Below are 57,671 nucleotides of genomic sequence, written 5' to 3'. Positions count from 1 at the left end.
CTAATACATCACCGACTTACGTTGATACGGGGTATCGCGATGCCGATGTAGTAAAACAGTATTTTGAGAACCATTCGCCAATTACTGCGTCTGATTATGAACCAAAACAATTTATTATTGAGAAATAAATATTGAGATAATTATGAGCATGACCGAATTTCAACAAAGTTGTTATAATATTGTGACAGACCCCAATTTGTCACCCAAACAAAAATCAAATTTGCTCGCCTTAGCAGCAGAAAATAATTTACCTTATGTAGATCTGGATGAAGAAACACAACAAGCTTTAAATGACCGCGTTATTTGTGATATGTACGAAGGTCACGCACCTTATAAACCTCGTTATGTTTTACCTGATTATGTGAAATTTTTAAAACAAGGATCACAATGGCTAGAACTTAATCCAGCTGAAACATTTGATGATGCATTGAATTTACTTATCATCATCTATCATCATGTTCCTTCAGTAACTGGTATGCCTGTTTATTTAGGATGCTTAGATCAAATTTTACTTCCTTACGTTGGTAATCTTACTGAAGATGAGATTTATCAGCGATTAAAGCATTTTTGGATCATGCTTGATCGTAATTTACCTGATGCATTTATGCATGCAAACATTGGACCAACCGATAATATTATCTGTCGGGTAATCTTACGTATAGATAGAGAGCTCAAACAAGTTGCTCCAAATTTAACCTTTATCTATGATGAAGACATTACACCAGAATCATTATTATTAGTGACAATTGAAAATATTTGTGAAACAAGTAAACCCCATATTGCAAACAATAATTTGATCCAAAAAGATTTTGATGGCCAAGGATACGGTGTTGTAAGTTGCTATAATTCACTCCCTGTTGCTGGAGGAGGAAGCACGCTTTCACGAATCAATTTAAAAGAAGTTGCAGTACGTAGTAAAAATATAGAAGACTTTTTGTCAAATATCTTACCTCACTACTGTCAATTGCAGCTCAATCTTATTCAAGCAAGGTCAAACTTTCTTTACAATAAATCGAACTTTTTTAACAGCAGTTTTTTAGTTGAAGAAGGTTTAATTGATCCAAAACGATTTGCACCAATGTTTGGTATCTTTGGAATGGCCGAAGCAGTTAATATCTTGCAAGAAAAAACAAATTTAGCTGGACGTTATGGTTTTGATGAACAAGCTAATGAACTTGCATTAACTATTACACAATTAATTGCCGAATTTATTGATAACCATACAATAGATTATGCTTGGAAAGGGAAAGCAATGCTGCATTCACAATCAGGCATTAGTATAGATAGAGCAACAACACCTGGATTAAGAATACCATATGGGCAAGAACCCGATCCTGTCACTCATATTATGGCACTGTATAAACATCACCAGTATTTCACTTCGGGTATTAGTGACATTTTAACAATTGATGAGACCATAAAAAATAATCCCCTAGCCTTGCTACAAATTTGTAAAGCTGCTTTCAAATTTGGTTTCCGCGAATTTACTGCCAATATCAGTGGTAATGATCTTGTTCGAGTTACAGGTTATATGGTGAGATTATCTGATATTAAAAGATATAAAAAAGAGGGTTCGCGAATTAATACTACTTTCTTAGGAGCCGAAGCTGCCGAAAATACCGAAAATAATAGTTATTTATGTCGAAAACCACGAGTAATTAGTCATGAGCAAGTCATGGGCAATCGTTAATAAGCTTTTACCCTTTTCTTGTGTAGATGGACCTGGTAATCGACTAGTTATATTTTTACAAGGATGTAATTTTCGTTGTTTAAACTGCCATAATCCTTATACGATATCATTGTGCAAGGATTGTGGTCAATGTGTTGATACTTGTCCACACAAAGCATTAAGTTTTAGTAACAATAAAGTTATATGGCAAACTTCAAATTGTCAGCAATGTGATACTTGTATTAATACTTGTAAACATTTTTCATCACCAATGACTTATAGATATAGTGTAGATGATATTTTAATCGCTATCCGGAAATATCTACCATTTTTAAATGGTATTACCATAAGTGGTGGAGAAGCAACAATGCAGTTACCCTTTATTAAAGAGCTATTCAATGTTATCAAACAATCTAACGATTTAAAGCACCTTACCTGTTTTATTGATAGCAATGGTTATTTAACTAAAACAGGATGGCAAAAAGTAGAAAATGTGATGGATGGCGCAATGATTGATCTCAAAGCTTGGGATAATGATGTGCATAAAAAGTTAACGGGAAGAGACAATCAACGAGTAAAAGAAACGATTAACTATCTGGCAAAAATAAAAAAACTATATGAGGTAAGACTTTTAATTATTCCTAATCAAACAGATCTACAAGTTAATGCTAAAAATATTGCCAAATTTTTAATTGATTTAGATCCCAATATTCAAATAAGAATTAATGCTTTTCATAATCATGGTGTACGTGGTATCGCTAAAAACTGGCCATCCGCCAGTAGGCCTGAAGTAGAACAGTTTGCAGAACAATTAAAACAGCATAGCCTACAACATATTATATTACCTAATGTTTATTTGTAATGGTAATAACTTGTTACTTTTAAGTATCAATAAATAACAGATAATTTATACCAATGTGTAAATACTTCAAACTTAGTCAAGATTCAAGTAGAAATTATGCTGCTTGTTTAAGGATATTTACAATAGAATTATATAATATTAATAATACTTTATATCATAACTGATAATATTATTACATTAAGTAAAAAAGATAAACCTGAGTTGGCTTTAATTATATGGTTCAGTTCTATATTGAATAGATCACTATTAGATAGCTTTAACTAAATGGTTTTAAATGCAGAAAAGGGACAATTGTCCCTTAAACTAGAAAAATATTATTTATTCTTTTTAAATGCAGTTGCAAATGCATTTCCCATGACATTATTAGTCATTGAAGATGAATGTTGTTTTTTAGTATTGTTAACCGAACGTTCATTAATGAATTTTCGATTATCAGTTTTTGGCGCAGCAGGATCATCTAATCGCATTGATAAAGCGATACGTTTTCGTGGAATGTCAACTTCTATCACTTTAACTTTGACTATATCACCAGCTTTTACCACTGTTCTTGGATCATCAACAAACTTATCTGATAAAGCTGAAATATGCACTAAACCATCTTGATGCACACCAATATCAACAAACGCACCAAAATTAGTTACATTAGTAACAGATCCTTCCATAATCAGACCTATTTTTAGGTCTTCCATCGTTTCTATATCATCAGCAAACTGCGCAGTTTTAAATTCAGGTCTTGGATCACGACCAGGTTTATCAAGCTCTTTGATAATATCTGTAACTGTTGGCACACCAAAATGATCATCTACGTAATCGATTGCTTTAAGTGATTTTAAATAGTTTGTATCACCTAAAATTTCTTTTAAAGATTTGTGATTTTTTTCTAAAATTCGTTCTACAACTGGATAAGCTTCTGGATGAACGGCCGATGCGTCAAGAGGATTTTTACCATCCATTATACGTAAAAATCCAGCGCACTGTTCAAATGCTTTAGGACCTAAGCGAGCCACTTTCAATAATTGTTTACGATCCGTAAATTGTCCATTTTCATTACGCCAATTAATTATATTTTGAGCTATTACTTTATTAAGTCCAGCAATACGAGCAAGTAACATCATCGAAGCAGTGTTTAAATTCACACCAACGGCATTAACACCATCTTCAACAACAGCATCAAGTTTTTTTGCTAACTGAGTTTGGCTAACATCATGCTGATATTGCCCCACCCCAATCGATTTAGGATCTATTTTAACAAGCTCTGCTAATGGATCTTGTAAACGACGTGCAATTGATACTGCACCACGAATAGATACATCTAAATCAGGAAATTCTTGCGCTGCTAGTTCTGATGCAGAATAAACCGAGGCACCTGCTTCGCTTACAATTACTTTTTGTGCTTTCACTTCTGGATATTTCTTTTGAACATCAAGATAAAAACGTTCAGTTTCGCGCGAAGCAGTACCATTACCAATGGCCACTAATTCAACTTGATATTTAATACAAAGTGCGGCAATAACCATAGCTGCTTTATCTGCCTGCCCTGTATGAGGGTAAATCGTTTCAGTCGCAACTAATTTACCTGTTGCATCAACAACAGCTATTTTTACACCTGTCCTTAAACCAGGATCCATGCCCATAGTAACTTTCATACCTGCTGGAGCAGCCATTAACATATCATGTAAGTTAGCAGCAAATACGTTAATCGCTTCTTCCTCTGCTCGCTCACGTAATGTTGTCATTAATTCGGTTTCCATGTGCATCAGAATTTTAATGCGCCATGTCCAATTAATCACAGCTTTGCGCCATTTATCTGCTGGCTGTTCATTAAAATGGACGCCTAGATATTCAGTGATAATTTGTTCACAATAACTCTCTTTAGGCGCTTGTTCAAATTGCGGATCAGCATTTAAGGAGAGTTGTAAAAAGCCTTCATTTCGTCCTCGAAACATTGCTAATGCACGATGAGATGGTATTTTAGAAATCAGCTCGCTTTGTGAAAAATAGTCTCGGAATTTAGCTCCTTCTTCCTCTTTACCACTCACCACTTGCGAAACTAAATGAGCATTATTCCAAAGATAATGACGCACTTTTGCTAATAATGCTGCATCTTCTGCAAAGCGCTCCATCAAAATGTAACGAGCTCCATCCATTGCTGATTTTGTATCAGTAATACCTTTGTCGGAATTGATATATTTTTCGGCTTCAATTACTGGGTCAAGTATGGGATTTTGCCATAAGTCGTCAGCTAATGGTTCAAGCCCTGCTTCAATGGCAATTTGACCCCGAGTTCGGCGTTTAGGTTTATATGGTAAATAGAGATCTTCAAGTTCAGTTTTACTAAGCGTTTGTGTAATACTGTTACTTAATTCTAATGTCAATTTACCTTGTTCTTCAATTGACTTTAAAATCGTTTGCTTGCGATCTTCAAGTTCACGCAAATAGCTCAATCGACTATCAAGAGTACGTAATTGGGTATCATCAAGCCCACCTGTCACCTCTTTTCGATAACGAGCAATAAAAGGAACGGTACTGCCCTCATCTAATAATTGAATCGCCGCTTGAACTTGTTCTGACTTTACGGCTAACTCACTGGCTATAATATGGCTAATTTGTTTATTCATCATGGTATTTTTAACAATTTTAAGCAAAGTAGTGATTATATACCTATCCTTGTTTCTGTTGCAATTCTGAGCCTTTTATCTCCTCCCTAAAAATTATAACTGCTAGTTATTGGGATATTTTTCGATTGGCTAACATTAAATAAAGCTAACCATAAATTTAACTTCTTTATTTAGAACTACATAATGCATAATACTGATGCTCAGGACCTCTATCACCATTAAATGCAGCATCATTCATATTAATATAAATAGGATCACCTGTAGAAATTGAATAATCGCTAGTCCAACCATAAGTTGGGTTATAAAAATTATCACCTTGAAAATACGCTAATCCCCCCCATTCAGTAATTAATCCCCCATGTACGGCTCTTTTGTAGTAGTTATCAGGATTATTACCATATTTATCTTGATGAAGCAGAAAGTTAGCATTACTCAACTCTCTGAGCGATGCTAATTTATATTCACCTAAACTTCTACACCAATCTTTTTGCTCTTGATATGTATCAATATATTCTCCTCTATTGATAAACCATTTAGTTATCCGGAAACTGTAACTAAGCATTACGCCTTGTTTGGTTTCGCCTATTATCTCAATATCAACAGGTAAATTCGCTTTGGGCGCTGTAGCTCGATTAGCACCTTTAGATGAGGAATCAGGACCTTTTAACGTAACCAGAACCATATTTTTCGCATCATAAGCCTTAAAACCACCTACAACTACTGCTCTTGGAGCCTCTGACTTTGTAACTGTCGCTGTAATTGCGCCAGGTGCTCCTTTATCAGGATCCGATGTTCTTACGATCCATTTTGTTGTGCTTAATGAATTATCAATATTCTCGGTAATTAAATAGAAAAAGAGACCATTTGCACCAACTGAAGGGAAATTATTTAAATAATCATTTTGTGCTACAAAACCATTCCAGTCTACCCAATCAAAAACAGATCTATCCCCCCAAGAATAAGCTGGAGCACTATAAAGCATATGTGGACTAGCATATTTGATAGCTTCACCACCTACTTGTACATTAAAATTTCGATAAGGTGTTTTTGTTATAGCAATCTTACTATCTGGGTAATTTTGAAAATTTGGAACTCCGTATTTTGTAGTTAATGCTACCCCACCACTAACTTTAATATAAGGATAAATACCACTTTTTACTAATTTTTCAAATGTCGTTTTTGTTTGATCGTCTGTTAATTTAACTTCTTTATTATTTTCGTCTTCGTAATACCATTCCAACGAAACTGGGTTATCCTTGTCCTCTGATAATTTAATATCTCCATCACCATCAACATCTATAACCTCAGAGCTTTCTGGTTGTTTAATTGCTGCTAATAAACCTAAACTTTCAGGAGTTTTAGTTGAAACATCTGAGCCTAATGCTGTGTTCAAATCACCTGTATAAAAATAGGTGTTTCCATTATAGATGACACCAAAATAATTAAATGCTTTATTGGATTGAATATTATTTTCAATTGAACTAATAAAACGAGGACTATTTCCATTAATAGGATTTGCAGTAACAGCCGATAATGCTAAAGATTTAGTTGAAAAAAAACTAATAAGACAAACTAGACCCCAAATTGGCTCTTTCCGTGTAGTCATATTCATTCCTAATGGTGATAATAATAACAACTTATTTATTTTATTATTGTATAATTGCGAAATTAAACTTATTTATGCGATATAATTAACTTAATTACTTATTGAGCAAGAGATATTCCAAGAATAAAATTAAAAAACGCAACACAAGCAATAAAAAATAATATCATCTCGATATTGATTTTTAAAGATTATTTAACGTTATTTTGATAAATATTAAAAAATAGAATAAATTTTATTAAATAAATGTCGAGTTTTTATTCGAATCATATATTTTAACAAAGAAATATCGAACTTTTACTCGAAAGATAAAGATTGCTATAAGGAATAAAAATATGAGAAAGAATAATTATATAACAAGAGAAGGTTATTTGAACCTTAATCGTGAATTGAAATATTTATGGAAAGAAGAAAGACCTCGCGTTACACAAGCTGTATCAGATGCAGCAGCCCTCGGCGATCGTAGTGAGAATGCAGAATATATTTATGGAAAACGAAGATTACGTGAAATTGATCGGCGTATACGTTTTCTTACCAAGCGACTAGAAACGTTAACAATTGTCGAACCACACCCAAAACAAGAAGGTAAAGTATTTTTTGGTGCATGGGTAAAATTGGAAGATGAATCTGGTAATTTACATATTTACCGTATTGTTGGTAGCGATGAATTTGATCCTAAAAAAAATTGGATATCAATTAATAGCCCTGTAGCAAAAGCATTAATAGGTCATAAAGTTGATGATGAAATAGCCGTTATCACCCCTAATGGCAAAGCATTGTATTATATTACTGAAATTAGCTATACCGAGTTATGCTAATATGCCCTAAATTATTCATTCCATTTGTTAAATCTAAAAACTATAAGATATGGGTAATTAAGTATATAATTATCAAAACATTTGTAATTTATGTAAGATATTATGATTTTCGTCAATCAACTATACATCTACCCAATCAAATCGATGCAAGGGATACAACTAACAAAAGCAAATACAGTTGATGGAGGCTTTGAGCATGACCGTATATTGATGCTTAGTGAACCCGATGGCACTTTTATCACGGCAAGACAACACCCTGAGCTCCTGAAATTCAAAACATTCATAGTAAAAAACGAAGTACATATTTCGCTATCTCCAACTGAAATGATAATATTTAATCTTGATGAGTTTTCGTTGAATTATGAGCCTACTGAAATTTGGGGTAATCATTTTACTTCATTAATTGCCCCTATAAGAGTCAATCAATTTTTCAGTCAAATTTTGCATAAAGATGTACAATTAAGATGGGTTGGTCAACAATTAACTCGTCGAACCAAACGCTATCCTGAAATTCCTGTTAGTTTTGCTGATGGTTATCCTTATTTGTTATTAAATAAAGCTTCATTTGATTATTTACAACAGCAATGCCCTGAAAAACTCGATATTAGACAATTTCGTGGAAATATCGTTATTCAAGGAGCACTACCTTTTGCGGAAGACGGCTGGAAAACAATAAAAATTGGCAATGTAATTTTTGATATTGTTAAACCCTGTAGTCGCTGTGTTATAACGACAATGAATATAAAATCTGCAACATTCTTAGCTGATAATGAACCAATTAAAACCTTACGTTACTTTAGAGCCGATAAGCAAGGTGAAATTGATTTTGGTATGAATATGATAGCCCGAAATCATGGAACAATTTCAGTTCACGATAAAATTGAAGTATTGGAACGGCAACCAGCTAAAAATTATATTAAAACCTTTCCAACAGAAACAAAAACTGAAGCAAAAGTTTGTACAATAAATTTTGAAAATCAAATAATTAAAGGTAATAATAAGCAAACTATTTTAGAGCAGTTAGAACAACATAAAATAGCATTACCTTATTCTTGCCGTGCAGGTATTTGTGGACGTTGTCTAGTTGAATTAAAACAAGGTGAAGTAGAGGCATTAACACAAGCTGCTATTAGGCGAAATAATAAAATTTTAGCCTGTAGTTGTGTGCCTAAAGGAGATATTACAATTAAATTACTTAAGAAATAGCCTTAAATTCAAAATTATCTGAAGTCAGCTTTTGTTCAGTAAATTTTTTCTCTACAGATATTAACCTATCATTCATTACTTTAATTGCTTCAGAAAACACAAACGTTTTATTCATTGCAATAAATGAAGCTTGTGCAATAATACAAAGAGATGCATTTTCCCCTGCTTCAACGACCATTAAACAAACTTTTTGTCCATCTTCTTGTAAAATTACCTCAACAATATCAGCTATTTTGGGCTTGTATAACATTGGTTGTTGTGAAAAATACCAACTTTTAGGCATTTGAGGCTTTAAAAAATTAGCTGCAACAATAGCGTTAATAGCTAGTTCAATCTTTTGTGAATCTGTCAAATTAAGTAACTGACAACTATTATAAAATTGATAATAAGACGTTGCGTCACTAACAGAAAATGGAAACTCACCAAAAACATCAGGAACTAACATTTTACTTGGATAACAAGAACGAAATAACATTTCAGATGAAACTTCAAGCATTAAACTATCGTATTCGCTATCAAAATACCATCGCCAACAATCAGTTGGTCGAAAAGTCATTTTCATTAATATGTTACCCTTATCATTTGATTTAAAATTGGTCAAAAAGATAACATAAATTACATAAAAAATAAATAAAAAGTTAAAATAAAAATAATTTAATTATATAATTTTTAAAAATTTAATTATAAAGTGAAAGGATCAAAAAAATATAAATTGGATCCAGTTAGATCCTTTTAGATCTAATCATTTTATACTGAAACATATACTTACCTGAAAGTTTTTTACAATAAATTCAATTTTTAGATACAAAAAAAGGTACTTTTCAGCACCTTTTTTATAATTATAAATAGCTATTTAGCTTGCAACATTGATGCGTTTCATATCAGTCATATAACTACGTAATTTACGACCGATTGTTTCAATTGGATGATTACGGATTTCTTCATTCACATCGCGTAATTGTGCATTATCAACACTACCTTCAGGGATCGCTTTACCTAGATCGCCAGCTTGTAACATTGGCATAAATTTTTCTTTTAATAGTGGTACAGCGGCATTAGCAAATAGATAGTTGCCATACTCAGCTGTGTCAGAAATAACAACATTCATTTCATACAAACGTTTACGTGCAATAGTATTAGCAATAAGTGGTAACTCATGTAATGATTCGTAATATGCTGATTCAGCTAAAATACCAGATTCAAGCATAGTTTCGAAGGCAAGTTCAACACCGGCTTTAACCATTGCAACCATAACAACGCCTTGATCAAAGTAAGCTTGTTCATCAATTTTACCTTGATAGTCAGCAGCTTTTTCAAAGGCGGTTTCACCTGTTTCTTTACGCCATTTAAGAAGGTTCGCATCATCATTTGCCCAGTCTTTCATCATAGTTGACGAAAACTCGCCTGATATAATGTCGTCCATATGTTTACGATAAAGATCCGTCATGATCACTTTTAATTCTTTTGCTAAAGCATTTGCTCTCAATTTAGCTGGATTTGATAAACGATCCATCATTAAAGTAATTCCACCTTGTTTTAGCGCCTCAGTGATCGTTTCCCAACCAAATTGGAGTAATTTACATGCATAAGCAGGATCAACACCATCTGCCACTAGCTTATCAAAACAAAGTAATGATCCTGTTTGTAACATTCCACAAAGGATTGTTTGTTCACCCATTAAATCTGACTTAACTTCGGCAACAAATGACGACTGTAAAACACCTGCACGATGTCCGCCTGTTGCCGCTGCCCATGCTTTAGCAATTGCTAGCCCTTCACCTTTTGGATCGTTTTCTGGATGAACTGCAATTAGTGTCGGCACACCAAAACCTCGTTTATATTCTTCACGAACTTCAGTACCAGGGCATTTAGGGGCTACCATCACTACTGTAATATCAGAGCGAATCTTTTCTCCTACTTCAACAATATTAAATCCGTGAGAATAGCCAAGCGCAGAGCCTTTTTTCATCAACGGTTGAATAGCTTGAACAACGGCAGAATGTTGTTTGTCAGGAGTCAAATTGATAACAAGATCTGCTGCTGGAATTAATTCTTCATAACTTCCTACTTTAAAACCATTTTCAGTTGCTTTCTTCCATGATGCGCGTTTTTCAGCAATAGCTTCTTTACGTAATGCATAAGATATATCTAAACCTGAATCTCGCATATTTAGACCTTGGTTAAGACCTTGTGCTCCACAACCAACAATTACAATTTTTTTACCTTTCAAAAAATTAGCTTCTGATGCAAATTCATCACGAGCCATAAAACGACATTGACCTAATTGTTCTAATTTTTCACGCAAATTCAATGTATTAAAATAGTTTGACATTTTTCTCTCCAAGAGTTTAGGTATTCATAATCAACAATAAAACACTATATAATACTTTTAATATTGCTAAAATTGATATATTTAAAATATAATATTGCATAAATCGCAATATACTTGCTAAGTTCAATGCTTTCTTTTACTCTAAACCACCCTTAATTTTGAATAAATCAATATGGATGCTCGATATAAACAAGCAAATAAAGAGGCTAAACTTTCTTTATTACTAACTTTTATTTATCTTCTTGGATGGATCGTTTGTGCATACTGTATTAACGACAAAATAGGATTTTTAGGTCTTCCATTGTGGTTTGAACTATCTTGCATTATGGTGCCTATCGGTTTTATATTGCTTTGCTGGTTAGTTGTAAAATTTCAATTTAAAAATTTCTCATTAGAACAAACTAAGTGATCTAACATGCATTTAGATATTATTGTACCGCTTGTCATCTATCTTGTTTTTGTATTCGCATTATCAATTTATGCTTATGTAAAACGCAAAAAAGTAAATCAATTTACTGATTATTTTATCGGTAATCGCACCATGGGAGGATTTTTACTCGCCATGACACTAGCCGCAACTTATATTAGTGCCAGCTCGTTTATTGGTGGTCCTGGTGCTGCTTATAAATTTGGCCTTGGTTGGGTGCTATTATCGATGATCCAAGTTCCAACTGTATTACTCTCGCTTGGTATTCTAGGCAAAAAATTTGCCATTTTAGCTCGTAAATATGATGCTATAACGTTAAGTGATATGCTTTATGCTCACTATAAAAGTAAAACTATTGTTTGGCTAGCAAGTATTACCCTTGTCGTTGCCTTTATCGGCGCAATGACAGTACAGTTTGTTGGTGGGGCTCGCTTACTACAATCATCAGTAGGTATACCTTATCATACGGGCTTATTAATATTTGGTATTGGTACGGTTATTTATACCGCATTTGGCGGTTTTCGAGCCAGTATATTAAATGATGCTTTTCAAGGGTTAGTGATGATCATAGGTGCTATATTATTACTTGGTGCTATTATCTATGCAGGTGGTGGAATCACTGCAATAATTGATCAGCTAATAAAAATTGACCCTGCTCTTTTAACACCACAAGGACCTAATGACTTTATGGACTTTCCGTTCATGGCTTCATTTTGGATATTAGTTTGTTTTGGTGTGGTTGGCTTACCTCATACTGCTGTTCGTTGTATGGCCTATAAAGATAGCAAAGCAGTACATCAAGGAATTATTCTTGGCACCATTGTCGTTACTGTTATTATGCTAACTATGCATTTATCTGGTGCTTTAGGGCGTGCTATTATTAGCGATTTAACCATTCCTGATCAAATAGTACCGACATTAATTATAAATGTATTACCACCTTTTGCTGCTGGAATCTTTTTAGCTGCTCCACTTGCCGCTATTATGTCCACCATTAATGCTCAATTATTACAAGTATCATCTGTTATCATCAAAGATCTGTTTTTAAGCATCAAAACTAATATTAATTTCAGTGATAAGTTTCTTACTCGGATTTCGGTCACTATCACTTTTATTTTTGGTGGGTTACTTATTTGGGCAGCATGGACCCCGCCTGATATGATTATTTGGCTAAATTTACTCGCTTTTGGTGGACTTGAAGCTGTCTTTTTATGGCCGTTAGTACTTGGATTATATTGGAAAAAAGCTAATGCTACTGGTGCTCTTTGCTCAATGCTTACAGGAGCTATAAGTTATACATTATTGGCAAGTTATAATATTAAATTATTATCACTACACCCAATAGTCCCCTCTTTAACTATTGGATTTATTATTTTTATTATAGCCAATATGTTTGACAATAAAAGGAAGAATTATGCCTTGGATTCAACTCAAAATTAATACAACCAACGATCTTGCTGAACAAATTAGCGAACAATTAGAGGAGTCTGGTGCTGTATCAGTCACTTTTCAAGATACCTTTGACACGCCTGTCTTTGAACCATTACCCGGCGAAACTAAACTTTGGGGTAATACCGATGTGATTGGGCTTTATGATGCTCAAACAGATATCGATGAATTAAGAGCAATATTAAATCTTGAACAATATTCTTATAAAATTGAACAATTAGAAGATAAAGACTGGGAACGTGAATGGATGGACAACTTTCATCCTATGAAATTTGGTGAGCGACTTTGGATTTGTCCTAGTTGGCGTGACGTGCCCGACACTAATGCTGTTAATGTTATGTTAGACCCTGGATTAGCATTTGGCACAGGTACTCACCCAACCACGGCATTATGCTTAACTTGGCTTGATAGTTTAGACCTTAAAGATAAATTAGTTATCGATTATGGTTGTGGTTCTGGTATTTTGGCGATTGCTGCGTTAAAATTAGGAGCAAAACAAGTAATAGGTATTGATATCGATCCTCAAGCCATTCAAGCTAGCCGTGACAATGCACAGCGTAATGATGTCAGTGAAAGACTAGATCTTTATTTATCAAAAGAGATCCCAGACAATTTGCAAGCAGATATAGTTGTTGCCAATATTTTAGCTGGACCATTAAAAGAGCTTGAACCACATATAAGTAAATTAGTAAAACCTGAAGGTAAACTAGGTTTATCTGGTATTTTAACTACCCAATCATCAAGTGTTTGCATGGCTTACCAACCCAATTTTAAATTAGATCCAGTGGTTGAACTTGACGAGTGGTGTTGTATCACTGGTAAAAAAAAATAAAAAAAATTAACGCTACCCCCTTTTAAGTTTGAAAAAAAATGCGTAATATAGCCGACTTTAATTTACTTAGCATTGGTGAACTAAAATTAAAGAATAATTTAATTGCTGCACCAATGGCTGGAATAAGTGATAAACCATTTCGTAATCTATGTCATCGATTTGGTGCTGGTATGACTGTTTCAGAAATGTTTTTAGCAAATTCTGATGTTTGGCATACCGATAAATCAGCTATGCGAATGATAGCGAGTGATGATGTTGGTATTCGTGCAGTACAAATTGTCGGTTCTGATCCCGACGAAATGGCTAAAGCTGCTGAATTTAATGTCAAACACGGTGCTCAGTTGATTGACATTAATATGGGATGTCCGGCTAAAAAGGTCAATAGAAAATTGGCTGGATCTGCTTTAATGCAGTATCCGGAACTTATTAAAAAAATTTTGCAGAAAGTTGTCGGTGCAGTTGATGTTCCGGTAACATTAAAAACGCGGACTGGATGGAATAAAGAAAATAGAAATTGCATAGAAATCGCACAAATTGCACAGGATTGTGGTATAAAGGCAATTACTATTCACGGAAGAACACGTGCTTGCTTATTCAACGGTGTCGCTGAATATGACTCTATTAGAGCAGTTAAAGAAAATGTTACAATTCCTGTAATTGCTAATGGAGATATTTGTACACCTGAACAGGCAAAAGATGTTTTTCAATATACGCAGGCTGATGCTATAATGATCGGGCGAGCGGCACAAGGGCGACCTTGGATATTTGAAGAAATTGCATTCTATTTAACACATGGACAGTTACAGAAAAACAAAAGTATTGATGAAGTAGAACAAGTTGTACTATCACATCTTGATGATCTTTATCAATTCTATGGAGAATACAAAGGATTAAGGATTGCCAGAAAGCATGTAAATTGGTACACCAAGAATTATGCTGACAGCGATCAATTCAGGCGCTTATTTAGTGTACTTAGCAATACAAGTGAGCAAGTAAACACTCTAAAAGCATTTTTTAGTAAAATTAGAAACAACCCAAAGAGTTAAGAATACTATGTCAGAACAACGCGTTACAGCTGCAGCACTTAAATTTACAACTGTAAATTCTCAAGACCAAATAACACAAAAGCCATTGCGTGATTCAGTGAAGCAAGCTTTAAAAAACTATTTATCACAATTAAATGGTGAAGATCCGACAGATCTTTATGAATTAGTGTTAGCTGAAGTTGAACATCCATTCCTTGATATGGTTATGCAATATACACGCGGCAATCAAACTCGAGCAGCAAATATGCTTGGTATCAACCGCGGTACACTTCGCAAAAAATTAAAACAATATGGAATGAGTTAATCTTCTATTATTTAACATTTTATAATATAAAAAGTACCTTAATATAAGGTGCTTTTTTTCTATTTTAGAACACAATGAGAAAATTCATTGAATTATCCTCTTTCATAAAATATATAAATAAACTGGGTTTCTATACCTCATAAGAATAGTTTTAATCTGACATTTGCGTTATTTTATAACGTAACTAGGAGTGTCATAATTGAATCAAACAGAAAAATCATTAAACCTAAATTATGGCTTTTAGAATTAACCAGCAACTTAGTACGCACAATAAGCCTGTAAAGTCATAGGATATAATCGAGATAATTATTATCGCTTTAAAAAATGAGCAATGAGAAGGGACTTGCTCTTCAAGAAATCAGTTGTAGTAGCTCAGATTTAATTTAAGCTAGTACATTTAAAAATGCATCTTTTAAGATTAGTGATCATGAAAATTCAATAATATATCTTCCACATTTTTTTGACTTATACAAATAATATTTAATAGCTATATTGAAACACATCCCAAAGCTAAAGATTCAATCGAATTTTACATGAATAAATTAAGAGAACGTTATTCAAGTAAATAGTGAAATCCCCCATATACTCTATGAGAATATTGTTTTATTTAAAGCAAAATAATTGGCGTTTTGAGAAAAACGTAACCGCAAAATCAAGCGAGGCGCAGATGATAAAATAAACAACTATAACAAATAGAAAGATTTCTGTTGGATAAATCATACTACGATTATTAATTTGGGTTGCAATAAAAGTAAATTCCGCTACTCCAACAATATAAGCCAGTGAAGTATCTTTAATCAGTGATACCCATTGATTTACAAAAGACGGCAACATCATTTTAAGGGCTTGTGGTAATATGATAAATATAATAACTTGCTTTTTAGTTAAGCCTAATGAAAACGCCGCTTGCCATTGTTCTTTAGCCACAGCAATCATACCTGCATGAACTGAATGTCCAATGTATGCAGCTCCTATCAAGGATAATGCAAATATTACCGTTGCAATTGCTGGCACATCTACACTAAGTAACACAGGTAGAAGAAAGTAAGTCCAGAAAATAAGCATAATGACAGGAATAGCTCTTAAAAAACCAAGTATACCAACTAAAAAATAACGCATAACTCCTTTTAAAACAGTCAACCCGACTCCAGCAAGAATACCCAAAAAACTTGAAAATATAATTGCGGCAAAACTCATTAACAGCGTTAAAAAAATTCCTCCGGGAAAATTTCCCCACATCATATAACTGAAATTGTGGTAAATAACCTCTAAACCTTTAAGCTCCATAAATGATTACACCTTACCTATTTGCAATCGTTTTACTTGATAAATATTACCCAAAGTTCCAACAATCACTATCGCCAAAATATATAATAAAGTTGCAATAGCAAAATCTTGAAAGGTTTTTAATGATTCGGTTTCAACTTGACGCGATACATAAGAAAGTTCTAACACACCAATAGCCATTGTTAACGACGAATTTTTTATAATATTCATGTACTGGCCAATTAAAGGCGGAAATGCAATACGAAAACTTTGTGGCAAAATAATAAATCGCATACTTTGCCACCAAGTTAAACCTAATGCCAATGAAGCCTGTTCTTGCCCCCGACTTACACCAGCTATACCCGCTCTAAATTCTTCGGCAATAAAAGCACTGGAATAACAAGTTAAACCAACTAAACCGATTATAAATTCAAATGATGGCATTTTCAGTGAAAAAAACAGCAACTGGATTTGCGGTTCGTCAAATAACCATAATTTAAATTCTATTGGTAATAAATTACCCACACCAAAATACCAAAAAAAGAGTTGAGGCAATAACGGAGAATAACGAAAAATTGCGTTATACCCCATTACTATAACTTGAATGAATTTAATTCGACTTTGTTGAGCAATAACCAGCAAAAAACCTAGTGATGTTGAAAATATAATGGTTAGCAATGAGATAGCTAACGTAACTAAAAAACCATCCCATAACCACCACAAATAACGAGGCTCAAGTAATTGCTCATACATAACTACTGACCTTTACCAATTTTAAAATCACCACGAGGCATCGCTGATGCAGTTTCAGGTCCAAACCAACGATTATAAATCGTTAATGCTTCACCATCTTTTTCTAGTGTTAACAAAATTTGATTCACTTTTTCTTTCAAGCGATCTTCCCCTTTTGGTATACCAACAGCTTGATATTCTTGAGTAATACTAAATGGTGAAATTTCAAATACAGCTCGTTGTTCTTCTGGTAAATTCGCTAATAGGCCGATTAATTTTGCATCATCTTGAGTAATTGCCTGCACAACACCATTACGTAACGCTGCAAACGCAAATGGTGTATCATCATAAGAAATTACTTTAGCTGTTGGGTATTTTTCTCGCAATGTAATTTCCATAACTGTACCTTTATCGGCACCAATACGAAGATTTTTCAAATTATCTGCTGATTTCAATACTCCTTTTTTTGCTACAAATTTCTGACCAGTCGCAAAATAAGGAAGACTAAAATCAACAGTTTTTGCTCTTTCATCAGTAACGGTAAAATTAGCTACAATTAAATCGGCTTTTTGGGATGTTAATAACGGAATTCGATTGGCCGGATTAGTCGGAACTAGCTCAACATTAACCTTTAATGCTTTTGCTATCTCGTTGGCATAATCAACGTCAAGACCAACAATTTTATTTGTCTTTTCGTCAATATAACCAAATGGCGGATTACTATCAAATACCGCTATTTTTATTTCTCCTCGTTTCTCAATATCATCAAGGCGATCTGCATAAGCAGAATTTGCACCTAACAAACTACTTACTAATGCAACAACAGCTAGTGATTTAGTCAACAATTTCATTCTGATTCTCCCTCAATCAAGGTTATGTTATGTACCGTTAAAGTCTAGCAACAAAGAATCGAATAAATAAATAACAAATACTCACATGGTTATAACTTAAAGTTATATGTAGTAGCTTTCGATTAATGACATTAAAAAAACTAATACAAGCTAAAACAGCTTATATCACTATTTTGATTTATTTAATAATATTGATTTACCCTACTATCTCGCTATCAACAAAAAAATAAGCAATTTCTTTTTCAGCCGTGGCTAGAGAATCTGAGCCATGTACGGCATTTTCAGTCATACTGTCAGCAAAATCAGCTCGTAAAGTGCCTGTGGCTGCTTTAGATAAATCAGTTGGTCCCATCAATTCTCGATAACGCTTAATAGCATTATCGCCTTCGAGAATCTGAACAACTATCGGCCCAGATATCATAAATTTAACCAACTTATCAAAAAATGATTTACCTTGGTGCTCAGCATAAAATCCTTCTGCCTGTTCTTTTGTTAATCTAAGCATTTTTAAGGCAATAATGTTAAGTTTTGCTTGGCTAATACGGGTTTCAATTTCACCAATCAATTGTTTTTTAACGGCATTAGGTTTGATGATAGATAAGGTTCTTTCAATAGCCATAGGTTTGCTCCTTATTGGTTTAATCAAGGGTAAATGTCATTCGTGAAATTTGTCCACTTTGATCTAATAAAAATAGATGATGTAAACCTTTATGAGTAACTGTCAAAGCTACCTTTTGATCGCCATACGTTTTCTCAATAAGTTGACCATCTAAAAACCACCATTTGTCACCAACACCACCTTGTGGAGTTAGATCGATAGTGACATCTTGCTGCCCAGGTAATCGTTTTACCAATTGCTTATCTTGCAGCCCAATAATATTGAGTGGCAAAAAGATATCTTTACCAAACACTGGGCAATGATTATCAACTTCAGGAATTAGCGATTGTCGACGTTCTTTGGGTAGTAGCCAATTTTCTAAAGCTATTGGCCAAAGTGCAACCTGTTTTTTATGTGCATTGCTACAGTCTGCTGACACACGTTTGCCGGCATCATTTACCCAAATAGTCACCCACCCTGAACGATAAATATTATTATTAAGTGCCGTTAGAGTATCAAGTGTTGGAGGTATCATATTATTTAATACCCATGCATTTTTTTGACGGTGGCAGTTTTCATCAGTTGCAGGTAACTTTTGTCCTGATGGCCAACAAATTTTTTCTAAGGTTACTGTTGTCGGTTTAGTTACTAAGGGAAGTGGGCGATTTATTCGTCGCTCTTTATTTAATAATAACGTGTTAACTTGTTGTAGTATCGGCACCGCTGTAATACTGCCATATTGACCAACAACGGGCGTTCCATCAGGACGACCGACCCAAATGCCAATCAAATAGCGAGGATTGATCCCAATCGCCCATGCATCACGATATCCATAGCTAGTGCCTGTTTTATAGGCAAGCTGATAATTATTAACTAGCATCTGTCTTGTGATCCATGCACTTCCATCGCTAATAAATGGCTTGCTTAGTAAGGGATCTGCTTGCGTAAATCGTAAAGGACTTACTTGCCCATGACGAGCAAAGGCACTATATGCGCTAACTAAATTATCCATTCTTAACGACGCACCACCCAAAATATACGATATATTAGGATCATTACCTTTAGATTGAAGCGATAAGCCAATACTAAACAGCTTGCCAGCAAATCGTTTTGGTCCATAAAGCTCAATTAACTCAACAGCAGGTAAGTTTAATGAATTCTTTAATGCATCTGAGGCACTGATTGGTCCATAAAAATCTTCATCAAAATTCGTAGGTCGATAATCAGAACTGATTCTAGGTGTATCTTGCAATAACGATTCAGAATGAATCATGCCGTCATCAATCGCTAAAGCATACATAAAAGGCTTTAATGTCGATCCAGGAGATCGAAGCGAACTTATCATATCAACCTGACCGAATCGCTCTTTATCGTTAAAATCAACCGACCCAACATAGCCTTTTACGGACATATCCGTATGATCGACAACTAAAATAGCTAGTGAGTTTTTGGGAGGTAACTGATTTTTACGATTAGCAGCAATATCTTCAAGGCTGTATTGAAGAGAGAGATCGATATTTGATCGAATAATATCAACATCAGGATATTGTTGACTTAACCTTCGAGCTAATAAAGGAGCTAATTGTGGCTTTTTACGTGGGTAAACCCATACTTCTTCTTTTCTAACTTGCTCTATAATATCAGATGACCATACCTGATATTGGGCCAATCTTGCTAGAACTTTGTCGCGTGCTTGTTTGGCTCGTTCGGGGTACCTATCAGGACGCAAACGACTGGGTGCTTGTGGCAATACGGCCAATAAAACCGCCTCACTACGTGTTAACGCTTTGGGCTCTTTACCAAAATATGACCAACTAGCAGCCCCTAAGCCTTCGATTGTCCCGCCAAATGGGGCTCGATTAATATATAAAGTTAAAATTTCATCTTTTGTAAAATGTAATTCAAGTTGTAGTGTTCGAAATATTTGTTGTAACTTTCCTGCCATGGAGCGATCGTGTGGATAAAGTAACCTTGCAACCTGCATCGAAATAGTACTACCACCTGAAATAATTCTTTTATTGGTGATATTTTGCCAAGCTGCTCTCAATAAAGAGGCAGGATTAATACCAAAATGATCATAAAAATAGCGGTCTTCATAATTTAATAACACATCTAGGTAATCATTGGGAACTTCATCTAACTTGATAGGATACCGCCAAACACCATTTTCATCAGCAAATCGCCACAGAGGCGTACCATCTTGCGCAAGAATTGTTTGTGTCGTTTTATTTTTTGTTATTGATAAAGGATAAAAGTGATCGGCAACAAAAAAACTACCTAATAACAAAAGGATAGAAAAAAATAAGAAAGCCAGAATTTTAAGTAGGTGCTTTTTCATTTTGTCAAAAAGTTTCAGGTAACACTATGTTTCGGTATAATATGTTTCAGTATAAATAGATGCCGCTAACAATTGTTAGCGGATAATCAATTTGTTTACATTTTAAAAATCAAATTTAATTGATACATACTAGCTATTGTTGTTTAGGTTCATTGGGCTCTACATTGCGCTCAACAATAGACATTAAGTCAATTGATTGACCAATTGCAAACCGATCGGGGCGATACATAGATTCAACATAAGGGTATGGAATCATATAATTACCAGCCGTCACAGCTCTAGCCAAATAAGCAACCTGCGATCGATAAGTACCATCGCTCACATAGTGATTAATATCAACAGCTGCAACATATCTATCATCACGGAATTCTTGATATTTAATATCATTGCTATCTTCATCTTTCAACAAATTGGCAATTTCCGGTATTGCCTGTAGACTCACACTACTATTTGTGAGATTTTGATTTTCTAACTCAAGTCCAGCAGGTAAAAAATCAACAATTAACGCATCGTGAACGACTTCTTTATGTGCTCTAACATCCAATAATACCACCACTAAATCACCCACTTTCAAGTGATGAGGTTGAATTTTGTTACCTTTCAAATCGTAATAAGAACGATTGATAGTTAAAACATTTTCATCACTCGTTGGTGCAGGTGCTTTCTTGCCATAGCCTGATACGGTAAATTTAATATAAAGTGGTTGTGCATTTTCTGGATTAGAAATCGTTAATCTATTGGCTAAATTAGCAAAATCAAAAGAGCGTGATAAAGTCGAATCAACCTCATTTGACTGCTCGTTGAGCACCACATTAAATTTATGTGAAGATTTATGTTGTTCTAATGACCAGCCAGCCACAAATAATGCGTTAAGTTCCTGAGTTGAAAAATAACGAGTATCATTAAGCAAATCAGATAACTGAATTAAATAATCAGCTTGCTTATCAACACTTAAATTATTTTCTACCAATAAAGATAAAACTAATGCATTATCACGAATAGCACTACCATATTCGCCTAACCAAGAATAGCGATTATCATAACTTGTTGTAAATACTCGAGGCATCAAATTATTATAGATATTATCAAAACCAGCCAGCTTGGCGGAAAGCGCTAACTGAGCAACTGGTAATGGTGACAATACTTTAAAATCACTTTCAGTGATCTGTTGATACATCCGATTAATTTCATTACGCATAGGCACAGTGATTTTATTTTGCCTTGCCAACACAGCTAAAGCATAAGCTTTAGTTGCAAATTGCGTATAATTGCTTGCTTGTGAATTATCATAGTAGCTTTGTAACCCATTAAATGCATTGGCATCATAAGTATATTGGCTAATGCGGGTAATTGCGGCATCAAGCGCTTTATTATTGACATTATAACCACGCTCACTTGCTTGGATTAAAAAATCAGTTGCATACACCGTTAACCAATATTCCTCGGCACTGTCTTTACTCCATAAACCAAAACTACCATTATTACGTTGCATTGATAAAATTCGCGAAATACCTAGTTGTACTTTTTCACGTCGTTTGTCATCTGATTCAGTTTTAATCCCCAATGCAGAAAGCTGCTCTTGGTTTGCATATAACGATGGCATTAAACCACTAACAGTTTGTTCTAAACAACCATATGGATAAGCAAATAACTCTTTAATATACTGAGCAATATTAAGCGGAGGCTGATTTGATACAATTAATTTACCCTCAACGGTATTATCAATCATGTCAACAAGACTACCTTCTGGCAACGACCAACTTTCACCGCCATTTATTGCCATGGAATAATATTGTGTAGTTGCGGAATAACCAGGTCTAACGCCAATGTTCCAAGATCGTTTGATCTGATACTCAGAACCATCTTCTAACAAAATACCCTTAACATTAATGGTAACAGAACCTTTCCCATAGCCATAATCGGCCATGATTGGCACTTGAATAATCTGTCTTTGCTTACTATTTAATGTTAATGTTGTTACTTTAGATGAATCTTGATGAACCAAACCATCAGTAGACACCTCAATCTGCATTGTTTGCGTTTTTTCGGTTAGATTATTTAGATCTAGTGCCAAGGTAGCCTGATCACCACCCGATAAAAAGCGAGGTGTAGATAGCTCAGCAACGACTGGCGAGGCAACTAGCATAGTTTGTTCAGCCTTACCAAAACGTGTATCATCCCACGCTTGTGCCATTATGCGCAATTCACCATTAAAATCAGGCAAATCAAGCTCAACAACGCCCTCGCCATCATCATTTAGCTTAATGGTTTGCAATTGCTGAGCCACAATATTGACATCATTTGATGGTTTTTTGCCGTTAGCGCTAGCACCAAGCATTGCATCACCACCAAAGCTCACATTGACATTACGACCTTTACCTTCAATCAACTTACCATAAACATCATAAATATCGACGTTATAACGTTTACGACCTAAAAACGCACTATAAGGATCAGGGGTAACAAAATTGGTAATATTCAACACGCCAGAATCCACAGCCGAAACCAACACCGTTACCTTACGATCTTTTTGGATTGATTTTTTATCCAATTTAATTTTTATTGGAATGGTTTTTTCAGGCTCTGTCTTTTTCGGTGCTTCGATATTGACATTTAATTGACGATCTGAAGTATCAATTGGTAGATAAAGCAAACCAATAGCTCGCTTAATTGTCTGCACTGTGGCATCGGTTGATGGACGAATAATCATCGCATTAATATAAATATCATGACGTTCCCAGTTTTCAATTGGAATATCAACATCAAGACCATTATCATCAATGGTAATATTTTTCTTCCACAATATACCGTCATTAGTTTCAAGCGAAATATAACCAGAACCAGCAACAGGAGCTTGAACATGAATTTTTGCGGTATCACCGACTGCATAAGCCGTCTTATCAAGACTTAATTTAACCTGATCAGGGCGAACAGAATTAGTACCGTTGGTATTATCTTCCCAATTATAACCACTTCTAAAACGTATACTACTTATCACATTACTTTTAGTATCAACCACCTCAATACGATAAAAACCATAATCATTGGTTTGATAAGAAACTTTAGCTATACCATTTTCAGCAATAGAAAGCGGTTGCTCTTGCACAACAAATTCACTCGAATTGTACTCTTGATGCCATCCTGAATCGCTAGACCAGCTCCAATAGTAATTACGACGCTCACGAACAATCCTTGCCTTTAAATTCTTTGTTGCTAATTTATTGCCCTCAACGTCAACATAAGCGACTTCAAACTCAGCATTATCGCCTTTATCAACCGTTGGGCTTTTTTCATAGCGATCTGTCGACCAATCATAATAAGGCAATTGAGAAAACAACGCCCGCACAGCTGGCATTTGAACGCTTGGCCAAATCGCTTGGCTTGCATAACGAGTCACAGGGCGACCGCCAGAATCAAGCAAACTTGCCTGTAAAACCACATTAACTGGCGAACTCAATTTACCCCAATTGCTTGTATCAACTACTACTTGCGCATTTCCGTTTTTATCTAAAGTCGTCTCAACATTATCAAGTTGACTAACCTTATTACTGTTAGTTACATCACCAATGTTATAATCGGCAAGTTGAGGAATCGAATCAACTTTTTTAAGATAAATATGACCATCTAACGTATTTCCTGCGGCTGGAGCACCATAAAGGTACCAACCTTTAACATCAAAATTGATATGTTTATCAAACTGAATCGGATTAGTTGATGCGGTTGTAATTTCCATCCCCATACGTTCTGGCAAAAACTCTTCCACATTAAAATAAGCATAATGGTAATCAATATTACCTACATGAAAACGAAACGCCCATTTACCCGTTGCCGCACTTGCTGGAATGACATATTTCCATTGATACAAACCGCTTGAATCTTCATTTTCTTTAACCGTAAAATTGTCAACCACTAAATTATCGGGCGACATAACATCAACCACAATCGGTTGAGCAGGAAATGGCTGACCATCGGTATCACGCAAAAGTGCATTAAAATAAACTGTCTCTTTTGGACGATATAAATCACGAGAACCAAAAGCAAATAATTGTTTTTGATAGAAAGGAGATCCCGTTAAATTATATTCGCTTAAATTCAACGCACCATGTTCCAAATCAACCAAAGAAATTTGCTTGCCATCGCTTGCTGTCAGCAAGGCATATTCCATATCATCTGGCAACATTACATCGGCATAACCGTTTTCATCGGTTTTTGTTGAAATCGTTCTACAGCCCTTATTGCTATCACGCTCTCCTTTTCTACATAACACCGATACATCAATGTCTGAAAGCGGTTTACCATCATCTAAAGCATGCGTCATGATCGTCAAATAACCATAATGATAATCACGCACCGAAACGCCAATATTACTGACAAAAAATAAAGACGCAGGATTTGAATAATCATAGCTACCCGCTTTACTCATCACCGCAAAATAAGCACCCTCTTGTTGCAATGGTGAAATGGACGATAAATTAAGTAATACTGTTTCTTGCGAATTACGTTTTGGATTTAAATCAAAGCGAGACGTATAAACTAAATCAGCAAACTGTTGAAAATCCTTAGAGTCCCAACTTGATAATTGTTTAATAAAACCATAACCAGCAATAAAATCGGACAGCTTTTCAGGCTTAATTCTAAAAAAGTTAACATCAACCTTATCAACGTTAAGAGTAACCACAGGCAAACCGCTCATTGATTTGCTTGGCAACAAATAGCCACTACTAGCAAACCCAACCATTGGCTTACGATCTTGGGTTTTAATGTTAGTTTGATAAACCCAACCTAAATTACTGCCATTAATGCCTGCTAACATCTTATCAATGGTGAGATCTAATTGACGATTTGGTTCAAGATAGCGATGTCTTAATTCTAATCCGTTATCCGACAACTCCCAAGCTCCGTCAACATTACCCGTTTGGCGATCAACTAAACGAAGCAAATTAGAAAAATTGAGTTTAGGATTTAAAGGAACCGAAAAGGTAATAACTAAAGTACTTGAACCATCAATAATGACCTCTGAACTATCAATAACAGTTAATTCTTTACCGTGATATTTTTCAACTAATTCTGGTGTGGGGTTAAAGGCTAGTTTTGACGATTCATCTTGTACGATATCGTTGTCATCACTAGGATTGCTAATATCAGCGGTTGTATTATTATCAATAACTTTTGTTTCTGATTGCGTTTCTGCCTGTTCAGCGCGTGTGTTTTGTTCAGCGTCTTTATTATCACAACCAGCTAATGCTAACAGCAGGCTAAATACAACTAAATGCTTTACTAACCCCATTTTCCACCCCATAAACAATAATTCTTATTACTAATTATTTTTATCTAAATTTTAACCACATATTATGTACTACCTTTGACCTTTTAGCAAAGGGTGTTTAGTAAGAATAGTTATAGTGGATTGGCTGAAAAATGTAGCCGACTTAAAGTTGCTCGTCTCAGCCATAATATTCACCTTTTTTAAACTATCTTCGCCTTGTAAAATATTTAAATTTGTACCAATTTCTATCTACCTAATAAAACCAAATTCATCAATCCCTAATTAGCCTACTAACAACCTACTTTAGTTGAAGGGACATTTTAGTACTAGGATAAAGCAATCATATGGACTTTACGATATTATGGCAATATTGCGAGCGTTTATTTTTCTCAAAATTGTTCAAGTGGAATATTGGTTTTATTAAAGTTATTATTTCAATGTTTTTATTTAAATTAATTACTTATAAGCTAGGTTCTATTTTATTGGGAGATTGTATTTTATCTAGAAAAGCGCTCTTGCTTTTAGCTGCAAAAGCGCATAGATTGCCAACTTTGTTGGCTCTCAACCACTTATATTGGAGTGGCTTTTATTTTTTTCTTAACCTTAATTATCTCATAATCTAGATCGAGTTGAAAAGATTAACGATACCTAAGGGGTAATACACAAACCATAGATAAGATGAGGAAGCTCATAGCTACCTATGTGCCCAATATCAGGAGCAACAGCAAACTGACCAACTCCTACGGCAACATCACTTGTCCAATAATAGTCATTATACGGAAATCCCGTTCCAGGATAATCGCCCATATAACCCCACTCACTAAAAAAACCAGCACCAATTCGACGCTGATAATGATCACCAACTGAAGGAGGTGTGGCGGCTACTGAACCTTGACACCAACGAATTGAACTGACACCCGCACCTGAACAAATTGCATTGGTGACATCATTTACCTTTATAAGCCGATAACCTAAGCTATTACACCAATTTGCTGTATTAAAAGAGGTATCACGAGTTTCTCCACGATTAACAAGCCACTTCTGTAATTCAAACCCATATTTTACTACTGCGCTACCACTATTATCGTAGCCAACTAACTCAAATGATTGTGGTAAGGTCGGTTTTCTAAGTTGACTTGGATTTGTAGCTTGCTGTTGAGTTTCGGTTGCTGTTGGACCTGTTAGCGTAACACGGACATTAAATCGACTTACATTAGTCATAGTAGCTGTAATCCCCCCTTTTGTCACTGTCGGCCAAGTTAATTGATTTGCCCCACCTATCTCCAAATCAAAGAATAAACCATTAGATGCTGTGGTTGGAAAGTTACGATTATAAGATGTAGGATAGATAGACTGGGGGATAAAACCTCTATCTGAATCCCACATCTCAGCAGGACCGCGAAAATCTGTCCACGAATTTGTACCATATTTCAGATTAGGCTTGGCATAGCAAATTTTAGGTGGTAGATTTGGACTAATGTAATACACTGCGCTACCTTCTGTAAAAGTGCTAATATCTGGTACTCCGTATTGCGTTCTTAAACTACCACCTGTACTACTTAACTCCACTTTATAAGGCGCATTACAAATATCTAAAGTATCATTACGATTAACCGTTTGGTTATTTTTATCCGTGATACTCAGCGTGATATCCCCTTTTACAGTGACATTACCATCACCATCATCATCTTGCCAAAAGTTACGAGTTATCACCAAGTCATTTAAACTCACTGTGTTAATAAATGGGGGGACTATCATATCAACATTAGCGAAAGTATCACTGTCATTTGGTAATACGATTGGGTTTGAAAATGATGATGTATTAGTCGTAGGTGTAATATTGGTACCATCCGATAACTTAATATCTAATAAATCTTTAAATGAAATTGCTTTGGTTCTGCCACTATCAAACGTTAAATAAGGCTCAGTACCGTGAATGCGCTCAGAAGTCGTGGCCGATAATGCCTGTGATTCTAATGAGTACGGCAATAACAACAACGGTGCTAATGCCAATGGGATTTTTGAAAATAATTTTGTGAATAATTTCGATGATATAATGGAGTTTTGTGTAAAAACACATCGAATAGGATTATTTGATAAATTTAAGACATAGGTTTGCCAGTGCCTTGTGCCTTGTGCCTAAAATAGTACTGCATTTTGTTCCACCTGTCAAGTAATATTTTGTTTTATTTCGATTTTTATAATTATTCGCTTATTTAATAAGCTTATCTTTCTAAAGCGATTAAAGTATAGCCGTTTAAGAAATAGTTGGCTAGTTTTTTGGCGGACTTTTTTGTAAAGAAATGTAAAGATGAAAACGATTCGGTTTTATAGATAGGTGAATTTTCTAATTAAAATATATGTTAGTTTTAGGATTTTTTAACTTTTGTGGAATGATTAATATTGGTGATAACATCTAAAACACAAACACGCCCAACAGCTCAGTTGGGCGTGCTAGCTTTACTTTGTTATCGGTATATTTTGGCGCTTTGATAAGTCAAGCTTATTAATATTGTGGTGCTATAAGCGTGTTTTTTGCTCTAAAATATCTCAGGTAGACTATTTATTTTATTTAATTTTTTATTTTTAAATAAAATCAACCGTTTATAGGCTAGTTTTTTATTACGTTGAATTTGGCTTTTTAAGAAAAGCGCTTTTGTTATTTGATAATAGCTATTTAATAACAACTTGTTAATAACAGCTAGTTAATAACAAATACACAAGCTTTAAAATTGTATTGGTCGGGCGTTGTTTTGGCTTTTAGTCATTAAAGTGCTAGCTTTGCCTGCTCAGCGCCCAACTTGCGCCGTGGCTTTATTCTTTTGTTAGATTATCCTCTCACACCATAAGCACCTTCTGCGTCCTAATGATTAAGAAATAAACGCTAAAAACTAAGGCGCGGTGCAAACAGTATAGTAACGGTAGGAGGCACCGCTGCTGATGACGCTGCCACCGCCCGAGCTAACAAGGAACTGATCACCTCTGTATGCTCCCACATCACTCGTCCAAAAGTAGGTGTTGGCGAATCCCGCATCAGCATAATAGGTTATGGGGCCCCACTCAGTAAAAAATCCATTACCTATTCTTCGTTGGTGAATGTTATCAGATGATGATGACGTGACATTATCTATGCCATTTATACAGGGGAAACTCGTGTACATACCACACTTTGCATTGGTTAAATCTCTTACCTGCGGAAGGCGATAACTCAAACTATTACACCATTTTGTTTGATTAGAAAATATATCCCCCCACAGATCTTGCCACCGACTGACGAACCATTGCCTTAATACAAATCCATATTTTACTACTTCAACGCCATCTCTATCCCTACCCACTAACTCAAACGTCTGCGGTAACCTTGGTACAGTAATTCGTCTAGGATTCGGATTATCCCATTGATTTCTTGCCTCTGGACCTGTTAGCTTAACGCGAGCTACAACTTGTCCCAAGTCCTCATAAGGAATCCACCATTCACGAGCTACAACATTTGTCACTGTTGCAGTAATTCCCTCATGCGTGACTGGTTCCCATGTCAATTCTTCTGGTTCTATTCCTGTTATGAGTAAATCAAAATATAAATTATATGCACCCGTGGTCGGGAAATTTTGATTATATGATTCAGGATTGACTGATTGAACTAAAAAGCCTTTATTCTGATTCCATATGTCAGCTGGACCTGCGTATTTACCATTACCCCAAAATAGATTTGGCCTTACATAATTGATAACTGCCGACGGTATTATTATTGCATCACTACGATTACTCGCTCGAGCTTTTTTACCATTCGCCTGTACATCCCATGACGATGACAATAATAACAATGCTAATACTAGCAAAGCTGTTTTAGGTGATTTGAGCGATAATTTCGAAGATATAAATAAGTTTTGTGTAAAAACTCGTCGAATAGGATTATTTGATAAATTTAATACATAGGTTTGCCAGTGCTGGTGTCTGGTGTCTGGTGTCTAAAATGATAATGCATTATGGTTTACCTGTCAAGTAATTATTTGTTTTATTTATATTTTTATAATTATTTGCTTGTTTAATAAGCTTGTTTTCCTATAGCGATAAAAGTATAACCATTTAAAAAATTGTTGGCTAGTTTTTTGGCGGAATTTTTTGTAAAGAAATGTAAATTTTAGAAAAACACTGAGGTGTTTATACTTTGTGGTTAAAAACCCTCTAAAAACTCATAAGGTGCTTTTCCCGAAATCGCTTAAGATTTTGCATTCTATCTTTTAAATCGATAAATATTTGCTGATTATGTCATATCTCAATTCAAAGTTTTTATCACTCTTTCCGCTTTGCCATTCGTTTGTAGTCACAGGTAAATAAATAAAATTAGTTTATGATTAAAGATTATTTCAATTTCAGTAATTATTGATCCGTAATAATTTGCATACCATGTTGTCGCCCCGTCTGCATAAGGGAAATAATTTGTTTAATTTTGCCTTCATTAATTAAATTACTGACAGCAGGAGTATTGATAAGCACTTCAAACAACGCTTTACGCCCATTTTTTGTTAATATTAGCTTTTGACTGATAATTGCTCTTAAATTATTTGATAATTGTGTGCGAATAAAGTTACGCGAATTTTCATCAAATACATCAATAATACGATTAATGCTTTGAATAGCAGAACATGTATGTAACGTAGCAAAAACTAAATGCCCTGTTTCAGCTACTGTTAATGCAGTTTGGATAGATTTTTTATTACGTAATTCCCCAAGTAATATTATGTCAGGATCTTGCCTTAAAAGGCTATCAAGTGCGTAGTCAAAATTTGTAAGCTCTCTTTGTTGAATTAATGAATGTTGATTATGATAAATAAACTCAATGGGGTCTTCTAAAGTAATAATGTGTTTGGATTGAGTTGAGTTAATATATTCAATTAATGATGCAAGCGTCGTTGATTTACCACTTCCTGTAGCACCTGTCACTAAAATAATACCACTTTCGTGCGTTATTAGCTTTTTAAAAACCTCGGGCGCACCTATTTCATCTAGATCTGGAATCTGTTTTTTAATCATTCGAAACACTGCCGAAATACCACGCTGTTGATAAAAAATATTGACTCTAAAGCGACCTATTTCAGGAGATTGATAGGCTAAATCAATTTGTTTATCTTGCTGTAATTGTAATTTTTGTGATTCATTAAGTAACGCCAATAGTTCAGATTCTAAATCTAACGGCGATAACTTTTCGTTTGATACACACTGTAATTGTCCATTAATGCGAATGCGTGCAACTTCACCACTTGAAAGATGCAAATCGGATGCTTTTTGCGTTACACTAAGCGACAACATCGATTTTAACATTATATTTTACCTATTAGTTTATTAATTGGGAATTAACATGAATACAGTACGTGACAATTTACTTACTATAAAAAACACAATTCAAGAAATAGCAAAAAAATGCGAACGAGATCCCAATACAATCGAACTTATTGCGGTCAGTAAAACAAAGCCAGTAACCTTAATCAAACAAGCGATAGATGCAGGTCAACTATCTTTTGGTGAAAACTATGTTCAAGAAGGCGTTGAAAAAATCCAGTATTTTAAACAAACTCTCCCCAATACTTTATTAACTTGGCATTTTATTGGTCCATTACAATCGAACAAAAGCAAATTAGTCGCCGAACACTTTGATTGGATGCATACCATTGATAGATTTAAAATTGCTCAACGTTTAAATGATCAGCGCCCAGCTAATATGGAAAACTTAAATGTACTTATTCAAGTTAATATTAGTAAAGAAGCCAGCAAGTCTGGGGTTGAGCCTGAACAAGTTTCTGATTTAGCAAAACAAATTATAACACTACCCAATTTAAATTTACGTGGATTAATGGCGATCCCAGAAATTGAAAATGATTTTGACAAACAACTAAACGTCTTTAACAAAATGCACGAACTTTTGCGTTCTTTACAAACTGATTATCCATTTATGGATACATTATCCATGGGCATGAGTGGCGACATGCAAGCTGCTATTGTTGCTGGTAGCACTATGGTTCGAATAGGTACAGCGATCTTTGGAGCAAGGCAGTATTTGTGATATATTGCCCGAATAGTTTATTTTAAGGAGTCTTAAATGACATCGCTTTATTTTCTAGGTAATACCATCTTAACGGTATGTCTCTATGTTTTAATTTTGCGTTTATGGATGCAGCGTGTGCGTGTAAATTTCTATAACCCATTTACCCAATTTATCGTACGAATAACTCAACCTATTATCGGTCCATTACGCAAAGTCATCCCATCTATTAAGCAAATTGATACCGCTACATGGGTTCTTTTATATTTTGTTGCCGTCATTAAAATTATTTTTATTTCCTACTATGGAATGATTAATGAATCAATTTGGACTAGTAAATACCTGCTTTATGCTATTGCTGTCATAGCTCATGCATTTGGGCATTTATTATTCTGGTTATTACTATTTCGAGCAATTCTAAGTTGGGTTAGCCGTGGACAATCAAACGCGGATGAATTACTTGCTCAGTTAACTGAACCACTTATAGCACCAATTCGCCGTATTGTGCCACCGCTTGGAATGATTGATATCTCATTTATGATTTTTGTATTTATTTTAATGTTTTTAAATATGCTCGCTGTTGATGTATTTGGATATTTATGGATTGTGCTTTAAATTAAAATCAAAAGGGAGCTGTAGCTCCCTATTTTAAATAATATGGTCTTCCCAACAAATCACATCTTTTTCATAAACAATCCGATTTTTAACCGATATCTTCAGCTTATGCATAAGCTTTTTATTACCCGTAATAAGCGGATGCCAATGAGGCAATTGTCCTGTTTCAGAAAAATAACGATAGGTACAGGTTAAAGGTAACCATTCAATGGTAAGGAGGTTATCACGAGTCAACTTGATACAATCGGGTTCATAATCAAAACGTCTATTATAATGTTTACATTGACAAGTATTGGAGTCAAGCAAATTACAAGCAACATTAGTATATAAGATCTCGTCTGTATCTTCGTCCATCAATTTATTTAAGCAACATTGACCACAACCATCACAGAGCTGTTCCCATTCTTCATCACTCATCTGAGCTAATGTCTTATATTCCCAAAATGGCTCAATCATACTTTGAAATCATCTTCTTTTAGCATTTGTAAGAAAAATCCATCAGTTTTAATCTTTTCTTCTATTTCAGTGGCGGTACCAACTACAAATTTTCGTTTACCGTCAAGTAATACTTTCATGACAAAAACAGGTGAACCAAAAATAGACATTACTTTTTCAGGAATCGTTGAAAAATCATTTTCATGTTCCATATATAGATAGCAGTTCTCTTTTTTGGTACTTCGGTAAATATAACACCACATCATAAAATAAAACCTTTACTCATTAATACTATTTATTAAGACAATTTTGTAAATAAACACCTGCACCAAACAAGCCTGGATCTTCATGTGTTATTACATAAACAGGAATTTTTTTGACTAAATAGGACATACGACCTTTATGTTCAAAAGCATCTCTAAATGGAGATGTTTTAAAAAATTCGATAAAGCGTGGCACAATACCCCCAGCAATATAAACGCCACCTTGTGTATTAAGTGTTAATGCCAAATTACCACCAAAACGCCCCATAAAAGTACAAAAATAGGTTAAAGTTTGCAAGCAAAGTGGACAACTTTTAGATAGCGCTTTCTCAACAATAATGTCGGGTGTAATCTCTATTACTGGTTGATTATTAATTTGTAACAACGCTTGATAAATATTAACAATACCATTGCCTGATAAAAACCGCTCGGTAGAAACACGCCCAAATTTTTTGCGAAGTTGCACTAAAATACGGTCTTCATCATCACTTATCATTGGAAGCTCTGTATGCCCCCCTTCTCCTGACAAACTAATCCAACGTCCATTTACTTTAATTAAATGTGACACTCCAAGTCCTGTACCTGCACCATAAATTGCAATTGGATAATCTAAATCAGGTTCATCACCACCAATCTGAACAAGATCTTGTTTAGATAATTTAGGAATTGAAGTTGATACTGCTGTAAAATCATTAATTACTTCTAGTTTTTCAAGATTAAGTTCCTTAACTAATTCAGATCGTGAAAACGACAAATCATTGTTTGTCATACTAATTATATCTTCGTCATTAATCGGACAGGCAATTGCAATACAAGCCATTTTAACGGTAACCGATTGGGCTTGTAAGTAATTCTTAATTAATTTTAGCAATACATCATCCTTTGCAATAAGAACTTTAGTTATTGCTGATAGCTCATTTGTAGCCAAATTATAAAGCGCAAATCGAGCATTAGTTCCACCGATATCGGTGACCAGTGCATATTGATTCATGTTACTTCCTTTATGATAAATTAATTCTTTCAGTTAAAATATTAAGTTTTACCCATCACTCGATGAAAGTATATTGCTGATATTAATAATTATTTATATTAAATTATCCTAAGCAGTTAGTACGATAAGAATTTCATCTAATATATTAAAAAACTATCGAATAAAAACTCAATTTAAATCAATAAATCTACAACCACTTTTTAAGTTTAAAATAAATATAAGGAGCAACACCTGCTAGCAACATTAATAGTAATGAAAAAGGATAACCATATTCCCATTTTAATTCTGGCATAAATTCAAAATTCATACCATAAGCTGAAGCAACTACCGTTGGGGGTAAAAACACAACAGATACAACCGAGAAAATTTTGATAATTCGGCTCTGTTCAATATTGATAAAACTAGTTGCAGCTTGCATTAAAAAGTTTACTTTTTGGAATAATGACTCATTATGTGGAACAAGCGATTCAATATCGCGAATAACTTCACGAGCTTGTTCTAGTTGATCTACTGGCATCTTTGCTCGGCGAACTAAATAATTAACTGCACGTTGGCTATCCATCAAACAAAGACGAACTTTCCACGCGGTATCTTCAAGTTCAGCCAACGAGGTAATAGCTTCATCGTAATGCTCTTGAGCTGAACGATCCATAATAATTAAACTTAATTCTTCGAGTTCACTGTAGATATTTTCAATTTGATCTGCTAACTGTTCAACTTTAACTTCAAATAAATCAAGTAATACTTCATAAGGATTTCCATCGTTCATTCCTTGATAGCGCGATCGCATGCGATACAAACGAAATGCTGGTAAATCTCGCTCACGTAGTGTAAACAAACGACCATTATGCACTGTAAAAGCTACTGTTGAGTTGCCTGCACGATCTTCTGCATCTTCATAAAAAAAGAAAGAGTGGACGTGTAAACCTTCGTTATCTTCAAAAAAACGAGCTGACGCTTCAATATCGTCAAGTTCAATACTAGTTGCTAAGTTTTGTCCTAAATGTGTTAAAACAAAATCTCGATCAGCTTCTTCTGGCTCAATTAAATCAATCCAAGTTGCATTATTTATATCGCCTTCATTAATTTTTACTAATTGTTTGTTTTTTAATCCAAACGCATTAATCATAAGGCCTCCTATAGGAAAAATCTTTTAGAACATCACATTAACAAATGCTTGGCATTATACTCGCTATGGCAGCAAATTCCTATGTTTAAACCAATCTTTCTATATCTTTATAAAATGGGAGAAAAATTCCATTATTAAATTAAATTCGCTGATATTACTACAGTCTCATGTTACAATATGCAGCTTAAAATACTTATGTCATGTTTAGGAGTTAATAATGGCCAATAGAGGAATAAATAAAGTCATTTTAGTTGGTAATTTAGGTCAAGATCCCGAAGTTCGTTATATGTCTAATGGTAATGCAGTTGCTAATATTAGCATTGCAACATCAGAATCATGGAAAGATAAACAAACAAATGAATACCGTGAACGTACTGAATGGCATCGCGTTGTTATATTCGGTAAATTAGCTGAAATTGCTGGCGAATACTTAAAAAAAGGTTCCCAAATTTATATTGAAGGGCAATTACAAACTCGAAAATGGCAAGATCAGTCAGGACAAGATCGTTACACAACTGAAGTTGTAGTCAACCCAATTGGTGGTACTTTACAAATTTTAGCAACACGCAATGGTGGTGAAAACATGGGCGATGGTTCACAAAATTGGGGACAAAGTGCTAATAATTCTTCATCTGCACCAGTGGCTCCTTCTCGTCCTCTAACGCAAAATACACCAGCGCAACCAGCAGCAACACCAGAGCCACCAATGGATTTTGATGACGATATTCCATTTTAAGTATTAAAAGTTCAATTTGATTTAATGAAAGGAGTCGAATATTACTCCTTTCAAACCTTAATCTAATATTACATTTTATCTACTAATGCATAAAAATCATTCACGCTTGACATTATTTCTACTAATATTAGACCTATAATTATCAGTGTAGTGCCTACAATTTTTTCAAACATGGTAATAAAATCCGATACCGAATTACAACTACCTCCATATATCATTTTCTGTTTATTTCAATTATACTTAGCTGCAAATTTTGTTGGATTTAAAATAAATCTATGTTGGAACTTATACAAACTGTCGGCTTTGGTTTAATTTTATTTATTCCTTTAACGAATCCTTTAACCACTGTGGTACTGTTATTAGGTCTATCGGGCGATATGACCAATGAAGAGCGGAATTACCAATCAAAATTGACCTGTATTTATGTGTTTATAATTATGGTTGTATCGTTTTATTGTGGGCAACTAGTGATGAGCACATTTGGCATATCGATTCCCGGATTACGTATTGCTGGTGGCATGATTGTTGGCGTTATTGGTTTTAGAATGTTATTTCCACAACAACCATCACACAAAACTCTTGAAGCAGATGCAAAAAAGCAAGAGATCTCAAATAATATCGCTTTTGTTCCTCTCGCTATGCCAAGTACAGCAGGACCCGGAACTATAGCAATGATAATAAGCATGTCATCAACAGTAAAAAGTGGAGGTTATGACGTTTCAACTTGGGTTGTTTATACTGCTTCGATTTTAGTGCCTTTATTGTTATGTATTATCCTTTGGTTTTGCATGCGCAGTGCAGGTAGCATAATGCGCTTTATGGGGAAAAGTGGCATTGAAGCCACTTCAAGAATTATGGGCTTTTTATTAGTTTGTGTTGGAACTCAATTCATAATTAATGGTATTAAAGAAATTATATTGAATTTTCCTAATATTTAATATTAAACACCGACTCAACAAAGCTAAAGAGTCGGTATATTTTTAATCATTTCTACCCGCATTAAATAATCATAAAGTGGAACTAACTGTTTAAAACCTTTAATTAGTTTATCGGGTAAATCGCTATTTAACACATCCTCAATATGATTACTTGTCACCATAACCGCAATATTTTTTCGGTTATACCAGGTTGCAACTTTTTCGTCCTGCTCTTTAATTAATGGGCGTTTATAACTTTCGCCAACAAGCTCAAATGGTTTTTTGACGCAACGTATCATTGCTAAAAATTTCTTAGTATCGTTAAGAATTTCGTCTCGAAAGATATCCATTGTTTGTTTTGATGAACAATAATAGCCTAGCCCATATTGATAACTGCTTGGGCTAATTTCAAAAAAGTAAGCGGGCGCTTCTTTCCAATCTTTATTTGGTCGTTTAAATGTCAACCATAATCGGCTACGATAAAGTGATTTATCATTTGAAAAACGAGTATCTCGATGTATACGTGAAATCGTTTTACCAATAGCAGGACGAGTTTCAAACCACTCATCAATTTTGAGCATCTCTGGTGTTAATTGTTCAACCAAAAGCCTAAACGGTTTAACTAAATCGTTATCATAAATAGCACGATGCTCTTCAAACCACGGTTTGCTGTTTTTAATCCAAGCGTCTTGTAAAAAATTAAGTCCAGCTTGGCTAAAGCCAGTAAAGTTTGCCATTGCTTACTCCTTAAATAACGCTCTTACTTTTTCTAAATCTTCGAAAGTGTCGACACCAATTGCAGGAGGTTGTTTTGCCACAGCGACATGAATTTTTTCACCGTACCAAAGTACTCTTAATTGCTCTAACATTTCAATTTGTTCAAGCATTGATGGTGCCCATTTAATATATTGACGAATAAAGCCAGCACGGTAAGCATAAATACCAATATGGCGGAGATAAAAATCACCGATACTCGATGGTTTTAACTGTTCAGCTGATTTCGCAAAACGATCGCGTTCCCAAGGAATGGTTGCACGAGAAAAATAAAGCGCATAACCATCTTTATCTGTCACAACTTTAACTGCACCAGTATTAAATGCTTCTTCAACAGAATCAATTGGCACTGCTAACGTTGCCATTCCTGTTTTATATTGCACTAAATTTTCAGCCACTTGATTAATAATGACTGGCGGTATTAAAGGTTCATCCCCTTGTACATTAACAATAACTTCATCATCAGTAAACTGATAAGTATTTATCACCTCTGCCAGTCTTTCTGTACCAGAATTATGCTTATCACTTGTCAGAATGACTTCACCACCATACTCCTTGACTACCTCATAAACTTGTTGATGATCTGTGGCAATAATCACTCGATTGGCTGATGATTTTTTTGCTTGCTCCATCACACGAACAATCATTGGTTTACCATGAATATCCGCTAGTGGCTTACCAGGTAAACGGCTCGAAGCATACCTAGCGGGAATAATAACCGAAAAGTTCATAATTAAGACCTTATTATTTATTCTTGAATACATTCAGATTGGTTAAGTGGTTTAGCTTCACATTCTAACAACACCGGAATATTATCTTTAACTGTATAAACTAAATTATCTGTATGACAAATTAACTGCTGATTAGTAGCATTATATTGCAATTGACCATGGCATTTAGGACAAGCAAGTGCGTTTAATAGGATATCTTTCATTTTTTCTTCTCTTTGGATTTTGTCTCAGCTAGTAATAAACAGATTTGATCAATAACTTGCACAGGTATTACCGCATCGATGGGCAGATACCACCAATTTTGTTGAGCAAATTGTCTACATTTAACTGCATCTTTTTCAGTCATTAAAAGTGTTTGTTTATTACGTGCAACATTGTTTAACAACGGTAAAGTAAATTTTTGATGATCGGCAAAAGAAACGGTTTCAACCACATCCGCTTGCAATTTACTTAACATATCAAAAAAACGTTTTGGATTACTAATACCAGCAATAGCACATATATTTGACAACGAAGATAACGCTCTTTTTTCTTGAGTAAGTAAATTCACTGCATACAGGGGCATTAATTGCATAGTAAAGGTTTTATTAGGATACTGCTGCGCTAAATTATTTACACTATCACCATTGATGACAATAAGATCAACCGATTTTAACCGACTTTCACGCTCTCGCATTGGCCCTGCCGGCATCCACCATCCATTACCAAATAGGCGCTTTCCATCAATCACCACCACTTCAATATCACGCGCTAAAGCATAATGTTGTAAACCATCATCAGTCAAAATAACATCTAATTGGTAGTGCTTTAATAACGCTTGAACAGCCTCAGAGCGATAAGGTGAGACAGCAATAGGTACACTAGTACGTTGATAAATAAGCACAGGTTCATCACCTGCTTGTTCGGTTGTGGTTGTATTATCTAAAATAAGCGGATAGTTATCAGCTTTGCCTCCATATCCTCGTGAAACGACTCCAACCTGTAATCCTTTTTGTTTTAACGATTCAATTAAACTAATAACTAGTGGCGTTTTACCGTTACCACCAACAGATAAGTTGCCAATAACAATAACAGGTACAGGAGATCGCCAAGATTTTAAAATACCAACTTGATATAAAAAGCGACGGAAAATAGCAATTAAACCATATAATAAGGAAAATGGTATGAATAACCAAAATAAACGATTTTTACCATACCACAGTTTTTCAATCATAACTTTAACATCACTCAATTACATTTAGTAAAATTGTTTTATATCTCAATATAACAATTATTATAGTTGCCTATAGCAAACGATAGCCTATTTTACTCATAATTTGGTAAACTACCAAACCAATCATGATACCATCTAGGTTTAATTTCACCTCGCATAGTTTTTAGCTTCCATGTTTGTTTATCAAAAAAAAGACTTATTTGACCTGTTCTAGCAGTAACATAATAGTCTAATTGTAAATCTTTATACTTTGCCATTACCTTATTGGAGGGGAGTTTCCAAGGATTATAACGAGATGTAGACGCCAAAGACTTTACTGGTTTAACATGATTTAAAAATGTATAACTTGACGATGTACTACTACCATGATGGGGGATTTGTAAAATAGTAGACGTTAGCTGATTTCGATATTTAGTAACTAATTGATATTCCTGATTACGTTCTAGATCCCCAGTTAACAATACAGAAAAATGTCCATCTGTAACTTGCACCACACAGGAATCCTTATTTTGAGCATCGCTAACCAGCTGATTAGGCCACAGCACATTAAACGTCAGATCATTCCAAATAACACTATTACCCGCTAAACATTGATAATCATTATTAAAATCAGAAGACGAACTCATTAACCATGCTTTAGGGTAAATAAGTTGAAGTAATTTCAAACCGCCAACATGATCATTATGTTGATGACTAATAATAATACCTTGTACATTCAAATTATGCCATTGTAGAAAAGGAATAATAACCCTTTCCATAGCGGAACTTTTTTCCCACTTAGCTCCTGTATCATACAAAATTGCAGACTTACCATCATGGATAACGATAGCTAATCCATGACCTACATCTAACATGTCTAACCGCCAACGATAGTGTTGCTGTTTAAAAAAAGGGGTAACCAGTATCATCAAAATTACGAGCAAAGTAATGCTAAAGCGTTGCCAAACACCTGTACGGATTATCACTAAAGTTAACCAACCTAAAAGACCTAATAAATAAAAATCTGAAGGGATGTTAATCCATAATTGATTAAGCCAATTTAAACTCAAAAATAGCCATTCTAGAGATTTATCAGCAATTAGCCAAAACCATAAGGCAATAGAAAAACAATCAAAAATACTAAATATTAACGCCAATAAAATGGTAGGAAATGTAACTAATGAAATAACAGGAATTGCAATTAGATTTGTTAAAATCGAAACTCCACTAACACCTTGAAAAACAAAAAACTGAATTGGAAGCAGCAATAAGGTTAACCCACACTGCAAATACAATATCCTAATTATATACCAACGTTTTTTATGCCTTACTGCTTTGGAAAGCGGCGCCCAATCATGCAAAAAAATTAAAGTTATTACTGCATAGCAAGATAACCAAAAACTTTCAGATAAAATCATCAATGGATCAAATAATAATAACAACGCAATGATCCGATTGATTTTTTGCCATGAACTTATTTTATATTTTTTATAACGAAAATAGATCCAAATTGACAAAGCAACCATAGCTCGCAAAGTAGGCGGATTAAAACCTGTTAACCATGCATAAAAAAATGCACATAACCACCCTATTATAATTGGTAAAAAAAAATAGATAAAACGCTTTGGAATAAAAAACAGTATAGCTTTAGCCAAAAAGCAACTAAGTCCATAAACAACTAAAATATGCATACCAGATATAGCCATTAAATGAGCAATACCTGTTTGCATCATTACCATACGATGCTCGTCATCTAATTGAGAACGATCACCAAAAGCAAGGGCTAGCAAAATACCTTTATAAATAAATAAATCGATATAAGGTATAGCCAAATCAGTAATATATTGTTTTAAGTCAGATTTATCATTTAATAACTTGGCATCAACCAATTTAGCCGATAATAAGCTACGATTTGCTATCGAAAAGCGTTGGCTATCAAATCCTCCATCATTTAAGTATCCATGTACAACTTTTGTTTTTAGTGTCAATTGCCAAATTTCCCCAGATTTAGGAGGATCTAACCTATCCCAGTAAACAGAAATCGGAATATCATTTGCAAGCGTAACATCTGAAATGGAAAAAATAGAAAATGACATGTAATAAGGTCCGTTGACCGTTGCTGCCTGATGAGTATTGATATTAACTACTTTGGCATGAACAACTAGCGTTTTATCAATATAGGGAGAAATGTTGGATAAATATTGCTTAGAATAAGCAGTTGACCACAAAAAACCTAAACTAAATGCAACAAAAACAGATAAATACCAACGAAAATTAACAGGAACGGTTAACACAATTAAAAACAAGATAAAAGCAAGTAAACACCAATATAGATCAGACAATAAATGGGGCAAAAAGAGTAATGGCAAACAACCTAATGAAAACATGATAGCCATTAAATCCAAAGAACAAATTTTTTGCACTAGCACTTTACCATCTTTAAATTGAACAATATAAGTTTATCACTTGATATTATAAAAAAATAATTGATGTTGAATTTTTCGATCTTTGTTCCATTTTAATCATTAATCTTAATGAAATTTACTGAAATTATTCGCAATATTGCATATTTTAAAAGAGGGATTTAACGACTTAAATCAACATAACGTTGACTGGTTTTTCCTTAATGATAAATGGTAAAGGTTATTTAAATAAGTAAGTACGACTAGATGATAGAAATTAAACTAGCTAAAACAAAAAAGCCTTTGATTTAACTCAAAGGCTTCCATCTAGGTGTGAAATTTAAAGATTATGCGTTTGCAGCATTATTTACTCTTTCACGTAATTCTTTACCTGGTTTGAAGTGAGGTATATATTTATGTTTCACTTCAACATTACCACCAGTTCTTGGATTCCTTGCTTTACGTGGAGCTCGATAGTTCAAACTAAAACTACCGAAACCTCGAATTTCCACACGATCGTTACTTTCCATAGCTAAAGCGATCTGTTCAATGATATCTCTAACTGAATCATCAACTAGTTGAACTGGGAGGTGTGTTCGCCAGTTAACAATTCGTTCTACTAAATCTGATCTGTTCATGATCACTCCTAATTTATTTATGTGGCATGTAACTATTTCATTTTATCCCATAAAAGAAAAAGAGGGCAAGCCCTCTTTACTCTTTACATAAATATTTTTTACTCAGTTTTTGATGCAGCTTTGAATGCTTCTGCCATTGCATTAGTAAATGATGCATCTTCTTGAGTTGCTGTGTTGTTTACTGCTGCGAGAGCTTCTTTTTCATCAGCTTCATCTTTCGCTCGTACTGATAACGAAATTGCACGAGTTTTACGATCGATGTTAACAATTTTAGCTTCAACTTCATCACCAACTTTTAATGCAGTTGTTGCATCTTCAATACGCTCACGAGCGATATCTTGTGCTTTTAAGTAGCCTTCAATACCTTCAGCGATTTCGATGGTTGCACCTTTAGCGTCAACTGCACTTACTGTACCTTTAACTATTGTGCCTTTTTTATAGTTAGAAGCAAAGCTACTGAATGGATCATCTTCTAATTGTTTAATACCTAGAGAGATACGTTCACGTTCTGCATCAACTTGTAAAACAACAGCTTCGATATCATCACCTTTCTTATAAGCTTTAACAGCTTCTTCGCCAGGCATATTCCAAGAAATGTCTGAAAGATGAACTAAACCGTCGATACCGCCCTCTAAACCGATAAAGATACCAAAATCAGTGATTGATTTGATCTTACCGCTAACTTTATCACCTTTATTATGTGTTTCAGCAAATTGTAACCACGGGTTTGGTTTACATTGTTTAAGGCCAAGAGAAATACGACGACGTTCTTCGTCAATTTCAAGCACAACAACTTCAACAACATCACCTAAGCTAACAACTTTAGATGGATGAATATTTTTGTTTGTCCAGTCCATTTCAGAAACATGAACTAAACCTTCAACACCTGTTTCAATTTCAACAAAACAACCGTAGTCAGTTAAGTTAGTTACTTTACCTGTTACTTTAGTACCTTCTGGATAACGTTTAGCGATTGAAACCCATGGATCTTCACCTAATTGTTTTAAGCCAAGTGATACACGTGAACGATCTTTGTCAAATTTAAGTACTTTAACAAGTAATTCTTGACCAACTTCAACCACTTCACTTGGGTGTTTAACACGTTTCCAAGCCATGTCTGTAATGTGAAGTAACCCATCAACCCCACCAAGATCAACAAATGCACCGTAATCGGTAAGATTTTTGATGATACCTTTAACTTCAGAACCTTCTTGTAGATTTTCAAGAAGTTGTTCTCTTTCTGCACTATTTTCAGATTCAATAACTGCACGACGTGAAACAACAACGTTGTTGCGTTTTTGATCTAATTTAATAACTTTTAATTCGATTTCTCTATTTTCAATATGAGAAGTATCGCGTAATGGACGAACGTCAACTAGTGAACCTGGAAGGAACGCACGAACGCCATTAAGATCAACCGTAAAGCCACCTTTAACTTTACCATTGATAACACCTAAAACTGTTGCAGCATCTTCAACTGCTTTTTCTAGTGTAAGCCATGCTTCATGACGCTTAGCTTTTTCACGAGATAAGATAGTTTCACCAAAACCATCTTCGATTGAGTCAAGCACAACGTCAACAACGTCGCCGACTTGAACTTCTAATTCGCCTTGGGCATTTTTAAACTGCTCTACTGGAATCGCTGATTCAGATTTTAAACCAGCGTCAACTAAAACAACATCTTTGTCGATTGCAACGACAGTACCACGGATCATATTACCAGAACGAGTGTCTAGTTGATTGATAGACTCTTCAAAGAGTTGAGCAAAAGATTCAGTCATATTTATATACTTAAGTTAATTTTAACGTCCACATTACATCCTGTCTTGTGGGGTTGTTTATAATACTCCATACATCCTTATAATGGAGCTAGTTTCACGCTATAATTTAAGTTACAACGCAAGTTTTTCGTTTATATACTTAATAGATTGATTAAAAACATCTTCAATAGACAGTGATGTAGTATCAATTATTAGAGCATCAATTGCAGGTTTAAGTGGCGCAACGGCGCGATGACGATCTCTTTCATCACGCGCAGTTATTTCCTGCAAAATTTCGGCGAATTTAACATTATTTTGCTTATCTTGCAACTGTTTCATTCGCCTTTCTGCACGAGATTGGGCACTAGCATCAAGAAATATCTTAACAGGGGCATCACTAAATACTACACTGCCCATATCACGACCATCTGCAACCAATCCAGGTGCTTGCTTAAAGTCACGTTGACGTTGTAATAAAGCTACTCTAACCGAATTAATTGCCGCCACTTTTGATGCGGCTCCCCCCGTCTGTTCTGTACGGATTTCTTTAGTCACATCAATCTGATCTAATAACACTTTAACATTATAACCTTGCGTATCAAACGTTAGTGGCAAATTAAGAGCTAGTTGTTCAAGTTTATTGGCATCATCTAGCGCAATATCTTGCTTAAGCGCACTAAGTGCTAGCACACGATAGATAGCACCAGAATCTAAAAGATGCCATTTAAAATGATTGGCTAATGCTTGACATAACGTACCTTTACCGACACCACTTGGTCCATCAACAGCAATAACGGGAACAGATTTATTCATTTCATTCTTCGCTTAATCGTTTAAATTGTTCGAAATAATCAGGAAAAGTCTTCATTGTGCATTTAGGATCTAATATCGTCACAGAAGTATCAGAAAGCGCCACTAGCGAAAAACACATAGCAATACGGTGATCATTATAGGTTTCGATTTCGGCATGGTTTAATTTAACTGGTGGAATAATAGTAATATAATCGTGACCTTCATCAACAGTTGCGCCAACCTTTCTTAATTCTGTTGCCATCGCATATAAACGATCAGTTTCTTTAACTCGCCAATTGTAAATATTACGAATTGTAGTTGGACCTTTAGCAAACAGCGCTGTTGTGGCAATAGTCATTGCTGCATCTGGGATATGATTCATATCCATATCAACACCGTGTAATTCACCACGAGAGCATTGAATATAATCATCAGCCCAAATAACTTTAGCCCCCATTTTTTCAAGTACATGAGCAAATTGGGTATCGCCTTGTAAGCTATTTTTCCCTATGCCAGTTACTTTAACACTACCACCTTTAATTGCAGCCGCTGCTAAAAAATAAGAAGCAGAAGACGCATCCCCTTCAACTAAATAATCTCCCGGCGATTGATAACACTGATTAGCTTTAACAGTAAATTTTTGATAATTGTGATTGGTAACCAAAACACCAAACATAGCCATCATTTTGACTGTAATATCAATATAAGGTTTAGAAACAAGATCACCAATAATAGTAATTTCTGTGTCTTGTTTTGCTAATGGCGCAGCCATTAATAGTGCAGTTAAAAATTGGCTAGAGACCGAACCATCAACTTTAATATCACCACCTGTAAAACCACCTTGAATATGTAGTGGTGGATAGCCTTCATTTTCAAGATAATCAATTTTAGCTCCACCTTGTCGCAAAGCATCGACCAAATGACCAATTGGGCGTTCTTTCATGCGAGGTTCGCCCGTTAACACAATATTATTATTTCCAAGACATAACGTAGCAGCTAAAGGACGCATTGCTGTGCCAGCATTACCTAAAAAAAGCTCTAATGCATGGTCGGATTGCAAAATACCGCTCACACCTTGCACATCACAAATCGTGCGATCGTGTGATAGCTGATACTTCACACCTAACGCTGCAAGCGCATCAAGCATATAACGCACATCATCACTATCAAGTAAATTCTTTAACCGTGTATTACCTTTACTCAATGCTGATAGTAATAAAGCACGATTAGAAACACTCTTTGAACCAGGCAAATTGATAGTACCATTAAATCTTTTTATCGGTTGTAATGTTAAGGATAACATAAGGACTCTCTTTAATATTCTTTAAAATTTCTCTAACGTCGCTTTCAATAAATCAATTGCTTGCTTATCTTTAGCACTATTTTCCCATAACTTATCAAATAAATGGCGATACCGTTTAATTGCATCATAAGATGACGTAATCGATGCAATACCGGTAGTAACATTAGGTAACTCACCTAATCGAAATGGGCTCATTGCTAATGAAATAGGATTCCCATCTTGATAAAAAATCTGAAAAGCAATTGACGGAATAGCTTCTTGTGTAATAGCAATTGTTGGCGCAAGAGATTGTTGTTCAATTAACTGAATTAAGTGATAAACTTCTTTGCGTGCTAGTAGCATTCTTTCCGATTTTTTACCCGGCGAAATAGTTAAATTACCAACCAAACCAATATGTAAAAAACGTTCTACATTACGTAAACTGATTAAATTAATAACTTTTGGAATTGATTGACAGAACTGAGTTTTACGATCTTTTAAAATGGATAAGGTAGTGGCATCTTTTTGAGGATCAGCGGGTTTACTCGATTCATTTAACATCATCGCTAAATGAGACAAATAATCAGAAGAAGTTAATAAAAAGGAAAAAGGATCGAAATGAGAATAGATATGAGTTGATTGCTCTTCTAATTGACGCATACGTTCAAAAAAGCCTTCACCACTCGAATAGTATTCAGTATCAATGCCAAGTAAACTAGCAAAAGACGTATCAAGTAAGGAAGCCAATCGCTCTAGAGTTTCAATTTTAACGATCTCACCTTTTTCCAACCGATATACTGCTGCTCTTGAAATTTTAAGACTTTCTGCAACATCTTCAGCCCTCAAAGAGGCAGCAATCCGATACGCACGCAGACGCTGACCTATAGCACAATAATCAATCGATCCAGTAATCATAATACACTCAAACTATTAGGATTTTGGCAGTGTATCACAAGGTGATAGCAATGCCAATTTTTGGCAAAATGTTTTATTCCTATCTAAGTTTTTTCTCCTATTGAATTAACTTTTCTATTATTTATAACAATTTATTTAGTTTGTGACTGTAGTAATATAGCCTGCAAAGCTGATGCATTCTTATATTCGGTATACTCAGTTATTGCTTGTGGCTGCTTTAATATATCAGTTGTATTGCCAAGTACTTGTGATGCCATTACAAATCCGTTAGGTTGCATTACTGAACGTTTATAAAAATCAATCAAATCTTGCTTAGTAATTTTTTGCAATTGCTCGATTTTTTTATCCTTTAAATCAAACGCAAAACGTGAATTACGGTAGTCAGGCATATAACGACCAAACTCCTCATCCAATGTTTGCGGAGGCATTTTTAATTCATCAAGTACCGCTTTTTTATATTGCTCAATATCTTTTTTCGATAATGCTTGCAATTTATTCAGCATAACTGGATAAAATTCTTGGTAGCGTTTAATTAAATAAGCCGGATCATATTGATTACTTTGGATAATAAAACTCATTCCCGACGAATCACCAACCGTAATAGGCTCTGCAAATACAGCATAACCAAGTTGCTCATTGGTGCGTAACTGATCATAAAACCAAGGTGAAATAATTTTAGAAAGAGTATAACTTATCATGCTACTACTAATTCTATCATAACCCATTGGAATATAGCTCATCATCAAAGCATTATCAGTGCTTTTTGCATGTTGAGTTATTTTAGCCTCTAACGAGTTTTTAATCTGAATATTATTAACAGGAGTAAATTCAACATCACGCACTAATGTTTTCTGGATGGCATGATAAAGATCTAAAGAGTCCTCGTTAGACAAATTACCCAAGCTAAGCATATAAGGTACTGAGTGAGTTAATAAGTTATCACGGTAAGCTAACACATCATTAATGGTCATATTTGCTGTAATTTGTCGTTTTTCATCTCGTTCAAAATAATGCGGTAATACCGACAATGCATTAATAGGATTAACCGCTAACCGATAACTCTTAGCATGATCGGCTTTATCCAATTCTTGCAAATACCAAGATTTAGCTAATGCTAAACTTTGCTCATCAATAGTGGCCTTGCGATAGTTATCAAGTATGGCCGTAACCATTTTTGGTAAATGCTGACTAAAACCGCTGGCTGAAATCATTAAGCCATTATCATTACCAGTTGATAATGAAATACCAGCAACTCCAGCCTGAAATCGTAATTGTTCTAAATTACGACTAACAATATAATCAAGCAGATTAAAAGCAACCACAGCTTTTACGTCGCTAGTAGCCTGATTATTGCGTAATGAAACAACAATAGCAGCTTTAGGTTCATTTTTAAAATACTGGCTAGCAAAATGAATATGATTACCGCGCTTACTAAATTTTTCAGGTTGCGCTTGATTACGATTTTGTTTTAAAATCGTAAAATTATCAGGTATATAAGGATTGAGCTCAGGCAAACTAAATGTAAAATTTTTGCCTAGTGCTAACCAACTTGCTTTTTGCTCGCTAGTGATATTATCAATTTTATAAGGTGCATCGACAAAATAAGCAGTTTTATTGGTAGTTTGGTTTGGCGAAATCACCCAAATTCTAGCATTATTGGCAGTCAAACTTTTTAAACGTGCCGTAATAGCTGATTTATCAAAATGAGTAGCAACATAATCTGAATTTAACACATTTTGAACTGGATACAACAACATTTGATCTGATAGCCATTCTACATATGACATATCACGCTCGACATCTTGATATTTAAACTCTAACGCTAATACCTTTTGAATCTCTTGATAATAAGCGTCAGAAATGCCCTCTTTTTGAATCAACTGTAAATAATTAAAAATAGCGCCAATAACTTTATCTTTTTGAGCAAGTCCATCGTCGGTTAAACTCACATTAATACTCAATATACCACTATTACCATAACGGATAGGATTGATAGATGAACTAATTCCTTCAATTAAACCTTGTTTTTGTAACTGATCAGACAACGTATTATGACTACTGTTACAGATTAAATAAGTAATATACTCATCGGTTTTATCAGCAAATTTAGCCAAGTTATTTTCAATCGGAAACTGTAAAAACAATAGCTTTTTGGGTTGTGCTGGTACCATAGAAATTTGTTTATTTAACACATTTGGTGTTATAGCGGGTTTATCAACTATTGGGACATTAATATTTTTATTAGGGATTTTACCAAAACTATTTTCAGCTAATTTTGTCAATTTATTGATCGACTGATTGCTATACATCACTCCAACCATAATATTGGCTGAATAATAATCTTTATGAAAATTCACTAAAGCATATTGTAATTTACTATTTTCTTTATCACTTAACGTTTCTAAATTACCGCCTGAAAATTGAGAAGCTGGATGGTTTTGATTAATTGTTTCAGAATCAACTTGCCCGATCCTAAAACCATCATTTGATCTGGCCATTGTCAATTCAGCGTTAACTGCATTACGTTCTTTATCGGCAAATTTAGGATCTAAATTGGGCTCAGCAATAGCATCAGCTAAATAATCCAGTGCTTTATCAAATGCGCTATTTTCAACTTCAAAATAAAAAGCCGTTCTATGTGCTGCAGTGCTAGCATTATAACTTCCCGAATGACGACTTAAAAATTGAGAAAAGCTTGCTGGTTCTGGATAATTTTTCGATCCCATTAATACCATATGTTCAGCATAATGAGCCAACCCTTGTTGCTCTTTGGGATCTTGCAACGAGCCGACAGGCAGTGCTAATGATGCCAGTGATTTTACAGCATTAGGATCTGAAACAAGTAACACTCGCATTTTATTTGCTAGCTCAACCACCTCATATTGGCGCTTATCGCGCTCGCTTTGCTGAACTTTTTCTAACAAAACTGGGCTCACAAGCTTATTTTCAATAGCAAACAATATCGGTGAAGTAGTCATAGTTAATAATCCAATAACACTACTAATTATTAAATTGACTATTTTTTTATTTTTCAAATCCATAATATTCACTCGCTTGACTTTATCATCAAAAAAATACGGTTAAAAAGAAAGAAGCGGATGTATCAAAATGCCTAAACATAATGATAGATTCCGCTATTTTGTGATGAATACAATTAATGTTCTCGAGTTTTTCTAAACCCAATATCAGGATATCTTTCTTGAGTTAAATTTAAATTAACCATACTTGGTGCCACATAAGATAGATTATCCCCGCCATCTAAGGCCAAATTTTGTTCACATTTTCGTTTAAACTCTTCCAGTTTTTTCACATCTGAGCACTCAACCCAACGCGCTGTTGTCACATTAACTGGCTCATAAATGGCTTCAACGTTATACTCTGATTTTAAACGAGCAACCACCACATCAAATTGTAGCACCCCTACAGCTCCCACAATTAAGTCATTATTGGTTAATGGACGAAACACTTGTACAGCACCCTCTTCGGACAATTGAACTAACCCCTTTAATAACTGCTTTTGTTTAAGTGGATCTTTAAGACGAATTCGACGAAACAGTTCTGGTGCAAAGTTAGGAATGCCTGTAAATTTCAGATCTTCACCTTGTGTAAAAGTATCACCTATTTGAATCGTGCCATGATTATGTAAACCAATGATATCACCAGCATAGGCTTCTTCAACATGTTCACGATCACCTGCCATAAATGTTAAGGCGTCAGAAATATTGATATCTTTAGCAATACGTACATGTCGTAACTTCATGCCCTTTTCATATTTACCCGATACAATGCGCATAAATGCAACGCGGTCACGGTGTTTAGGATCCATATTGGCTTGAATTTTAAAAACAAAACCACTGAACTTTTCTTCTGATGATTCGACTTCACGCTTATCGGTTTGACGAGGTTGAGGAGTTGGTGCCCAAGCTGTTAAACCATCAAGCATATGATCCACGCCAAAATTACCCAATGCCGTACCAAAAAAGACTGGCGTTAAATCGCCTGACAAGAAAGCATCTAAATCAAATTCGTTTGATGCGCCTTGCACTAATTCAAGCTCTTCACGCAGTTGCTGCGCTAAATCATCACCCACCGCTAAATCCAAATCAGGGTTAGTTAACCCTTTAATAATTCGGACCTCTTGTATTGTATGACCTTTCCCTGATTGGTAAAGGTAAGTTTCGTCTTTAGCTAAATGGTAAACACCTTTAAATAACTTGCCACAACCAATCGGCCAAGTAATAGGGGCGCACATAATATTTAACTCGTTTTCAACCTCATCAAGCAGTTCCATTGGATCGCGAATATCACGGTCTAACTTATTCATAAAGGTTAAAATTGGTGTATTGCGTAATCGTGTCACTTCCATTAATTTGCGAGTACGATCTTCAACCCCTTTTGCTGCATCAATTACCATCAAACAACTATCAACCGCTGTTAGCGTACGATAAGTATCTTCAGAAAAATCCTCGTGCCCTGGAGTGTCTAATAAATTAACTAAGCAGTCATTATAAGGAAACTGCATCACAGATGTAGTAATTGAAATACCACGTTGCTTTTCCATTTCCATCCAGTCTGATTTCGCATGTTGGGCATTAGCGCCACGGCCTTTAACTGTACCAGCTGTTTGAATCGCATGACCAAATAACAATACCTTTTCGGTAATGGTTGTTTTACCAGCATCGGGGTGAGAAATAATTGCAAAAGTGCGACGTGCATTAACTTCGTCTAAATAAGCTTGTTCTGTCATAAAACTGTTTTAACTCACACAAAAATAATCACATATTTTAGCAGGTATCTGTCTGTTTTGCTATTGATGTTATATGTAACGTTATTTGCCTTATTTATTTATCTATGCATAATATTTGACTTAATAAGTAATGCACTATTTACTGCTTTTTGTTAAAAAGTTTCAGGTAACTATATGTTTAAGTATAAAAACTGGGATTTGCTATGAACATTCGTGATTTAAAATTGTATTTACATTTATGCGAAACCTGTCACTTTGGTATAACGGCAAATGCTATGCATGTTAGTCCATCAACCTTATCAAGGCAGATCCAACGACTTGAAGAACATTTTGGTCACGCGCTATTTATTCGCGACAATAGGCAAGTACAAATCACTTCGGAGGGCGAAAAAGTTAAACGTTTTGCTCAACAAGTAATAAACATGCACCAACAACTAAAATATGATTTAGATCAATCTAACCAACAAATTGTCGGCGAACTCACTCTATTTTGTTCAGTCACCGCTGCATATAGCCATCTACCTGAAATACTTGATCGCTTTAGGATCCACTATCCTCTAGTTGAAATCAAACTATCAACGGGTGATGCTGCTGACGCTGTAAAGAAAATTCAAGCAAATGAAGCCGATTTAGCTATAGCAGGTAAACCAAAACAGCTCCCTACTGGTATTGAGTTTTTAAAATTTGGCGAAATTGAAATGGTATTGCTAATACCTAAACTTAATAGCACGTTTAGTGACAAACTACATCAAAAACAGCCTGACTGGCATAATATTCCCTTTATATTGCCTGAACATGGCCCTAGTCGCCACCGTATTGATTTATGGTTTAAGCAAAGAAAAATTTCCAATCCCAAAATTTATGCTACGGTTGCAGGACACGAAGCCATTGTATCGATGGTTGCTTTAGGTTGTGGGGTAGCCTTATTACCTAAAGTCGTAATGGACAATAGCCCTGAACGAATAAGAGAGCGCATAACCGAATGGTCAACAAACTTAATGGAACCGTTTGATGTTGGTATTTGTGTACAAAAAAGAAGATTATCAGAGAAAATCATTGCTGCCTTTTGGGCAATTTGCAATCTCAATTTACCTAATAACGCATAACAAAAATATAGTGTATAATTACACCTCAAAAAATTAAAACTATATAACGTGTTAACTAGCATATACCTAATTTTTTATTAAGATTTTATGTAGCAGAATAACATTGCATGGTATTGAAAATGAAAAAGATAAAATTAAGAACGTTAGCCTCATTGATATTTTTTGCCGCTGTTACTATGCCATTAATGGCACAGTCCAATACCACAAAACCAACCACCTCTAACATAAACGCTGGTACTGGCAAAAACAATACAAAAGCTGACAGCAAAACGGCAACGTCAACCACAACTATAACAACCAATACTGAAACTAACAGCAGCACGCCATCCCCAATTGATAACACAATTAAAAAACCAAAGTGGCTAGTCCGCAATACATTAGCTTATTATGATGGTGATAGTGATGACCTTGTTACAGCTGGGCTTGGGTTTACCCCATTATCAACCACCACTATCGTACCAGAAGTTGAAATTCCAGCTAAACCAAACTTTCAAGAACGCCGACAAGCTAAACTAAATCGCTATATTGACACCAAAATTGGTGAAGGAACACTATTTGGTTTTAGAAAGCAAGAACTAACTCCTTTGTTTGACGGTAAAATTGCAGGTACCGAAATATCAGCCGTACAAAGACAAGACGGTGTTGGCATGTTGCTACAAATTCCACTTGATTTTAACAAAAATAAACCTTGCATTGTTGCGGTTCCTGCTAGTGATTCGGATGGAATATTTAATACCAAAGATATACAGATTCGTGGATTATGGGGACTCCGTCACAACTGTGCAGTAGTATATAACGACAAAGGGCTAGGTAACGGCATTTATGATATTGAACGCAAACTTGGATTCACCGTTTGGGGAGAAGTACAAAGCGGTAACATCTTATTCTCTCCTTCGATTAATAATAAAGAAAAATATATCAAAAAATATCCCCATCGCTATGCTATAAAACAACTACACTCGCAACTCAATGCCGAAGCCCGCTGGGGGGAACACGTATTAAAATCCCTAGAATTTGCTTTTTATGAACTTAATATTATGTTTTCACCGAATGATCAAGCTATATTTAACAAAGACAACACTCTGGTTTTAGTCTATGGCGCAAGCGATGGTGGTGGAGCAGCATTAAAAGCTGGCGAATTAGATGATCAAAATATGATTGACGGTATTGTTGCAGTTAATCCACAAATTCAACCAAATCTTGACAAAGCCTCAGTTAAACTCAAAATCGGCAACAACAACTCGCAAAAGTTAGAAGCCAAATCTATTGCTAATTACAGTGCTTATGGTGCGTTATATATACCATGTGCCATACCAGCCATAACAGCTTATAAAGACGATGCTTATGTACCTTATGCTGATTATTTTCTTTATTCACAAGAGCGCTGTAACGCCCTTAAAAAAGCAAAGTTACTTACTACAGGAACACCAAAAGAAGCGTTAGAAAAACTACATAAAAATGGTTGGACACCAGAAATGGATATTCAACTACCCTATTTTTACTACACTGAATCTATTGGTCTACCATATCAATATATTAGTGCCTATGGCAAATATAGTGTCACCGAAAATATGTGCAATTTTTCGGTAGCAAGCACCCAGCAAAACCCAATTAACAACACAGGAAAAGTTGCACCATTAAAAGAAATTTCGTTTGAACAAATATGGGGAATGGCTAACGGCCATTTACCGCTTTGGAATGGCCGTAATGCAACGGTTTTGGATCTAGTTGAAAACGAAGATCTCAACACCCCAAGACGTGAATTTTATTCTAGCTCGCAAACGAAAAATACAATCGATTACGGCACTAAAGGATCGATCTGTGTTTATAAAAAATCACAAGAACCACGCATTAAAGAAGGCATAAAACAAGTTATGGCATCGGGTAACTTACATGGTATAAAAACCTTTATTGTCCATGGTCGGAACAATGTTAAACAATTACCCAATTATACATCGCGCGCTTATGTCGCACTAAATAGCTTAGTTGAAGGTAAACAATCACAACTGCGATATATTGAAGTAGAAAACGCCAGCTACTTAGATGGCCGAGCCCCATTTGACAACACATTACTACCAATTGATTATTATGGCGAAGATGCCATCGAGTGGTTATGGGCTAACTTAACCAACAACGCTACGCTACCAGTAAGCCAAGTTGTACGTACCAAAACTCGTGGAGGTAAAAGCGGTTATGCGCCACAAATAACCGACAACAACCTAAAACCGATAGCTCAAACGCCAAATAGCAACAGCATTATCCAAAAAGCAGATGGCAAACTGATATTGCCAAATTAACAGCAAATAATCTAAAACACTACTGGTTTAAGCATAGCGGCTTGAACTGGTAGCACCAAAATCCAGTTTAGCTGGTGCTATCTTTTACTATTAAACAGATTTTGGGATATAACAAAAAAAATAACGACTCTAATTGAGCATAATGCTGCTTAACATCAACAATTGTTTCTTTTAACAAATATAATTTTGGTCGTCTATTTGCCATGCCACTAAGGACATTACCAACAAAGTCAATAGAAGCATAATTTTCGAGCCACTCCCCTTGCCACATTGAATTCATAAAATGCTGATAATCTACCGGATAAACGTCAATATAAGGTTGGATATGAGCTTTTGTTACTTGATTGAATTGAGACACACTCGACAACAAACCATAATTAGCCCAATGCTTTGACAAAAAATGATCCCACACAATATCTAATGTAATGGCTGCAACTCGCTGATGCGATTTTCTAAACAGCAGCTTGGCTTTCTTAACTTCAAGCAGGCTATCGGTCAATCTATCAATTTTACGGTGTAGCATAATGCCATCGGCAATATTAGAGTTATAAATTAAATAAGGATCACCTTTAACAAAATCAGCAACTGTATTACCAATCAACGAACTACGTGCTAACGTAGCCAAATGCAAATGAGCAAGAATATTCATAAAAGTAACCGTTAATTATTCACGATGTTTAAATTCGCCTTCGGCGAAACCTTCTCGCCAGTAACTAGTAATATGAAAAGCATCAGGCGACAAATGTATATATTTATCTTTAATAGCATGACGAACAGATTGTGCCAACGAACGCTCCATCCCTCCCCAAAACAACAACTTATTTTGCTCTGATAAATCAGCATTAATTACCGCATCAACTAATTGAAAGGGATTATCCCTATTTTGTATAAACCAATTCACCTTAATATTTTTATTATCTGGCAACGGCACTATATCACTTTTATGATTAACCTGTATAAAGGCAAAAGCCTTCTGATTTTGAGGAAGATGTTCAAGCGTATAACATATGGCGGGCACAGCCGAAATATCCCCCATTAACACCAAACAATTATCAGTAAATCGCAACTTGCTGGCTGCCGCAATCAAACCAATTTGGTCACCAATCTTAGTTTTTTGCGACCACACTGAAGCCAATCCTGTATCATGAATAGCAAAATCAACAAAAAATTGATTAGAGGCACGCTCAAATTCGCGCACACTATAACTACGGACTAGCTGACGTTGCTTATCATCAACAGCGATTTTATTATTATCATCAAGTTTAGGGAAAGTAATTACATTGGTTGAAGGATCAGGAAAAAGCAATTTTAAATACGGACAAATCCATAATGGATCGATATTTACTGGTTTATCGCTACTAAACTGTATGCGAATAAAACTGGGAGATATTTTTTCAATATTCAATACTGTTAATAACGCATTGACGATGACTTTCTTATTGAATTTGATTTTTCCTATTTTTTCATCCATCAGCTGATCCTTATATTTATTGCTAAATGGCTCATCATACAACAAAATATATTAGAATAATGCTATTTTTATAATTGAAAAAATAGATAAACTTGTTTAACCCAAAAGCGATGAAACAAGTTTAGAAAAAATCAAATTAAAAAATAGGGCGTGTTGATCTTTCGTGATTATTTTTTAGACGGCATGATGTGAGTTATAATAATTCTGTCAAAAACAACCAT

At 34.9% G+C, this 57,671-nt stretch carries 47 protein-coding genes and 1 pseudogene (1 of these 48 running past the window's edge); 17 read left to right on the top strand and 31 right to left on the bottom strand.

Translation table 11 applies throughout. The annotated features are described in order from the left end of the window. The 3 genes in view from ushA to ACGH6S_RS07515 are tightly spaced (at most 14 nt apart) and all read left to right on the top strand, a layout consistent with a single transcriptional unit that may run on beyond the window. Positions 1 to 128 carry the final stretch of a bifunctional UDP-sugar hydrolase/5'-nucleotidase UshA gene (gene ushA, locus ACGH6S_RS07525; protein WP_411578590.1) on the top strand. The gene continues 1,489 nt to the left of window position 1, outside the view, so only the last 128 of its 1,617 coding nucleotides appear in the window; its start codon lies beyond the left edge, outside the window; its stop codon occupies positions 126 to 128. 14 nt (positions 129 to 142) lie between these two features. Next, positions 143 to 1,690: a YjjI family glycine radical enzyme gene (locus ACGH6S_RS07520; RefSeq protein WP_411578580.1), complete on the top strand. Its 1,548-nt coding sequence runs from the start codon at positions 143 to 145 to the stop codon at positions 1,688 to 1,690. Then, on the top strand, positions 1,665 to 2,531 hold the full coding sequence (locus ACGH6S_RS07515) for a YjjW family glycine radical enzyme activase (protein ID WP_296317677.1): 867 nt from the start codon (positions 1,665 to 1,667) through the stop codon (positions 2,529 to 2,531). The genes ACGH6S_RS07520 and ACGH6S_RS07515 overlap by 26 nt, the downstream gene beginning before the upstream one ends. 314 nt (positions 2,532 to 2,845) lie before the next feature. On the opposite strand, the gene ACGH6S_RS07510 is transcribed toward ACGH6S_RS07515, so the two are convergent. Both ACGH6S_RS07510 and ACGH6S_RS07505 read right to left on the bottom strand, forming a co-directional pair. Beyond that, entirely contained in the window at positions 2,846 to 5,152 is a 2,307-nt protein-coding gene (locus tag ACGH6S_RS07510) for a Tex family protein (protein WP_411578579.1), read from the bottom strand. A gap of 163 nt (positions 5,153 to 5,315) precedes the next feature. Then, on the bottom strand, positions 5,316 to 6,755 hold the full coding sequence (locus tag ACGH6S_RS07505) for a hypothetical protein (RefSeq protein WP_174799387.1): 1,440 nt from the start codon (positions 6,753 to 6,755) through the stop codon (positions 5,316 to 5,318). A gap of 332 nt (positions 6,756 to 7,087) precedes the next feature. Here ACGH6S_RS07505 and greB point away from each other — a divergent pair, with 332 nt between their 5' ends. Both greB and ACGH6S_RS07495 read left to right on the top strand, forming a co-directional pair. Continuing rightward, positions 7,088 to 7,570, top strand: a complete 483-nt coding sequence (gene greB, locus ACGH6S_RS07500) for a transcription elongation factor GreB (protein WP_065589681.1) — start codon at positions 7,088 to 7,090, stop codon at positions 7,568 to 7,570. 102 nt (positions 7,571 to 7,672) lie between these two features. After that, entirely contained in the window at positions 7,673 to 8,776 is a 1,104-nt protein-coding gene (locus tag ACGH6S_RS07495) for a YcbX family protein (RefSeq protein ID WP_411578578.1), read from the top strand. Here ACGH6S_RS07495 and ACGH6S_RS07490 read toward each other — a convergent pair. Beyond that, positions 8,766 to 9,338 (bottom strand): cell division protein ZapC, encoded by a 573-nt coding sequence (locus ACGH6S_RS07490; protein ID WP_085163963.1) that lies wholly within the window; start codon positions 9,336 to 9,338, stop codon positions 8,766 to 8,768. The genes ACGH6S_RS07495 and ACGH6S_RS07490 overlap by 11 nt on opposite strands. Positions 9,339 to 9,629: 291 nt before the next feature. Next, positions 9,630 to 11,108 carry a ketol-acid reductoisomerase gene (ilvC, locus tag ACGH6S_RS07485; RefSeq protein WP_174799384.1) on the bottom strand — a complete coding sequence of 493 codons (1,479 nt, stop codon included), beginning with the start codon at positions 11,106 to 11,108 and terminating at the stop codon, positions 9,630 to 9,632. 172 nt (positions 11,109 to 11,280) lie between these two features. Between ilvC and ACGH6S_RS07480 the strand changes: the two genes are divergently transcribed. The 6 genes and pseudogenes from ACGH6S_RS07480 to ACGH6S_RS07455 form a co-directional block, all read left to right on the top strand. After that, positions 11,281 to 11,517, top strand: a complete 237-nt coding sequence (locus ACGH6S_RS07480) for a YhdT family protein (protein ID WP_085163961.1) — start codon at positions 11,281 to 11,283, stop codon at positions 11,515 to 11,517. Positions 11,518 to 11,523: 6 nt separating this feature from the next. Then, a complete protein-coding gene (panF, locus tag ACGH6S_RS07475; RefSeq protein ID WP_085163960.1) occupies positions 11,524 to 12,975 on the top strand; it encodes a sodium/pantothenate symporter in 1,452 nt (483 codons plus the stop codon). Continuing rightward, entirely contained in the window at positions 12,950 to 13,816 is an 867-nt protein-coding gene (prmA, locus tag ACGH6S_RS07470) for a 50S ribosomal protein L11 methyltransferase (protein WP_411578577.1), read from the top strand. Before panF ends, prmA begins: the two co-directional genes overlap by 26 nt. A 38-nt stretch (positions 13,817 to 13,854) precedes the next feature. After that, on the top strand, positions 13,855 to 14,862 hold the full coding sequence (gene dusB, locus ACGH6S_RS07465; protein WP_065589687.1) for a tRNA dihydrouridine synthase DusB: 1,008 nt from the start codon (positions 13,855 to 13,857) through the stop codon (positions 14,860 to 14,862). A 7-nt stretch (positions 14,863 to 14,869) separates the two neighbouring features. Beyond that, complete coding sequence (gene fis / locus ACGH6S_RS07460; protein WP_034883623.1) at positions 14,870 to 15,166, top strand: DNA-binding transcriptional regulator Fis; 297 nt, start codon at positions 14,870 to 14,872, stop codon at positions 15,164 to 15,166. Between the two features lie 198 nt (positions 15,167 to 15,364). Further along, positions 15,365 to 15,491, top strand: a pseudogene (locus ACGH6S_RS07455) (IS481 family transposase); the annotation flags it as partial. A gap of 278 nt (positions 15,492 to 15,769) precedes the next feature. Here ACGH6S_RS07455 and ACGH6S_RS07450 read toward each other — a convergent pair. The 9 genes from ACGH6S_RS07450 to ACGH6S_RS07410 form a co-directional block, all read right to left on the bottom strand. Then, on the bottom strand, positions 15,770 to 16,453 hold the full coding sequence (locus ACGH6S_RS07450) for an amino acid ABC transporter permease (protein ID WP_065589688.1): 684 nt from the start codon (positions 16,451 to 16,453) through the stop codon (positions 15,770 to 15,772). Positions 16,454 to 16,459: 6 nt separating this feature from the next. Continuing rightward, positions 16,460 to 17,185, bottom strand: a complete 726-nt coding sequence (locus ACGH6S_RS07445; RefSeq protein WP_085163958.1) for an amino acid ABC transporter permease — start codon at positions 17,183 to 17,185, stop codon at positions 16,460 to 16,462. 2 nt (positions 17,186 to 17,187) lie between these two features. Further along, positions 17,188 to 18,021: an ABC transporter substrate-binding protein gene (locus ACGH6S_RS07440; RefSeq protein WP_370738293.1), complete on the bottom strand. Its 834-nt coding sequence runs from the start codon at positions 18,019 to 18,021 to the stop codon at positions 17,188 to 17,190. 190 nt (positions 18,022 to 18,211) lie between these two features. Continuing rightward, complete coding sequence (gene ndk / locus ACGH6S_RS07435) at positions 18,212 to 18,634, bottom strand: nucleoside-diphosphate kinase (RefSeq protein WP_085163956.1); 423 nt, start codon at positions 18,632 to 18,634, stop codon at positions 18,212 to 18,214. A gap of 19 nt (positions 18,635 to 18,653) precedes the next feature. Then, positions 18,654 to 20,951 (bottom strand): penicillin-binding protein 1C, encoded by a 2,298-nt coding sequence (pbpC, locus tag ACGH6S_RS07430; RefSeq protein ID WP_411578576.1) that lies wholly within the window; start codon positions 20,949 to 20,951, stop codon positions 18,654 to 18,656. Between the two features lie 133 nt (positions 20,952 to 21,084). Continuing rightward, on the bottom strand, positions 21,085 to 26,238 hold the full coding sequence (locus ACGH6S_RS07425; protein ID WP_296300028.1) for an alpha-2-macroglobulin family protein: 5,154 nt from the start codon (positions 26,236 to 26,238) through the stop codon (positions 21,085 to 21,087). A gap of 627 nt (positions 26,239 to 26,865) precedes the next feature. After that, a complete protein-coding gene (locus tag ACGH6S_RS07420; protein WP_411578575.1) occupies positions 26,866 to 28,230 on the bottom strand; it encodes a hypothetical protein in 1,365 nt (454 codons plus the stop codon). An 878-nt stretch (positions 28,231 to 29,108) separates the two neighbouring features. Beyond that, on the bottom strand, positions 29,109 to 30,032 hold the full coding sequence (locus ACGH6S_RS07415; RefSeq protein ID WP_411579493.1) for a hypothetical protein: 924 nt from the start codon (positions 30,030 to 30,032) through the stop codon (positions 29,109 to 29,111). Between the two features lie 565 nt (positions 30,033 to 30,597). Further along, positions 30,598 to 31,539 (bottom strand): type IV pilus twitching motility protein PilT, encoded by a 942-nt coding sequence (locus ACGH6S_RS07410; protein WP_085163951.1) that lies wholly within the window; start codon positions 31,537 to 31,539, stop codon positions 30,598 to 30,600. Positions 31,540 to 31,576: 37 nt separating this feature from the next. Here ACGH6S_RS07410 and ACGH6S_RS07405 point away from each other — a divergent pair, with 37 nt between their 5' ends. Beyond that, positions 31,577 to 32,278 (top strand): YggS family pyridoxal phosphate-dependent enzyme, encoded by a 702-nt coding sequence (locus tag ACGH6S_RS07405; protein WP_174799377.1) that lies wholly within the window; start codon positions 31,577 to 31,579, stop codon positions 32,276 to 32,278. A gap of 36 nt (positions 32,279 to 32,314) precedes the next feature. Next, complete coding sequence (locus ACGH6S_RS07400) at positions 32,315 to 32,872, top strand: YggT family protein (RefSeq protein WP_174799376.1); 558 nt, start codon at positions 32,315 to 32,317, stop codon at positions 32,870 to 32,872. Positions 32,873 to 32,905: 33 nt separating this feature from the next. Here ACGH6S_RS07400 and ACGH6S_RS07395 read toward each other — a convergent pair whose 3' ends face one another. The 4 genes from ACGH6S_RS07395 to corA form a co-directional block, all read right to left on the bottom strand. Beyond that, a complete protein-coding gene (locus ACGH6S_RS07395) occupies positions 32,906 to 33,328 on the bottom strand; it encodes a YcgN family cysteine cluster protein (RefSeq protein ID WP_034912894.1) in 423 nt (140 codons plus the stop codon). Next, a complete protein-coding gene (locus tag ACGH6S_RS07390; RefSeq protein WP_081296761.1) occupies positions 33,325 to 33,573 on the bottom strand; it encodes a YcgL domain-containing protein in 249 nt (82 codons plus the stop codon). The genes ACGH6S_RS07395 and ACGH6S_RS07390 overlap by 4 nt, the downstream gene beginning before the upstream one ends. A gap of 25 nt (positions 33,574 to 33,598) precedes the next feature. Then, positions 33,599 to 34,561: a glucokinase gene (locus ACGH6S_RS07385; protein WP_065589242.1), complete on the bottom strand. Its 963-nt coding sequence runs from the start codon at positions 34,559 to 34,561 to the stop codon at positions 33,599 to 33,601. 187 nt (positions 34,562 to 34,748) lie between these two features. Next, complete coding sequence (corA, locus tag ACGH6S_RS07380; RefSeq protein ID WP_034912903.1) at positions 34,749 to 35,690, bottom strand: magnesium/cobalt transporter CorA; 942 nt, start codon at positions 35,688 to 35,690, stop codon at positions 34,749 to 34,751. A 217-nt stretch (positions 35,691 to 35,907) separates the two neighbouring features. Here corA and ACGH6S_RS07375 point away from each other — a divergent pair, with 217 nt between their 5' ends. Then, entirely contained in the window at positions 35,908 to 36,426 is a 519-nt protein-coding gene (locus ACGH6S_RS07375; RefSeq protein ID WP_065589243.1) for a single-stranded DNA-binding protein, read from the top strand. A gap of 275 nt (positions 36,427 to 36,701) precedes the next feature. Next, positions 36,702 to 37,364 carry a MarC family NAAT transporter gene (locus ACGH6S_RS07370; RefSeq protein ID WP_174799375.1) on the top strand — a complete coding sequence of 221 codons (663 nt, stop codon included), beginning with the start codon at positions 36,702 to 36,704 and terminating at the stop codon, positions 37,362 to 37,364. Positions 37,365 to 37,387: 23 nt separating this feature from the next. Here the strand turns inward: ACGH6S_RS07370 and ACGH6S_RS07365 are convergent, their stop codons facing one another. The 12 genes from ACGH6S_RS07365 to prfC form a co-directional block, all read right to left on the bottom strand. Further along, positions 37,388 to 38,080, bottom strand: coding sequence for a DUF2461 domain-containing protein (locus ACGH6S_RS07365; protein ID WP_174799374.1), 693 nt, complete (start codon positions 38,078 to 38,080; stop codon positions 37,388 to 37,390). A gap of 3 nt (positions 38,081 to 38,083) precedes the next feature. Then, positions 38,084 to 38,848, bottom strand: coding sequence for a 3-deoxy-manno-octulosonate cytidylyltransferase (kdsB, locus tag ACGH6S_RS07360; protein WP_174799373.1), 765 nt, complete (start codon positions 38,846 to 38,848; stop codon positions 38,084 to 38,086). A 17-nt stretch (positions 38,849 to 38,865) separates the two neighbouring features. Then, complete coding sequence (locus tag ACGH6S_RS07355; RefSeq protein ID WP_065560220.1) at positions 38,866 to 39,051, bottom strand: Trm112 family protein; 186 nt, start codon at positions 39,049 to 39,051, stop codon at positions 38,866 to 38,868. Continuing rightward, positions 39,048 to 40,061, bottom strand: coding sequence for a tetraacyldisaccharide 4'-kinase (gene lpxK, locus ACGH6S_RS07350; protein ID WP_174799372.1), 1,014 nt, complete (start codon positions 40,059 to 40,061; stop codon positions 39,048 to 39,050). The genes ACGH6S_RS07355 and lpxK overlap by 4 nt, the downstream gene beginning before the upstream one ends. Positions 40,062 to 40,153: 92 nt before the next feature. Then, a complete protein-coding gene (locus tag ACGH6S_RS07345) occupies positions 40,154 to 42,436 on the bottom strand; it encodes a DNA internalization-related competence protein ComEC/Rec2 (protein WP_174799371.1) in 2,283 nt (760 codons plus the stop codon). Positions 42,437 to 42,789: 353 nt separating this feature from the next. Continuing rightward, entirely contained in the window at positions 42,790 to 43,080 is a 291-nt protein-coding gene (gene ihfB / locus ACGH6S_RS07340) for an integration host factor subunit beta (RefSeq protein ID WP_034912930.1), read from the bottom strand. Between the two features lie 98 nt (positions 43,081 to 43,178). Continuing rightward, positions 43,179 to 44,861, bottom strand: a complete 1,683-nt coding sequence (rpsA, locus tag ACGH6S_RS07335) for a 30S ribosomal protein S1 (RefSeq protein ID WP_085163945.1) — start codon at positions 44,859 to 44,861, stop codon at positions 43,179 to 43,181. A 111-nt stretch (positions 44,862 to 44,972) separates the two neighbouring features. Then, positions 44,973 to 45,653: a (d)CMP kinase gene (cmk, locus tag ACGH6S_RS07330; RefSeq protein ID WP_065589251.1), complete on the bottom strand. Its 681-nt coding sequence runs from the start codon at positions 45,651 to 45,653 to the stop codon at positions 44,973 to 44,975. A gap of 1 nt (position 45,654) precedes the next feature. Further along, entirely contained in the window at positions 45,655 to 46,935 is a 1,281-nt protein-coding gene (aroA, locus tag ACGH6S_RS07325; protein ID WP_296302696.1) for a 3-phosphoshikimate 1-carboxyvinyltransferase, read from the bottom strand. A 21-nt stretch (positions 46,936 to 46,956) separates the two neighbouring features. After that, a complete protein-coding gene (locus tag ACGH6S_RS07320) occupies positions 46,957 to 47,829 on the bottom strand; it encodes a helix-turn-helix domain-containing protein (RefSeq protein ID WP_411578573.1) in 873 nt (290 codons plus the stop codon). A gap of 131 nt (positions 47,830 to 47,960) precedes the next feature. Then, positions 47,961 to 50,807, bottom strand: coding sequence for a pitrilysin (gene ptrA / locus ACGH6S_RS07315; RefSeq protein ID WP_411578572.1), 2,847 nt, complete (start codon positions 50,805 to 50,807; stop codon positions 47,961 to 47,963). 176 nt (positions 50,808 to 50,983) lie between these two features. Beyond that, the gene (prfC, locus tag ACGH6S_RS07310) at positions 50,984 to 52,576 is read right to left on the bottom strand and encodes a peptide chain release factor 3 (protein WP_296317708.1); all 1,593 of its coding nucleotides are present in this window, start codon (positions 52,574 to 52,576) and stop codon (positions 50,984 to 50,986) included. A gap of 203 nt (positions 52,577 to 52,779) precedes the next feature. Here prfC and ilvY point away from each other — a divergent pair, with 203 nt between their 5' ends. Both ilvY and ACGH6S_RS07300 read left to right on the top strand, forming a co-directional pair. Beyond that, a complete protein-coding gene (gene ilvY, locus ACGH6S_RS07305) occupies positions 52,780 to 53,682 on the top strand; it encodes an HTH-type transcriptional activator IlvY (RefSeq protein WP_174799367.1) in 903 nt (300 codons plus the stop codon). Positions 53,683 to 53,801: 119 nt separating this feature from the next. After that, positions 53,802 to 55,979, top strand: coding sequence for a 3-hydroxybutyrate oligomer hydrolase family protein (locus tag ACGH6S_RS07300; RefSeq protein ID WP_174799366.1), 2,178 nt, complete (start codon positions 53,802 to 53,804; stop codon positions 55,977 to 55,979). 67 nt (positions 55,980 to 56,046) lie between these two features. On the opposite strand, the gene ACGH6S_RS07295 is transcribed toward ACGH6S_RS07300, so the two are convergent. Beyond that, on the bottom strand, positions 56,047 to 56,628 hold the full coding sequence (locus tag ACGH6S_RS07295; RefSeq protein ID WP_174799365.1) for an ACP phosphodiesterase: 582 nt from the start codon (positions 56,626 to 56,628) through the stop codon (positions 56,047 to 56,049). A 15-nt stretch (positions 56,629 to 56,643) separates the two neighbouring features. Next, the gene (locus ACGH6S_RS07290; RefSeq protein ID WP_174799364.1) at positions 56,644 to 57,450 is read right to left on the bottom strand and encodes a siderophore-interacting protein; all 807 of its coding nucleotides are present in this window, start codon (positions 57,448 to 57,450) and stop codon (positions 56,644 to 56,646) included. Positions 57,451 to 57,671: the final 221 nt, after the last annotated feature.

It is taken from the genome of Gilliamella sp. BG3 (assembly GCF_046635605.1).
Classification (GTDB): Bacteria; Pseudomonadota; Gammaproteobacteria; order Enterobacterales; family Orbaceae; genus Gilliamella; species Gilliamella bombi.
This window is presented reverse-complemented; position numbering and strand designations above follow the sequence as displayed.

What these genes read in the sequence shown, in the direction of transcription:
- ACGH6S_RS07370 (WP_174799375.1), top strand. Translation starts at nt 36,702, where the DNA reads ATGTTGGAACTTATACAAACTGTCGGCTTTGGTTTAATTTTATTTATT.
- cmk (WP_065589251.1), bottom strand. Translation starts at nt 45,653, where the DNA reads ATGAATAAATCTGTTCCCGTTATTGCTGTTGATGGACCAAGTGGTGTC.
- ACGH6S_RS07450 (WP_065589688.1), bottom strand. Translation starts at nt 16,453, where the DNA reads ATGGAGCTTAAAGGTTTAGAGGTTATTTACCACAATTTCAGTTATATG.
- greB (WP_065589681.1), top strand. Translation starts at nt 7,088, where the DNA reads ATGAGAAAGAATAATTATATAACAAGAGAAGGTTATTTGAACCTTAAT.
- ACGH6S_RS07405 (WP_174799377.1), top strand. Translation starts at nt 31,577, where the DNA reads ATGAATACAGTACGTGACAATTTACTTACTATAAAAAACACAATTCAA.
- ACGH6S_RS07515 (WP_296317677.1), top strand. Translation starts at nt 1,665, where the DNA reads ATGAGCAAGTCATGGGCAATCGTTAATAAGCTTTTACCCTTTTCTTGT.
- ihfB (WP_034912930.1), bottom strand. Translation starts at nt 43,080, where the DNA reads ATGAACAGATCAGATTTAGTAGAACGAATTGTTAACTGGCGAACACAC.
- ACGH6S_RS07395 (WP_034912894.1), bottom strand. Translation starts at nt 33,328, where the DNA reads ATGATTGAGCCATTTTGGGAATATAAGACATTAGCTCAGATGAGTGAT.
- prmA (WP_411578577.1), top strand. Translation starts at nt 12,950, where the DNA reads ATGCCTTGGATTCAACTCAAAATTAATACAACCAACGATCTTGCTGAA.
- ACGH6S_RS07445 (WP_085163958.1), bottom strand. Translation starts at nt 17,185, where the DNA reads ATGTATGAGCAATTACTTGAGCCTCGTTATTTGTGGTGGTTATGGGAT.
- ACGH6S_RS07490 (WP_085163963.1), bottom strand. Translation starts at nt 9,338, where the DNA reads ATGAAAATGACTTTTCGACCAACTGATTGTTGGCGATGGTATTTTGAT.
- pbpC (WP_411578576.1), bottom strand. Translation starts at nt 20,951, where the DNA reads ATGAAAAAGCACCTACTTAAAATTCTGGCTTTCTTATTTTTTTCTATC.
- ACGH6S_RS07345 (WP_174799371.1), bottom strand. Translation starts at nt 42,436, where the DNA reads ATGGCTATCATGTTTTCATTAGGTTGTTTGCCATTACTCTTTTTGCCC.
- ilvY (WP_174799367.1), top strand. Translation starts at nt 52,780, where the DNA reads ATGAACATTCGTGATTTAAAATTGTATTTACATTTATGCGAAACCTGT.
- lpxK (WP_174799372.1), bottom strand. Translation starts at nt 40,061, where the DNA reads ATGATTGAAAAACTGTGGTATGGTAAAAATCGTTTATTTTGGTTATTC.
- ACGH6S_RS07295 (WP_174799365.1), bottom strand. Translation starts at nt 56,628, where the DNA reads ATGAATATTCTTGCTCATTTGCATTTGGCTACGTTAGCACGTAGTTCG.
- prfC (WP_296317708.1), bottom strand. Translation starts at nt 52,576, where the DNA reads ATGACAGAACAAGCTTATTTAGACGAAGTTAATGCACGTCGCACTTTT.
- ACGH6S_RS07425 (WP_296300028.1), bottom strand. Translation starts at nt 26,238, where the DNA reads ATGGGGTTAGTAAAGCATTTAGTTGTATTTAGCCTGCTGTTAGCATTA.
- ACGH6S_RS07320 (WP_411578573.1), bottom strand. Translation starts at nt 47,829, where the DNA reads ATGATTACTGGATCGATTGATTATTGTGCTATAGGTCAGCGTCTGCGT.
- ACGH6S_RS07410 (WP_085163951.1), bottom strand. Translation starts at nt 31,539, where the DNA reads ATGTTAAAATCGATGTTGTCGCTTAGTGTAACGCAAAAAGCATCCGAT.
- kdsB (WP_174799373.1), bottom strand. Translation starts at nt 38,848, where the DNA reads ATGAACTTTTCGGTTATTATTCCCGCTAGGTATGCTTCGAGCCGTTTA.
- ACGH6S_RS07390 (WP_081296761.1), bottom strand. Translation starts at nt 33,573, where the DNA reads ATGATGTGGTGTTATATTTACCGAAGTACCAAAAAAGAGAACTGCTAT.
- ACGH6S_RS07520 (WP_411578580.1), top strand. Translation starts at nt 143, where the DNA reads ATGAGCATGACCGAATTTCAACAAAGTTGTTATAATATTGTGACAGAC.
- ACGH6S_RS07505 (WP_174799387.1), bottom strand. Translation starts at nt 6,755, where the DNA reads ATGACTACACGGAAAGAGCCAATTTGGGGTCTAGTTTGTCTTATTAGT.
- rpsA (WP_085163945.1), bottom strand. Translation starts at nt 44,861, where the DNA reads ATGACTGAATCTTTTGCTCAACTCTTTGAAGAGTCTATCAATCAACTA.
- ACGH6S_RS07355 (WP_065560220.1), bottom strand. Translation starts at nt 39,051, where the DNA reads ATGAAAGATATCCTATTAAACGCACTTGCTTGTCCTAAATGCCATGGT.
- corA (WP_034912903.1), bottom strand. Translation starts at nt 35,690, where the DNA reads ATGATTAATGCGTTTGGATTAAAAAACAAACAATTAGTAAAAATTAAT.
- aroA (WP_296302696.1), bottom strand. Translation starts at nt 46,935, where the DNA reads ATGTTATCCTTAACATTACAACCGATAAAAAGATTTAATGGTACTATC.
- fis (WP_034883623.1), top strand. Translation starts at nt 14,870, where the DNA reads ATGTCAGAACAACGCGTTACAGCTGCAGCACTTAAATTTACAACTGTA.
- ACGH6S_RS07375 (WP_065589243.1), top strand. Translation starts at nt 35,908, where the DNA reads ATGGCCAATAGAGGAATAAATAAAGTCATTTTAGTTGGTAATTTAGGT.
- panF (WP_085163960.1), top strand. Translation starts at nt 11,524, where the DNA reads ATGCATTTAGATATTATTGTACCGCTTGTCATCTATCTTGTTTTTGTA.
- ptrA (WP_411578572.1), bottom strand. Translation starts at nt 50,807, where the DNA reads ATGACTACTTCACCGATATTGTTTGCTATTGAAAATAAGCTTGTGAGC.
- ndk (WP_085163956.1), bottom strand. Translation starts at nt 18,634, where the DNA reads ATGGCTATTGAAAGAACCTTATCTATCATCAAACCTAATGCCGTTAAA.
- ACGH6S_RS07495 (WP_411578578.1), top strand. Translation starts at nt 7,673, where the DNA reads ATGATTTTCGTCAATCAACTATACATCTACCCAATCAAATCGATGCAA.
- ilvC (WP_174799384.1), bottom strand. Translation starts at nt 11,108, where the DNA reads ATGTCAAACTATTTTAATACATTGAATTTGCGTGAAAAATTAGAACAA.
- ACGH6S_RS07385 (WP_065589242.1), bottom strand. Translation starts at nt 34,561, where the DNA reads ATGAATCAATATGCACTGGTCACCGATATCGGTGGAACTAATGCTCGA.
- ACGH6S_RS07510 (WP_411578579.1), bottom strand. Translation starts at nt 5,152, where the DNA reads ATGATGAATAAACAAATTAGCCATATTATAGCCAGTGAGTTAGCCGTA.
- ACGH6S_RS07300 (WP_174799366.1), top strand. Translation starts at nt 53,802, where the DNA reads ATGAAAAAGATAAAATTAAGAACGTTAGCCTCATTGATATTTTTTGCC.
- dusB (WP_065589687.1), top strand. Translation starts at nt 13,855, where the DNA reads ATGCGTAATATAGCCGACTTTAATTTACTTAGCATTGGTGAACTAAAA.
- ACGH6S_RS07365 (WP_174799374.1), bottom strand. Translation starts at nt 38,080, where the DNA reads ATGGCAAACTTTACTGGCTTTAGCCAAGCTGGACTTAATTTTTTACAA.
- ACGH6S_RS07400 (WP_174799376.1), top strand. Translation starts at nt 32,315, where the DNA reads ATGACATCGCTTTATTTTCTAGGTAATACCATCTTAACGGTATGTCTC.
- ACGH6S_RS07290 (WP_174799364.1), bottom strand. Translation starts at nt 57,450, where the DNA reads ATGGATGAAAAAATAGGAAAAATCAAATTCAATAAGAAAGTCATCGTC.
- ACGH6S_RS07480 (WP_085163961.1), top strand. Translation starts at nt 11,281, where the DNA reads ATGGATGCTCGATATAAACAAGCAAATAAAGAGGCTAAACTTTCTTTA.